The 57,671-nt window shown below is 31.0% G+C and carries 47 protein-coding genes, 9 tRNA genes, 2 rRNA genes, 2 pseudogenes and 2 riboswitches (2 of these 62 cut by a window edge); of the genes and pseudogenes, 1 reads left to right on the top strand and 59 read right to left on the bottom strand.

Going from position 1 to position 57,671, the window contains the following annotated elements; all coding sequences use genetic code 11:
* The 28 genes and pseudogenes from hpdB to metK form a co-directional block, all read right to left on the bottom strand.
* Window positions 1–1,564, bottom strand: partial view of a 4-hydroxyphenylacetate decarboxylase large subunit gene (hpdB, locus tag ACTG48_RS01350; protein ID WP_021382585.1) — the 5' portion only. 1,145 nt of this gene lie to the left of the window's left edge; the window shows 1,564 of its 2,709 coding nt (coding positions 1–1,564); it begins with the start codon at window positions 1,562–1,564; its stop codon lies off the left edge, out of view.
* A 295-nt stretch (window positions 1,565–1,859) separates the two neighbouring features.
* Window positions 1,860–2,876, bottom strand: coding sequence for a tRNA (adenosine(37)-N6)-threonylcarbamoyltransferase complex transferase subunit TsaD (gene tsaD / locus ACTG48_RS01345; protein ID WP_479917896.1), 1,017 nt, complete (start codon window positions 2,874–2,876; stop codon window positions 1,860–1,862).
* Window positions 2,877–2,881: 5 nt separating this feature from the next.
* Window positions 2,882–3,145 (bottom strand): annotated as a pseudogene (gene rimI, locus ACTG48_RS01340) (ribosomal protein S18-alanine N-acetyltransferase); the annotation flags it as partial.
* Between the two features lie 120 nt (window positions 3,146–3,265).
* The gene (gene tnpB, locus ACTG48_RS01335; RefSeq protein ID WP_479917895.1) at window positions 3,266–4,375 is read right to left on the bottom strand and encodes an IS200/IS605 family element RNA-guided endonuclease TnpB; all 1,110 of its coding nucleotides are present in this window, start codon (window positions 4,373–4,375) and stop codon (window positions 3,266–3,268) included.
* A 582-nt stretch (window positions 4,376–4,957) separates the two neighbouring features.
* Window positions 4,958–5,179, bottom strand: coding sequence for a GNAT family N-acetyltransferase (locus ACTG48_RS01330; RefSeq protein WP_021382561.1), 222 nt, complete (start codon window positions 5,177–5,179; stop codon window positions 4,958–4,960).
* Window positions 5,169–5,885, bottom strand: a complete 717-nt coding sequence (tsaB, locus tag ACTG48_RS01325) for a tRNA (adenosine(37)-N6)-threonylcarbamoyltransferase complex dimerization subunit type 1 TsaB (RefSeq protein WP_021382564.1) — start codon at window positions 5,883–5,885, stop codon at window positions 5,169–5,171. The genes ACTG48_RS01330 and tsaB overlap by 11 nt, the downstream gene beginning before the upstream one ends.
* Window positions 5,885–6,337, bottom strand: a complete 453-nt coding sequence (gene tsaE / locus ACTG48_RS01320; RefSeq protein ID WP_479917894.1) for a tRNA (adenosine(37)-N6)-threonylcarbamoyltransferase complex ATPase subunit type 1 TsaE — start codon at window positions 6,335–6,337, stop codon at window positions 5,885–5,887. The genes tsaB and tsaE overlap by 1 nt, the downstream gene beginning before the upstream one ends.
* A 128-nt stretch (window positions 6,338–6,465) precedes the next feature.
* Entirely contained in the window at window positions 6,466–7,506 is a 1,041-nt protein-coding gene (locus ACTG48_RS01315) for a DUF4116 domain-containing protein (protein ID WP_479917893.1), read from the bottom strand.
* Window positions 7,507–7,842: 336 nt separating this feature from the next.
* On the bottom strand, window positions 7,843–8,448 hold the full coding sequence (locus ACTG48_RS01310) for an ECF transporter S component (protein ID WP_169469729.1): 606 nt from the start codon (window positions 8,446–8,448) through the stop codon (window positions 7,843–7,845).
* 123 nt (window positions 8,449–8,571) lie between these two features.
* Window positions 8,572–8,689, bottom strand: a riboswitch (FMN riboswitch).
* A gap of 59 nt (window positions 8,690–8,748) precedes the next feature.
* Window positions 8,749–9,915 (bottom strand): amidohydrolase, encoded by a 1,167-nt coding sequence (locus tag ACTG48_RS01305; protein WP_479917892.1) that lies wholly within the window; start codon window positions 9,913–9,915, stop codon window positions 8,749–8,751.
* Window positions 9,916–10,058: 143 nt separating this feature from the next.
* The gene (locus ACTG48_RS01300) at window positions 10,059–12,200 is read right to left on the bottom strand and encodes a Tex family protein (protein ID WP_479917891.1); all 2,142 of its coding nucleotides are present in this window, start codon (window positions 12,198–12,200) and stop codon (window positions 10,059–10,061) included.
* Between the two features lie 143 nt (window positions 12,201–12,343).
* A protein-coding gene (prfB, locus tag ACTG48_RS01295; RefSeq protein WP_479917890.1) for a peptide chain release factor 2 occupies window positions 12,344–13,451 on the bottom strand; the annotation gives its coding sequence in 2 pieces (ribosomal slippage) (window positions 12,344–13,375 and window positions 13,377–13,451; 1,107 coding nt in all).
* Window positions 13,452–13,465: 14 nt separating this feature from the next.
* Window positions 13,466–16,141 carry a preprotein translocase subunit SecA gene (secA, locus tag ACTG48_RS01290; RefSeq protein ID WP_021382567.1) on the bottom strand — a complete coding sequence of 892 codons (2,676 nt, stop codon included), beginning with the start codon at window positions 16,139–16,141 and terminating at the stop codon, window positions 13,466–13,468.
* A 131-nt stretch (window positions 16,142–16,272) separates the two neighbouring features.
* Window positions 16,273–16,824, bottom strand: coding sequence for a ribosome hibernation-promoting factor, HPF/YfiA family (hpf, locus tag ACTG48_RS01285; RefSeq protein ID WP_021382565.1), 552 nt, complete (start codon window positions 16,822–16,824; stop codon window positions 16,273–16,275).
* A gap of 550 nt (window positions 16,825–17,374) precedes the next feature.
* Window positions 17,375–18,049, bottom strand: a complete 675-nt coding sequence (locus ACTG48_RS01280; protein WP_479917889.1) for a copper homeostasis protein CutC — start codon at window positions 18,047–18,049, stop codon at window positions 17,375–17,377.
* A gap of 2 nt (window positions 18,050–18,051) precedes the next feature.
* Window positions 18,052–18,288 (bottom strand): annotated as a pseudogene (locus ACTG48_RS01275) (M20/M25/M40 family metallo-hydrolase); the annotation flags it as partial.
* A 135-nt stretch (window positions 18,289–18,423) separates the two neighbouring features.
* On the bottom strand, window positions 18,424–19,533 hold the full coding sequence (gene tnpB / locus ACTG48_RS01270) for an IS200/IS605 family element RNA-guided endonuclease TnpB (protein ID WP_479917888.1): 1,110 nt from the start codon (window positions 19,531–19,533) through the stop codon (window positions 18,424–18,426).
* A gap of 621 nt (window positions 19,534–20,154) precedes the next feature.
* Window positions 20,155–20,964, bottom strand: a complete 810-nt coding sequence (locus ACTG48_RS01265) for a Sapep family Mn(2+)-dependent dipeptidase (RefSeq protein ID WP_479917887.1) — start codon at window positions 20,962–20,964, stop codon at window positions 20,155–20,157.
* A gap of 46 nt (window positions 20,965–21,010) precedes the next feature.
* On the bottom strand, window positions 21,011–21,970 hold the full coding sequence (locus ACTG48_RS01260; RefSeq protein WP_479917886.1) for a glycosylasparaginase: 960 nt from the start codon (window positions 21,968–21,970) through the stop codon (window positions 21,011–21,013).
* Window positions 21,971–22,062: 92 nt separating this feature from the next.
* The gene (locus ACTG48_RS01255) at window positions 22,063–22,581 is read right to left on the bottom strand and encodes a GrdB-related putative oxidoreductase (protein WP_021382556.1); all 519 of its coding nucleotides are present in this window, start codon (window positions 22,579–22,581) and stop codon (window positions 22,063–22,065) included.
* Between the two features lie 10 nt (window positions 22,582–22,591).
* Window positions 22,592–23,926: a PTS cellobiose transporter subunit IIC gene (celB, locus tag ACTG48_RS01250; RefSeq protein WP_021382538.1), complete on the bottom strand. Its 1,335-nt coding sequence runs from the start codon at window positions 23,924–23,926 to the stop codon at window positions 22,592–22,594.
* 38 nt (window positions 23,927–23,964) lie between these two features.
* Entirely contained in the window at window positions 23,965–24,291 is a 327-nt protein-coding gene (locus ACTG48_RS01245) for a PTS sugar transporter subunit IIB (RefSeq protein ID WP_479917885.1), read from the bottom strand.
* Window positions 24,292–24,316: 25 nt separating this feature from the next.
* Window positions 24,317–24,625 (bottom strand): PTS lactose/cellobiose transporter subunit IIA, encoded by a 309-nt coding sequence (locus ACTG48_RS01240; protein ID WP_021382549.1) that lies wholly within the window; start codon window positions 24,623–24,625, stop codon window positions 24,317–24,319.
* Between the two features lie 140 nt (window positions 24,626–24,765).
* Window positions 24,766–26,679, bottom strand: a complete 1,914-nt coding sequence (locus tag ACTG48_RS01235) for a BglG family transcription antiterminator (protein ID WP_479917884.1) — start codon at window positions 26,677–26,679, stop codon at window positions 24,766–24,768.
* A gap of 333 nt (window positions 26,680–27,012) precedes the next feature.
* Window positions 27,013–27,753, bottom strand: coding sequence for a ComF family protein (locus ACTG48_RS01230; RefSeq protein ID WP_021382537.1), 741 nt, complete (start codon window positions 27,751–27,753; stop codon window positions 27,013–27,015).
* Between the two features lie 44 nt (window positions 27,754–27,797).
* Window positions 27,798–30,017, bottom strand: coding sequence for an SF1B family DNA helicase RecD2 (gene recD2 / locus ACTG48_RS01225; RefSeq protein ID WP_021382543.1), 2,220 nt, complete (start codon window positions 30,015–30,017; stop codon window positions 27,798–27,800).
* Window positions 30,018–30,277: 260 nt separating this feature from the next.
* A complete protein-coding gene (locus ACTG48_RS01220) occupies window positions 30,278–31,375 on the bottom strand; it encodes a YkvI family membrane protein (RefSeq protein ID WP_021382531.1) in 1,098 nt (365 codons plus the stop codon).
* A 318-nt stretch (window positions 31,376–31,693) separates the two neighbouring features.
* Window positions 31,694–32,887 (bottom strand): methionine adenosyltransferase, encoded by a 1,194-nt coding sequence (gene metK, locus ACTG48_RS01215; protein WP_021382544.1) that lies wholly within the window; start codon window positions 32,885–32,887, stop codon window positions 31,694–31,696.
* Window positions 32,888–33,023: 136 nt separating this feature from the next.
* Window positions 33,024–33,127, bottom strand: a riboswitch (SAM riboswitch).
* Window positions 33,128–33,315: 188 nt separating this feature from the next.
* Here metK and yyaC point away from each other — a divergent pair.
* On the top strand, window positions 33,316–33,825 hold the full coding sequence (gene yyaC / locus ACTG48_RS01210) for a spore protease YyaC (protein WP_021382545.1): 510 nt from the start codon (window positions 33,316–33,318) through the stop codon (window positions 33,823–33,825).
* Between the two features lie 110 nt (window positions 33,826–33,935).
* On the opposite strand, the gene fabZ is transcribed toward yyaC, so the two are convergent.
* The 31 genes from fabZ to ACTG48_RS01055 all read right to left on the bottom strand — a co-directional run.
* Window positions 33,936–34,364: a 3-hydroxyacyl-ACP dehydratase FabZ gene (gene fabZ / locus ACTG48_RS01205; RefSeq protein WP_003425446.1), complete on the bottom strand. Its 429-nt coding sequence runs from the start codon at window positions 34,362–34,364 to the stop codon at window positions 33,936–33,938.
* Window positions 34,365–34,379: 15 nt separating this feature from the next.
* A complete protein-coding gene (mreB, locus tag ACTG48_RS01200) occupies window positions 34,380–35,399 on the bottom strand; it encodes a rod shape-determining protein MreB (protein ID WP_021382530.1) in 1,020 nt (339 codons plus the stop codon).
* A gap of 195 nt (window positions 35,400–35,594) precedes the next feature.
* The gene (gene spoIIID / locus ACTG48_RS01195; protein ID WP_044212029.1) at window positions 35,595–35,855 is read right to left on the bottom strand and encodes a sporulation transcriptional regulator SpoIIID; all 261 of its coding nucleotides are present in this window, start codon (window positions 35,853–35,855) and stop codon (window positions 35,595–35,597) included.
* Window positions 35,856–35,952: 97 nt separating this feature from the next.
* Window positions 35,953–36,621 (bottom strand): M23 family metallopeptidase, encoded by a 669-nt coding sequence (locus tag ACTG48_RS01190; RefSeq protein ID WP_021382550.1) that lies wholly within the window; start codon window positions 36,619–36,621, stop codon window positions 35,953–35,955.
* A 65-nt stretch (window positions 36,622–36,686) separates the two neighbouring features.
* The gene (spoIID, locus tag ACTG48_RS01185) at window positions 36,687–37,751 is read right to left on the bottom strand and encodes a stage II sporulation protein D (protein WP_479917883.1); all 1,065 of its coding nucleotides are present in this window, start codon (window positions 37,749–37,751) and stop codon (window positions 36,687–36,689) included.
* Window positions 37,752–37,837: 86 nt separating this feature from the next.
* Window positions 37,838–39,091: a UDP-N-acetylglucosamine 1-carboxyvinyltransferase gene (gene murA / locus ACTG48_RS01180; protein ID WP_003420721.1), complete on the bottom strand. Its 1,254-nt coding sequence runs from the start codon at window positions 39,089–39,091 to the stop codon at window positions 37,838–37,840.
* A gap of 20 nt (window positions 39,092–39,111) precedes the next feature.
* On the bottom strand, window positions 39,112–39,846 hold the full coding sequence (locus ACTG48_RS01175; protein ID WP_021382552.1) for a YwmB family TATA-box binding protein: 735 nt from the start codon (window positions 39,844–39,846) through the stop codon (window positions 39,112–39,114).
* An 86-nt stretch (window positions 39,847–39,932) separates the two neighbouring features.
* Entirely contained in the window at window positions 39,933–40,802 is an 870-nt protein-coding gene (locus ACTG48_RS01170; protein ID WP_021382555.1) for a 4Fe-4S binding protein, read from the bottom strand.
* A gap of 184 nt (window positions 40,803–40,986) precedes the next feature.
* Entirely contained in the window at window positions 40,987–42,288 is a 1,302-nt protein-coding gene (locus ACTG48_RS01165) for a sulfurtransferase (protein WP_479917882.1), read from the bottom strand.
* Between the two features lie 193 nt (window positions 42,289–42,481).
* Entirely contained in the window at window positions 42,482–44,314 is a 1,833-nt protein-coding gene (glmS, locus tag ACTG48_RS01160) for a glutamine--fructose-6-phosphate transaminase (isomerizing) (RefSeq protein WP_479917881.1), read from the bottom strand.
* Between the two features lie 268 nt (window positions 44,315–44,582).
* Window positions 44,583–45,929: a phosphoglucosamine mutase gene (gene glmM / locus ACTG48_RS01155; RefSeq protein WP_479917880.1), complete on the bottom strand. Its 1,347-nt coding sequence runs from the start codon at window positions 45,927–45,929 to the stop codon at window positions 44,583–44,585.
* A 170-nt stretch (window positions 45,930–46,099) separates the two neighbouring features.
* Window positions 46,100–46,657 carry a 2-oxoacid:acceptor oxidoreductase family protein gene (locus ACTG48_RS01150; RefSeq protein WP_021382553.1) on the bottom strand — a complete coding sequence of 186 codons (558 nt, stop codon included), beginning with the start codon at window positions 46,655–46,657 and terminating at the stop codon, window positions 46,100–46,102.
* Window positions 46,658–47,410: a thiamine pyrophosphate-dependent enzyme gene (locus tag ACTG48_RS01145; RefSeq protein WP_003420710.1), complete on the bottom strand. Its 753-nt coding sequence runs from the start codon at window positions 47,408–47,410 to the stop codon at window positions 46,658–46,660.
* Complete coding sequence (locus ACTG48_RS01140; protein ID WP_021382548.1) at window positions 47,410–48,489, bottom strand: 3-methyl-2-oxobutanoate dehydrogenase subunit VorB; 1,080 nt, start codon at window positions 48,487–48,489, stop codon at window positions 47,410–47,412. Before ACTG48_RS01140 ends, ACTG48_RS01145 begins: the two co-directional genes overlap by 1 nt.
* 28 nt (window positions 48,490–48,517) lie before the next feature.
* Window positions 48,518–48,733: a 4Fe-4S binding protein gene (locus ACTG48_RS01135; protein ID WP_021382532.1), complete on the bottom strand. Its 216-nt coding sequence runs from the start codon at window positions 48,731–48,733 to the stop codon at window positions 48,518–48,520.
* Between the two features lie 42 nt (window positions 48,734–48,775).
* The gene (locus ACTG48_RS01130) at window positions 48,776–49,453 is read right to left on the bottom strand and encodes a hypothetical protein (RefSeq protein WP_021382542.1); all 678 of its coding nucleotides are present in this window, start codon (window positions 49,451–49,453) and stop codon (window positions 48,776–48,778) included.
* A complete protein-coding gene (gene buk, locus ACTG48_RS01125; RefSeq protein WP_479917879.1) occupies window positions 49,443–50,522 on the bottom strand; it encodes a butyrate kinase in 1,080 nt (359 codons plus the stop codon). Before buk ends, ACTG48_RS01130 begins: the two co-directional genes overlap by 11 nt.
* A 21-nt stretch (window positions 50,523–50,543) precedes the next feature.
* Window positions 50,544–51,446, bottom strand: coding sequence for a phosphate butyryltransferase (gene ptb, locus ACTG48_RS01120; RefSeq protein WP_021382540.1), 903 nt, complete (start codon window positions 51,444–51,446; stop codon window positions 50,544–50,546).
* A 304-nt stretch (window positions 51,447–51,750) separates the two neighbouring features.
* Window positions 51,751–52,932, bottom strand: a complete 1,182-nt coding sequence (locus ACTG48_RS01115; RefSeq protein WP_479917878.1) for a CdaR family protein — start codon at window positions 52,930–52,932, stop codon at window positions 51,751–51,753.
* Entirely contained in the window at window positions 52,929–53,768 is an 840-nt protein-coding gene (gene cdaA / locus ACTG48_RS01110; RefSeq protein ID WP_021382536.1) for a diadenylate cyclase CdaA, read from the bottom strand. The genes ACTG48_RS01115 and cdaA overlap by 4 nt, the downstream gene beginning before the upstream one ends.
* A 926-nt stretch (window positions 53,769–54,694) precedes the next feature.
* Window positions 54,695–54,768: transfer RNA gene (locus ACTG48_RS01105), tRNA-Arg, on the bottom strand.
* A 9-nt stretch (window positions 54,769–54,777) separates the two neighbouring features.
* A tRNA-Gly gene (locus tag ACTG48_RS01100) sits at window positions 54,778–54,852 on the bottom strand.
* Between the two features lie 10 nt (window positions 54,853–54,862).
* A tRNA-Asp gene (locus ACTG48_RS01095) sits at window positions 54,863–54,939 on the bottom strand.
* A 5-nt stretch (window positions 54,940–54,944) separates the two neighbouring features.
* Window positions 54,945–55,020, bottom strand: a tRNA-Val gene (locus ACTG48_RS01090).
* Between the two features lie 5 nt (window positions 55,021–55,025).
* Window positions 55,026–55,099, bottom strand: a tRNA-Gly gene (locus tag ACTG48_RS01085).
* Between the two features lie 9 nt (window positions 55,100–55,108).
* A tRNA-Glu gene (locus ACTG48_RS01080) sits at window positions 55,109–55,183 on the bottom strand.
* 15 nt (window positions 55,184–55,198) lie between these two features.
* Window positions 55,199–55,274: transfer RNA gene (locus ACTG48_RS01075), tRNA-Met, on the bottom strand.
* Between the two features lie 15 nt (window positions 55,275–55,289).
* Window positions 55,290–55,375, bottom strand: a tRNA-Leu gene (locus tag ACTG48_RS01070).
* A gap of 5 nt (window positions 55,376–55,380) precedes the next feature.
* Window positions 55,381–55,455 (bottom strand) — tRNA-Asn (locus ACTG48_RS01065).
* Window positions 55,456–55,461: 6 nt separating this feature from the next.
* A 5S ribosomal RNA gene (gene rrf, locus ACTG48_RS01060) occupies window positions 55,462–55,578 on the bottom strand.
* Window positions 55,579–55,708: 130 nt separating this feature from the next.
* Window positions 55,709–57,671, bottom strand: a 23S ribosomal RNA gene (locus ACTG48_RS01055) (it continues 934 nt past the right edge of the window).

The raw sequence follows: 57,671 nt of genomic DNA, 5'->3' as shown, positions 1-57,671 counted from the left end.
CATTTAAAGTTAACTGTTTCCAACATCCTGGAGATGTTTCTAGACATCCACCTAATGCAAAAGCTCTAGCTTCTTCAACAGTCATACCTTCATCAGCAAATTGTCTCATCATAAAAGTTGTTCCATTTGAGTTGTTTACCCATGCTGGATAACCAGAACCAAGCTTTGTACATTCAACAGCTTTCATTAGGAAATCTTCTGGAAGTTTTTCATCGTACAACATAGTTAAACTAGGTTGAGGAGTTCTACATCTCATACTTGCTTCTAATAGTAATTCTTCTAATTCATTTGCTCCTGTAGAACCATCTTCTCTTAATCCACCTATAGATAATGTATTAAATGTATTTCCTGATAATACTCCTCCATTTACACCTGCTGAAGCAAAACAGTCAATACAAGTAATCTTTATTCTATAAAGTTCTAATAATTCAATTACTTCTTCTTTTGTAATTATTCCTTTTTCTATATCTTGCTCATACCAAGGATATAAGATTTGACCAAAACGACCTATAGACATACCAGATATAGCATCTTCGTTTACTGATGCTATATGAATTGTATAAGTCAATTGAAGCGCTTCCCTAAATGTACGAGGTTGTTTGTGTGCAATATGTTCTAATATTTCCACTAAATCTGAATATTCTTTTTTAGCTTCCAAATCTTTTTCTATACTCTCTAAATATTTTGCATGTTTTGCATAATTTAAAATCCAAGTTTGTAATCCTTCAATAACTTGAACAACTGCTTCATAGAAATATAGACGGTCCATTCCAATAAGTCCATCTCCAGATGCGTTTCCTGCAACTGCTTTCTTACATTCTTTTGCCATTTCTATGATTCCATCTAATCCATAATTCAAAGGATAAAAATAATTTATAACTTCTCTACCTTGAGGAAGTGTATATCCTGAATCAAACATACAAATAAGCGTACTCATTAATTTTTCTTTTAAATCATAATCTGGCATCATTTTCTCATAATGAAAACCTACATCTTCAACTGATCTTCCAACCCATTCTTTAGCCATTTTTACAAGTACAGGTACTTCTTCTTTTCTCATTCCAAACTTACCAGCTATTGAAACAACATTTCCAAAACTTTCAGTTACATTTCCCCCACCAGAACCAAATTTTGTAAGTTCATCTGCTGTATTACTAGCCAACTTATTTGCTTCTTCCTTCATTTGTTCACCTTGAGCTACGAAGAAACTTTCACTTACCCAAGGCATTGGGAATGACCCTCTATAGTGGCGTGTTTTTTGCATTACTATTTTCTCGCCTGGTATTATATTTGGTGTCATATGAGAAAAAGCAGATTTAAGAGCCTTAGCTCTTCTAACTACAGGTATATCACCATCTGATTTTCTATATTCTCTATTATACCAATATGGAAATTCCATATCAGCTGTAGATAATGTATTATAATATACATTTAATAAATCATCAGCTCTTTTACTTGCCTTTTTTTCACTAAATTCATCTAAATTTTCTTTATCTTGAAAATTTGCCTTAATATTTTTTGCTTCTAAAATACTTCTTATCTTGTCTTCTTTACTTTGACTCATTTCTTCCCCTCCTTAATCTTTCTATAATTAGTATAAGACTTTTTAATAGGAGAAAAAAAGGGTACATTACCCACTTTTTAAAATAATCTTTCTACAAAAAAATAAACTTGAAGCAAATTCAGACTAAAGATGACCTTTATATTCTAAACACGTTGCAATTCATTAGAATATAAATGTTATACATAGTTTTACTTCAAGTTTTAATATATACTATATTTATTTTTATTATATTCAATTTTACTTCTAGTTACTTTTTTGAAACAAATCCTTAATATACTTATAAATTTAGTTTATATTACTGATTTATCTTTAAATTTGGAACTGCATTCAAACTCATATCATGTGTTTTACCATTTATAAAATTATAATATCCTGCACACCCTATCATAGCTGCATTATCTGTGCATAAAATTAGAGGAGGATATTTAACAATTATCCCACTATTTTTTGCAAGCTCTGTTATTTTAGCTCTTAGACCCGAATTGGAAGCAACTCCACCAGAAAGGGTTATAATATCATAGCCTTTATCTTTTGCTGCTTTTAGTGCTTTAGTCGATAAAACTTCTACTACAGCTTCTTGAAAAGATGCTGCTACATCTTCAACTATTATTTCTTCATTCTTCATTCTTTTTCCATTTAGATAATTTAATACAGAAGATTTTAATCCACTAAAACTAAAGTCGTAGCTATCTTCTTCTAAATAAGCTCTTGGAAATTCTATAGCATGTTTATTTCCTTTTTTAGCGAGATTATCAATAATTGGACCTCCTGGATAACCTAAATTCATTGCTCTTGAAATCTTATCAAATGCCTCTCCAGATGCATCATCTCTAGTTTTTCCTAAAATTTCATACTTACCATAGTCTTTGACTTCAACCAAGTGAGTATGACCTCCAGATACTATTAATGTTATAAAAGGAGGTTTCAAATCCTTGTGCTCTATATAATTTGCACTTAGATGACCTTCTATATGATTTACTCCTACAAGTGGTATATTCAAAGTATATGCAAGTGCTTTAGCATAAGATAAGCCTACTAGCAAGGCTCCTACTAGACCAGGTCCATATGTAACTGCAATATGGTCTATGTCATTAAATCCTACATTTGCTTTATCTAAAGCTTCCTGAACAACTATATCAATATTTTCCACATGTTTTCTTGAAGCTACCTCTGGAACTACACCACCAAATTTTTTATGTGTCTCTATTTGAGTAGAGATTATGTTTGAAAGTACGTCTCTACCATTTTTTAAAACTGATGCAGCTGTTTCATCACAACTACTTTCTATAGCTAATGTTATTATATCACTCATAAACTCTACACCTCTTTTAATTGGTTCCACATTATAATTGCATCTTCTTTATTATCACTGTAGTATTCTTTTCTTATTCCACCCATTTTAAATCCATATTTTCTATATAAATTTTGTGCTATTTTATTTGATGCTCTAACTTCTAGTGTCATAGATGCAATATTATTATCTTTGCATAAATCAACTATACCTTTTATTAACTTATCTCCTATTTTTTTGCCTCTATAGTCACTATGAACAGCCACATTATTTATATGCCCCTCCTGAACCTCCCATGACTAAAGTCACAGGGTTCCTGCTTCATAGAATTTTGCATACTAAAATATGTCTTACCAATTCTCCACAAGCTATCCCCGTAGTTCCTACGGTTCTTACATAAGTTATTTATTTTAAACTGTCATTAGTCTTAGTCCTTCTTTTAGTATATTTATACTTGCATTTATATCTCTATTGTGAGTTACATTACAACAAGGACAAATCCATTCTCTTATATTTAAATTCTTCATTTCCTCGTTTTTGTACCCACATTTATTACATATTTGTGAACTTGCAAAGAATTTACCTACTTTTACAATTTGTCTACCATACCAATTAGCCTTGTATTCTAATTGACGGACAAATTCTGACCATGACACATCAGAAATAGAGCGAGATAGTTTATGATTTTTAGTCATATTCTTTACTTGTAAATCCTCTATGCAAATAATATCATTCTCTCGTATTAATTTAGTAGATAGTTTTTGTAGAAAATCCTCTCGACAATTAGCTATATGTTCTTGAAGTCTTGCAACTTTTAACCTTGCTTTATTTCTATTTAAACTACCAATTGTTTTTCTTGATAATTCTCTTTGTAATTTTGCAAGTTTGTTTAATGACTTCTGAAGATACTTAGGATTTTCTATAAATTCTCCACAACTTGAGATACAAAATTCTTTAATTCCTAAATCTAAACCTATCTGACTATTAGTATTTTCAAATGCTTTAATATCTATATCAGTACAACATAATGATACATAATATTTACCACTTGGTTCTTTGGATACTGTAGCATTAAGTATTCTCCCTTGAGGTACTTGTTTATCCCTTACTTTGATCATACCAAGTTTAGGTAATTTTATATATTGACCAAGGTGCATAATATTTTCATTTGTAAAGTTAGTTCTATATGAAAACCTATTAGTTTTCTTTGATTTAAATTTAGGAAATCCTGCATTTTCTTTAAAGAATTTTTTATATGCGTTTTCTAAATCTTTTAAGGTGTTTTGTAGTGAAAATTTGTCAGGTTCTTTAAGCCACTCTAATTCCTTTTTTAAATTGGTCAAATCAGAACTACACTGTTTATAAGTAAAAATGTCTTTATCGTTTTCATAAACTTCTATTTTTTTAGCAAGATATTTATTATATACAAATCTACAACATCCAAAAGTTTTATTAATTAACTCTTGCTGTTTTTTATTTGGATACATTCTAAACTTATATGACTTTTCCACTACTATCACCTCACTTTACTTGTTTTTTCTGATTATTCATCACCCATCATAATATTAACATTTAAAACAAGTATTTTGAAGGTTTTCATATTTATTTTTTAAATAACATATATAAGAACTGTAAGCCCTTAACTTTTATCATTTTTGAGGTTGTCGTTCACATAAGTTCGCTACTACCTATGCAGTTCTCTTATGAACTTCTTACATTTTCATGCAAGCACAGACTATATCTTATCCTTCGGCATTATCCGTTAAGGTCTACCCACTTCCACTACCAATAGCTTGTAGTGTACTTCCCTCAAGAGGAATAGTCGTTGAAGTTTCTCCTATTCGGAGCTTACCTGCTGATTGCCCATTTTAAAGTACTTAGGGTTTAACCTTATACCATCTAACCAATTTTTTCTACTTTCGTAACTTTCACACTTAGGTTTATTTCATCCTTATGTTTTAGTTTAGTTAGCTTTAGGGGTTTCCAGCAATTCAAGTAGTATTGGATAGGTTCTTTCCTATCTCTACATATAAGTTTCCCTATATGCTGACTACTTTAGCTACTAACTCACGACTAAAGTCACGAGTGTGCGTAGCTATTTTTTAATCAAGTATAAGCCAAATTCCCACGTATCCAACAACTTTTCCATCTAGTTTAGCTACTATATACCTTGCTACTTCATTAGATAACTCTTTTCTAAAAGATTCTTTTGACCAATAATCTTCAAAACAATTTTTTTCTACTTCAAAAACTTCATCTATATCTTTAATAGTCATTTCTTCTATTTTTATATCATCTACTATTAGTTTTGTATTATCTTTCATCATTTAGCCTCTTCATTTTTTCATCGTATTGTACCTCAGCTTGAGATTTTCTGATATACATAGGATTTATTGTATAACAAGTATGTACATCTATATTTTTATTATATTTACTTAATGCCAAAGAGCATAAGCTTCCTGCATTAGATACATTATTAGCTGGTGATGGTATTTTTACATTTTTTATATTTTCTAACTTATCTTTATACTTATATACCGCTTCTCCAACTACTATAAATTCTTCATCACTTGATACTATTTCCTCTAATAAAGTATCAAATTCCACAACATTAACACCCTCTAATTCTATTAGCTCTCCATTTTCAAGTTTATATTTAGCTGAATAGACTTGATTCTTCTGCGCATCTAATATACAACATATCTTCCTATCACATAGATTCATGTTATTTGCTAGAGATTCTAAAGAATTCACTGCTATTATTGGTATATTATTTACATGAGCCATAGCTTTTACTGTGGCCATACCTATTCTAAGACCTGTAAATGACCCAGGCCCTATACATACAGCTAATAAATCCATATCTTTTATACTTAAATCACTCATGTTCAACATACTTTCTATCATTGGCATAAGTTTTTGCGAATGAGTTTTCTTGTTGTTCACTGTAAACTCACATATTAAGTTATCATCTTCTACAACTGATACACTTGCTGCCATAGAAGATGTATCCATACCTAGTATTTTCATTATTTAGTCAACTCCTCAACTATTTCTTTGTAAAAATCTCCTTTTGGAGTTAATATCATTTCTCTTCCATCATCTTTATACTTTAATTCTATATTTAAATATTCCTCTGGAAGTATATCTTCTATTAGATTAGCCCATTCGATTATGCAAATTCCCTTTGAATTTATATATTCATCATATCCAATATCATACATTTCATCACTGCTACCTATTCTGTAAACATCAAAATGATACAAAGATATTTTGCCTTCATATTCATTTATTATAGTAAAAGTTGGACTTGTTATATAATCTTTTATACCTAATGAATCTGCTAAGCTTTGTGTCATTGTAGTTTTCCCAGCCCCTAAATCTCCTACTAAACAGATAACACTACCTTCTTTCAAAAGTTTACCTAATTTATATCCTATTTCTCTAGTTTTATTTTCATTTTCTAAATATATTTTTGCCATCAATTCATCTCCATTTTGATATAATCGTCATGTGAATTTATATCACTGCTTAATTAATTATAGTATAAGCCTAGACTATTATAAAGTACTTCTATTTATCTTTTTTTATTGATGGCCATATCTAGACATTATATACAGTCTTCAATAATAATTTTTATATACTCTTTTGCCTTACAACTTTGCTTTAAAGCTTCTTTGCATATTTTCTCAGATTGCTCTTTTACATACTTAAGAGACTTATAATTCTCTTTCACTGCTTCAATACACATTTTTTCTGTCTGATTTTTTATATACATTAACATCTTACCATTTTGTCTTACAATCTCTATACATATATCTTCTGTATAATTATCTATGTAACTTAACACATCTTTAATATTATATTTTTTATCTAAATATCTTATAGCCTTTATACATATTTCCTCTGTTTTATTATTAACAAATTGCAGACTTCTTCCATCTTGTTTGACAGCTTCCATACATATTTCATCTTTTTGTTTGTTTACATATTGCAGTGCCATACCATTTTGATTTACAGCTTCCATACACATCTTATCTGTTTGATTTTTTACATATTGTAATGCTTTATAGTTTTGCTTAATCGCTTCTATACATAGTTCTTCACTCTGTTCTCTAACATATGCAAGACACCTACCATCTTTTTTAATTGCTTCTAAACATATACTTCTTGTTTGAACCTCTAAAGCTTTTAGTATACTTACAACATCTATATTTGAAGAATATCTTATTGCTTTTATAATAAGCTTCTCTGTCTGGTTTCTTACATACTTAAGTGCATTACAATCCTTTTTTATAGCTTCAAGACATATATACTCTGTTTGTTCTTTTACATATTTTAGTGCTTTATAGTTATACCTTATTGCCTCTAAACATAATTCTTCTGTTTGCTTTTTTACATACTCTAGGGCTTTATAGTTTTGCCTTATCGCTAGAATACACATCCCATCAGTTTGATTTTTTATATTTTTTAATTCACGATAATCATACTTTACACTTTCCATATTTTCAATGTATTCATTTGTAATATACTTTAAAGGCATTTTCAACTCTTCGTTATCAACACTTATATGAATATTTTCCCAATTACTATTAAAATAATACCCTTTATCATCTAAAAATAATTTTTTCAATTTTTTAGATATACTCATCTATCTACACCCCTATCATTATTAAATTAGATATTATTAAAAAATTAAGCATAAATCTTTATTTATTTTTTATAATATCTTTATTTTTTATTTATTATGAATTCGCTCTGTGTATTATAGATACCTTTTTAGTATTTTAATAGTTAATCGTTTTAATTCTTCCTTTATTTTAAAAATTAAATTTGCCTAAATATTTCTTATTTTATATACAATTTTTGATAAATTAATAAAGCCATAATCTATTTAATATATCAATCACAATATAGGACCGAAGTTATAAATAAATTATGGCTATTCAATACATTTAATTTTAAAATTTTATATTTTCTTGTCTAATTATTTTTTTATTACATTTCCCATTTTTTTATAAAGTGGTAATGTTACTAAAGATATTATAACAGCCTTTAATACATTAAATGGAGCTATCATCCAAATTACAAAAGTAAATAAATCATGAACTTGAGGATTTATAGCTGAGCCTAGGCCTATTATAGCATCTAGTCCCATTAATTGCCCATAAAGTGGCAGCATTACAAAATAATTTACCAATGAACCAATTATAGTCATAGCTATTGTCCCTAATACAAATCCAATTACTACACCCTTTAAATCTTTACTTCTCTTATATGAATAACAAAGTATAAGTACATAAGAACCACCAATTAATATATTTGCAAATTCTCCTACTCCTCCAGTTGTTGTTGCTGTTATCATTTGTAGTATATTTTTTACTACAACTACACCAAATCCAACCAATGGTCCTAAAGACATACCACCAAATATTGCTGGGATATCTGATAAGTCAATTTTTAAGAAATCTGGAAAAATACCTGGTATTGGTGCTTGAATAAACATCAATAAATAAGATATTGCAGATAAAATTGACATAACCACCAAAGTTCTTGTTGAAATCATATTACCTCTTTTTACTGTATTTTGCATAACTACTTTCCTCCTAATCAATAGTTTATATTTTTTAGGAAAAACAAAAAACTCGAAGATCCTATCTTCGAGTTTTTATGGATATAGTTTAAACAAACTAAAATAAACTTATTTATATTCCATAAATATCTTCTCTCATCCAGACTTTACTGTCGGCTTTGGAATCTCACCAAATCAACCACCTAAGTAGTTCGCGGGCTATACCGCCGGTAGGGAATTTCGCCCTGCCCCGAAGATCTTCTTTGATTTTTTAATTTTCCTTACACTCTTATATTAGTTAATTTTTTAATAATTGTCAAGTTATTTTTTCTCATATACTACTTTGCCATTTATTATAGTGTAAAGTACATTACTTTGAATCTCTAGTGGAGAATTGTCCCAAATTACTATATCTGCATCTTTGCCAACCTCTATGGAGCCTACTTTGTCTCCTATTCCTAAAGCTGTAGCTGGATTTATTGTAATTGATTCTATTGCTTTTTCTTCTTTCATACCATGTTTAACTGCTATGCCTGCACATATTGGAAGATATTGAACTGGTATTACTGGATGGTCTGTCATTATACATACATCAAGACCTGCATTTGAAAGTATTCCAGCTGTACTAAATGTCAGATTTCTAAGTTCAAATTTAGACCTTTCTGACAAAGATGGACCTACTATCACAGGAAATCCTTCTTCTACTAATTCATCTACAATAAGATGGCCCTCTGTACAATGGTCTAATGTAAGTTTTAAGTTAAATTCTTTTGCAATTCTTATTGCTGTAAACATATCATCAGCTCTATGAGCATGTGCCTTGAAAGGAATTTCTCTTCTCAGCACAGGTATTAAACTTTCCATTTTTATGTCATATTCAGGCTTTTCACAGTCTTCATCATCATGACTTTCATATAAATCAATCTCTTCTAGATATTCTTCCGCCTTTTTTAAATTTTCTCTAAGCAAGGCTGCTATAGCCATCCTAGTTTGAGGAGATTTATCATCTTGACCATAGCAACTTTTTGGATTTTCTCCAAATGCTATTTTAGATGCAACTGGATTTTTTATTACCATTTTATCAATTCTTTTTCCATGTGTTTTTATAGCTATACATTGACCTCCCATAACATTTGCACTTCCAGGTGTTGTACAAACAGAAGTTATACCACCCTCAAAAGCTTCTTTAAATGTTCTATCCATTGGATTGATTCCATCTATAGGATTTAATTGTGGTGTTATTGGGTCAGTTTCTTCATTTCCATCTGCCCCTTCAAAACCTATCCCATCTTCCCATAGACCCAAATGAGTATGAGCATCTATAAATCCAGGGAACACAAGTTTATTACTTGCATCTATTATATCTGCATCTAATGGTGCTATTAAGTCTTCTCCTATTTCTATTATTTTTCCTTCATCTATAAGGATATCGCCTTTAATTATTCCATTTGTTATGGTGTTTATTTTACCATTTTTTATAAAAATCATTCATTTTCCTCCTGATTTTCAAGACTATCTTACTTCTTTTTAACATTGTTTTTTACAATATACTTTTTTAATTTTTGATACTCATACCTACTATAAGTTGTATTTACAAATATAGAATTCAAAATAACAATACATAAACTTGTTTATTTTTTCATTGATAAAGCTACTCTTTTTTTGTTTAAGTCAATTCCAATAACTTTTACATCAACTATATCTCCTACTGTAACAATACTCATAGGGTCTTTTACAAAGCTATTACTCATTTCTGATTTATGAACTAACCCATCATTTTTTATTCCAATATCTACAAATGCACCAAAATCTACAACATTTCTAATTGTACCTTTTAAAGACATGCCTTCTTGTATATCTTCAATTTTTAAGACATCAGTTCTAAGAATAGGTTTTATTCCTTCTTCTCTTGGGTCTCTTCCTGGCTTTTTAATTTCAGCTATAATATCTCTTAAAGTAACTTGACCTACTTCTAGCTTTTCACTTAATTCTTTTAGACCAATCTCTTTTATTTTCTCATCTATTTCTTCTATATTTTTATTTTTTATATCATCTAGAGAATACCCTATTATCTCAATCATTTTTTTACATATATCGTAACTTTCAGGATGCACACCTGTATTATCTAGTGGGTTTTTACCATCTAAGATTCTCATAAATCCAGCACATTGAGTGAATGCTTGAGGTCCAAGTCGTTTTACTTTTTTCAGTTGTACTCTCGATGTAAAATCTCCATTTTCTTCTCTATATGCTATTATGTTTTTTGCAATAGCTTTACTTATTCCTGCAATATGTTCTAATAGAGAGTATGATGCTGTATTTAAATCTACTCCAACACTATTTACAGAATCTTCAACAACACCATCTAATACTTCTTCTAGTCTTTTTTTATTTAAATCATGCTGATATTGACCTACACCAATACTTTTAGGGTCTATTTTTACAAGCTCTGCTAATGGGTCTTGTAATCTTCTAGCTATAGATATAGCTCCTCTTATTGATACATTTATATCTGGATGTTCTTCATTTGCAAGTTCAGATGCTGAATAGACAGAGGCTCCAGCCTCACTAACTATAACATATTGTACTTCCCTATCTATCTCTTTTATCATTTCTGATACAAAAGTTTCTGATTCTCTAGATGCAGTACCATTACCTATTGAAATTATATCTATATCGTATTTTTCAATCAATCCTTTTAAAACTTTCTTTGCCCCTTCCACATCATTTTGAGGGTCTGTTGGGTATACTGTTGTATAATCTAATAGTTTACCATTTTTATCTACTATAGCTATTTTACATCCTGTTCTAAATGCAGGGTCAAATCCCATAACTACTTTGTCTTTAACTGGTGGTTGAAGCAATAAACTTTTAACATTTTTTCCAAATACACTTATAGCTCTTTCTTGAGCTATTTCTGTTAAATGATTTCTTATTTCTCTTTCTATTGATGGAAAAATTAATCTTTTATAAGAATCTTCTATTGAGCTTACGATTTCTTCCTTATTTTTGAAATTTTTATCATTTACATATTCATTTATTATGTAATTTAAAACTTTATCATTATTTATTTCTAACTTAACTTTTAAGAAGTTCTCTTTTTCTCCTCGATTTATTGCCAAGACTCTATGTGGAGCCATGCTCTTTACTGCTTCATTATAATCATAATACATATCATAAACTGATTTCTCATCAGTAGAGCTTTTGCTAACTATCATGCCTTCTCTTAATGCTAATTCTCTTATATATTTTCTAATCTTAGCATCATCTGAAACTAATTCTGCAATTATATCTCTAGCTCCTTTTAATGCATCTTCAACAGAAAGAACTTCTTTCTCCTCATCTATATAATTCTTTGCTTCTACTTCTATACTATCTAGATTATTCTCTAGTATTGACAATGCTAAATTTTCTAATCCCTTTTCTTTAGCTATTGTTGCTCTAGTTCTTTTCTTTTGTTTATATGGAGCATAGATATCTTCTACTTCTTGTAATGTCTTTGCTTTTTCTATATTTTTTGTTATTTCATCTGTTAACTTGCCTTGCTCATCTATTAGTCTAACTACATCATCTTTTCTACTTTGAAGGTTTCTTAAGTACATCAATTTTTCATGAAATTCTCTTAGTGTAACATCACTCATCTCACCAGTCATTTCTTTTCTGTACCTAGCTATAAATGGTATTGTATTACCCTCATCAATAAGTTTTAATGTATTATTTATTTGCTCATCTCTAAGATTAAATTCTTTTTTTAAGATTTGATTTATATCCAATTTTTTCACTCCTAATGTTAGTTTTTTCATAAGTATAATAAACAGAACGAAGGCTGAGGGTTGTCGTCCTCAGCCTAAGTGCTGTAAGTGCATAGTAAGCACTAACCTTCTTATACATATATCTTAATTACAGTGCATATTTATTAAACTGTTTTATTCATTTTTAAGTATTCATTAATAAATAGGTCTATATTTCCATTCATTACACTGTCTACATTTCCAAACTCAGCATTTGTTCTATGGTCTTTAACCAATTTATATGGCTGAAAAACATACGACCTAATTTGACTACCCCATGTTATTTGTGAATATTTTCCTTGTATATCTTCTATTTTTTCCTTTTGTTCCAATTCTTTTAGTTCTATCAGTTTTGCCATCAAAAATCTCATAGCTCTATCTTTATTTAGATGCTGAGACCTCTCATTTTGACACTGAACTACTACACCTGTAGGAACATGTGTTATTCTAACTGCTGAATCAGTTGTATTTACATGCTGCCCCCCAGCTCCAGACGCTCTATATGTGTCTATCTTTAAATCTGATGGATTAATTTCTACTTCTATATTCTCATCTAACTCTGGTGTTACATCTATAGATGCAAATGAAGTATGTCTTTTTCCTGATGGGTCAAATGGAGATATTCTCACCAACCTATGAACCCCTTTTTCACTCTTTAAGTATCCATAAGCGTTTGTTCCTTCTACAAGGATTGTAGCTGTCTTTATCCCAGCTTCAGGGTCTGATATTATATCTAAAAGCTTAACTTTATAACCCTTTCCTTCTGACCATCTTATATACATTCTCAAAAGCATCTGAGCCCAATCTTGAGCATCCAAACCGCCAGTACCAGCGTTTATAGATAATATAGCATTATTTTTATCATACTCTCCACTTAGAAGAGTTTTTATTTTAATTTCAGATAATTTTTCCTCTATTGATTCTATGGACTTTTCTATATCCTTTTCTACAGAGTCATCCTCTTCCTCTAGACCTATTTCAATCAATACTTCTATATCTTCTAATAAATTTTTTAAACTTTCATATTCTTCTAGTGTCTCTTTTAAAGATTTATTTTCTTGAAGTACTCTTTGAGCGAATTCATTATCGTTCCAAAAGTCTTGTTTGTTCATCTTTTCTTCATTAATTTGTATTTTTTCCATCAATGAAGCTATGTCAAAGAGAAACCCTCAATTCTTCTAAATTTGAAGCTATCTGCTCCACACTATGTCTATACTCTTGTATCTTTAACATTTAATCCTCCAAGATTATCTACCACAACAGTTTTTATATTTTTTACCACTTCCACAAGGACATAAGTCATTTCTTCCAACTTTTTCATCTTTTTTAACCGTTTTGCTTGTTGGAAGCGTTCCATCTGATGGCGAAGATAGATTCTCAACATCTACAACTGCTTTTCTTTCAACTGGAGTTTCTATTGTTATATTAAATAAATATCTTACAGTATCTTCTTTGATATGTTTATTCATTTCATCAAACATGTCAAAACCTTCCATTTTATAAGCAATAACCGGGTCTTGCTGACCTACAGCACGAAGCCCGATACCTTGACGTAATTGGTCCATAGCATCTATATGGTCTATCCAATGGTTATCAACAGCTTGAAGTAAGATTACTCTCTCAACCTCTCTCATTCTTTCATAGCCTACTTGTTCTTCTTTTGAAGTGTATATCTTCATAGCTATTTCATAAACTTTCTCTGTTATTTCAACTGGATTAAGCTTTTCTATTTCTGGTATTTCTATGCTACCTTTTGGTAAGAACAGATTATACATATGCTCTTTAAATCCGTCTTCATCAAACCCTTTATCTTGTGTATAAAGAGTCACTGCCTCTTCGATTATAGAATGAGTCATTGATTGTATTTGTTCTTGTAAATCTTCACCCTCTAATACACGTTTTCTTTCTGCATATATTATTTCTCTTTGTTTATTCATAACATCATCATATTGAAGTACATGTTTTCTTATTCCAAAGTTTTTACCTTCGACTTTCTTTTGTGCTCCTTCAATAGATTTAGATAATATTCTATGTTCTATCGGCATATCTTCTTCAAGGCCTATTTTATCTACAATTCCAGATATCCTATCACTTCCAAACAATCTCATAAGGTCATCATCAAGACCTATATAAAATCTTGAACTACCTGGGTCACCTTGACGACCAGCACGACCTCTCAACTGGTTATCTATTCTTCGAGATTCATGTCTCTCTGTACCAATTATAGCAAGTCCACCTGCTTCTACAACTTGTTTTTGTTCTTCTTGTGTTTGTTGTTTAAACTTTTCAAATAGTTTTTCATACTCTGCTCTAGCTTCAAATAGAGTTTCATTCCCTTTTACAGGTATCCCTTCTATTGGAGTATCTACTCTGTTTACTATTTCCTCTTTAAATCCATTTCTTCTCATTTCTCTCTTAGTTAAGAAATCCGGGTTTCCACCTAGAACTATATCTGTACCACGACCAGCCATATTAGTAGCTATTGTAACAGCTCCAAGTCTACCAGCTTGTGCTATTATCTCTGCTTCTTTATCATGATGTTTAGCATTTAATACTTCATGTTTAATGCCTTTTTTCTTTAGTATTTGTGATAATAATTCTGACTTTTCTATTGATACTGTCCCTACAAGTATTGGCTGATTAACTTTATGTCTTTCAATTATCTCTTGTGCTACAGCATTGAATTTACCTATTTCACTTTTGTATACAGAATCTGGTAAATCTTCTCTTATCATAAGTTTATTGGTAGGTACTTGGAAAACATCCATTTTATAGATTGCTTTAAACTCTTCTTCTTCTGTTTTTGCTGTACCAGTCATACCAGAAAGTTTTTTATACATTCTAAAGTAGTTTTGGAATGTTACAGTAGCTAGTGTTTTAGATTCTCTTTGTATTTTAAGACCTTCTTTAGCTTCTATTGCTTGATGTAAACCTTCTGAATATCTTCTACCAAACATAAGTCTACCAGTAAACTCATCAACTATTACTATTTCTCCATCTTTAGCAACATAATCAACATCTTTCTTCATTATTACATGTGCTCTTAAAGCTTGATTTATATGATGATATAACTCTGTATGAGATATATCTGTTATGTTGTCAACGTTAAAATATACTTCTGCCTTTTGTATACCTGATGCTGTTAGAGATACCGCCTTATCTTTTTCTTCTAATTCGTAATCATCTGGTTTTAGAGTTAACACAAATGTATTTGCATCTGAATATAAGTGAGTTGATTTGTCGCCAGGTCCAGATATGATAAGTGGTGTTCTAGCTTCATCTATTAGTATAGAGTCAACCTCATCCACTATAGCATAATTTAATCCTCTTTGAACTCTTTGCTCTTTGTGTATTACCATATTGTCCTTTAAGTAGTCAAATCCGTACTCATTATTTGTACCATAAGTTATATCGCAATCATATTGCTCTTTTCTAACTTTTGGATTTTGACCATGCACAATAACGCCTACACTCATTCCTAAAAATTCATATATTTTTGCCATTTGGTCTCTATCACGTTTTGCAAGGTAATCATTTACTGTTACAACATGTACACCTTTTCCTGTAAGGGCATTCAAATAAACAGGAGCAGTTGCAACCAAAGTTTTACCTTCACCTGTTTTCATCTCGGCTATTCTTCCTTGATGTAACACTATACCTCCAACCATTTGGACTCTATAGTGTCTAAGTCCTAACACTCTCTTAGAAACTTCTCTAACTACTGCAAAAGCTTCTGGAAGTATATCATCTATACTTTCATTATTTGCTAATCTTTCTTTAAATATATTTGTCATATTTTTAAGTTCCGAGTCTGCCATAGATTCAAATTTAGGTTCTAATGAATCTATTATATCAACAGTTTTATTGAACTTTTTTAATTCTTTTTTATCTGCCATGTTGAATAAATTATCCATAAAGCTCATATTTTACATCTCTCCTCGTTCTTTATTGTACTATTATTCATTTTACCATAAAAACTATACTTTTAATATTAATTTAAAAAGCTATCGATAATTTATTTATCGATAGCTAATATGATTAAATCTAAATTGCTTTATTCATGTTCTATTATACCATATCCACCATTATGACGCTTATAAACTACTGCTATTTCATCTGAATCTATATTCTTGAACATGTAAAAATCATGTCCTATTAACTCCATCTGTAATACAGCTTCTTCTTCGCTCATTGGCTTAACACTAAATTTCTTACGTCTTTGAATTACTAATTCTTGATTTTCATCTTCATAGTCCACTTGATCATCAGCTAGATTTATTTCTGCATCTTGGAATCTTATACTCTTGTTGTCTTTATGTTTATCTTGTAATCTCTTTTTATATTTTTTTAATTGTTTACTTAATTTATCATATACAACATCTATAGCTGTGTATAAATTTTCCTGCATATCTTCTGCTCTAATTATAGGTCCATTTACAGTAGCTATTGTTACCTCTATTTTTTGTCTTGCTTTTTTAGCACTTACTGTAACTTTTACATCAGTGTCTGGATGAATGTAATTATCTAACTTACTTAGTTTGCTTTCGATTTTACTTTTTATTGCATCAGTTAATTCGATTTGTTTTCCAGATATAATTATGTTCATAAGTACATCTCCCTTCAATTATGCCAGTATAAGAAAATTTATACTTTAGTAATATATTCTACACGAACTCTCATAATCCTCTTTTTATTATTAACTTTTATGATTTTTTCTATTCAATTGATAGAATTATTTCTCATTTTTAGTTATCTTAATACTCATGTGGATTAATATTATCACAACTACCTGTGGATAATGTGGATAAAACTGTTAATAACTCTTGTTTTTGTTTATTTAAAGCTATTTTTACTACTATTTCTATCCACAAATATCTCCATTAATTGTTTATTAATATGTGAATTCATGTCATAAGTTGGTAATTTTAGGAAATTATATGTATTATATGCCGTTTATCTTTTATAAATTTTTTATAAATATAAACCCTCTAAAACCTCCATATCCTATTTTTTCTTTCATTATTAGTATTCAAGACTATATAAAAGTAATAAACCACTTACAACAATAATTTCATGCTTAATACCTATTATCATGCATATACCCAAATTATAATTAACTCACACTCTTTATTTAGGTTTAGTATTTTATGTTTATACTATCTTGAAATCATATTTACGAGCTTTTTAAGTTTTTGTCTATCTATATCTTCAAAAGGATTGTTATTTATTCTAATAGCTGTACCAAAATGAAAATTGCTTGCTTTAGTTGATTCTTTTATCTTCTCTATATTATTGAAATTAAGTCCCCCACCTAAAAGAATTTTTATATGATTAGAACCAAACATCATATTCTTTATTATTTGTATGTTATCAACTATACTTCCCCTTCCACCTGATGTTAATATATTTGTAATTTTATCATAATCCTTCAAAATTTTGATACTATCCATTATATTTGATTCATCTATAGCTCTATGAAATGTAACATCAAGATTATCGCAACATTCCAATAAAACATTTAAATTTTTTTCATCTATGTTATTATCTTTATCTAACATACCAAATACAACTCCATTAGCACCAATCTCTTTAATTATACTTATATCTTTTTGCATTATGCCTATATCTTCCTCACTATAAATAAAACTTTTTGCATGATGTCTTATCATTACGTTCACAGGTATCTTTACACTATTAACAACCCTTTCTATAAGACCAAAGCTTGGTGTCAATCCACCTTCAGTTAAAGCACTAACTAACTCTATTCTATCTGCGCCACAATCTTCTATGATTTTAGCGTCTTCTACTGTCATTCCTATTATCTCTAACATAATTACTCCTTTGCCAATTCATATATTGCGTTTGCAAATATCTTTGCATTTAAAATTATATCTTCTATGTCCATATATTCATCAGGATTATGAGCTATTCCTTTTTGTCCTGGAAATGAAGGTCCAAATGGGACTATATTTGGCATTACTTTTGCATATGTACCTCCATTAGTTGTTACTGGAGTCCCATCTAATAATGTTACTCTTTCATAAGCTAGCTGAAGCTTTTTAATAAGCTTACTCTCTTTCTGAACCTCCCATGACTAAAGTCACAGGATTCCTGCTTCATAGAATTTTGCATACTAAAATATGTCTTACAAACTCTCCACAGGCTATCCCCGTAGTTCCTATGGTTCTTACATAAGTTATTTATTTTAAATTGTTATTAGTCTTAATCCTTCTTTTAATATATTTATACTTGCATTTATATCTCTATCATGAGTTTCATTACAACAAGGACAAATCCATTCTCTTATATTTAAATTCTTCATTTCCTCGTTTTTGTACCCACATTTATTACATATTTGTGAACTTGCAAAGAATTTACCTACCTTTACAATTTGTCTACCATACCAATTAGCCTTGTATTCTAATTGACGAATAAATTCTGACCATGACACATCAGAAATTAAGCGAGATAATTTACGATTTCTAGTCATATTCTTTACTTGTAAATCTTCTATGCAAATAATATCATTCTCTCGTATTAATTTAGTAGATAGTTTTTGTAGAAAATCCTTCCTTTGATTAGCTATATGTTCTTGAAGTCTTGCAACTTTTAATCTTGCTTTATTTCTATTTAAACTACCAATTGTTTTTCTCGATAATTCTCTTTGTAATTTAGCAAGTTTGTTTAATGACTTTTGAAGATACTTAGGATTTTCTATAAATTCTCCACAACTTGAGATACAAAATTCTTTAATTCCTAAATCTAAACCTATCTGATTATTAGTGTTTTCAAATGCTTCAATATCTATATCAGTACAACATAATGATACATAATATTTACCACTTGGTTCTTTGGATACTGTAGCATTAAATATTCTCCCTTGAGGTACTTGTTTATCCCTTACTTTAACCATACCAAGTTTAGGTAATTTTATATATTGACTAAAGTACATAATATTTCCATTTGTAAAGTTAGTTCTATATGAAAATCTATTAGTTTTCTTTGATTTAAATTTAGGAAATCCTGCATTTTCTTTAAAGAATTTTTTATATGCGTTTTCTAAATCTTTTAAGGTATTTTGTAGTGAAAATTTGTCAGGTTCTTTAAGCCACTCTAATTCTCTTTTTAAATTGGTCAAATCAGAACTGCACTGTTTATAAGTAAAAGTTTCTTTATTATTTTCATAAACTTCTATTTTTTTAGCAAGATACTTATTATATACAAATCTACAACATCCAAAAGTTTTGTTAATTAACTCTTGCTGTTTTTTATTTGGATACATTCTAAACTTATAAGCTTTTTCCACTACTATCACCTCACTTTAATTGTTTTTTATGATTATTAATATACATATCCGAGTAACTTCTATTTTTCATCACCCATTATAATATTAACAAACGTAATTATTTAAAACAATTATTTGGAAGGTTTTTATATTTATTTTTAAATAACATATTTAAGAACCGTAAGTCCTAATTTTTATCATTTTTGAGGTTGTCGTTCACATAAGTTCGCTACTACCTATGCAGTTCTCTTATGAACTTCTTACACTTTCATGCAAGCACAGACTATATCTTATCCTTCGGCATTATCCGTTAAGGTCTACCCACTTCCACTACCAATAGCTTGTAGTGTACTTCCCTCAAGAGGAATAGTCGTTGAAGTTTCTCCTACTTAGGAGCTTACCTGCTGATTGCCCATTTTAAAGTACTTAGGGTTTAACCTTATACCATCTAACCAATTTTTTCTACTTTCGTAACTTTCACACTTAGGTTTATTTCATCCTTATGTTTTAGTTTGGTTAGCTTTAGGGGTTTCCAGCAATTCAAGTAGTATTGGATAGGTTCTATCCTATCTCTACATATAAGTTTCCCTATATGCTGACTATTTTAGCTACTAATTCACGACTAAAGTCACAAGTGTGCGTAGCTATTTTTCAATCAAAATATACTGGATTAAAATTAGAAATTACTTCTATCTCAATGCTACTTGGAAAACTGCATCTTATTTCATCTAACACATTTCTTAGTTTATAGCTAAAATCATATTTTATCTTTATATCTAATATAATATCACCATCTTTTTTACTTAACTCTTTATATGTAACAATCACATTTTCAGATAGGTTTTCTATAAAACCTAAGAATGTGTCTTCTTCATAGATGTTTTTACTTTTGATTCTAATCCTTGCCATTCCTTTTTCACCATATACAACAGGATACTTACAGTCTGGTGTAAATCCCATAAGAGGGGCTTTTTCTTTTTCTAAATAATATGGTATATCTTCAAATCCACTTTCTTCATTTGTACCAAATATTATCCTAACTTTTTTATCTAGTTTTAAATCCAATTCTTTAATAGCATACAATCCATATAAAGCAGATATTATGGGTCCTTTATTATCTAATACCCCTCTACCATAAATTCTCCCATTGGCTTTTTCCCCTTCATAAGGCTGATACTCCCAACCTTCGCCTTCATGTACAACATCTACATGACCAATTACACAAACATAATCTTCACTCTCTCCATATTCTGCATACCCAATATAATTATCTAAATTTCTAACCTTAAATCCCAATTTTTCTGAAATTTCTAATGCTTTATTAAGTGCTTTACCTACTTTTTCACCAAAAGGGAAGCCATTTTCTGACTCCCCTTTTACACTAGGTATTTTTACAATATCTATAATATCACTTAATAAATCTTCTTTTAATTCATCTACTTTATTATTTATGATATTCATAAAAATCTCCTTATTATAAAAAACTCTACTTTATTATATGACTGATTTATTCTTTCACTTCTATTGGAGCTTTTATTCTAGCTTCATATGCTTCCATCCATTCATTTGATATAACCTTATGTGTAGTCTTACCATCTACTCTATTTGAAATATAGACTGTAGGAGCCTCTTCCTCAGTTACTACTGAAAAAGTAAAGTCTGCTATGTTTGTAGCTACTCCCCATTCTCCCTTATTATTCATGGCAACTAATGATAAATCACCAGCTTTTCCTCTTCTTTTAATAAGTTGTTCATCCAATTCATTTACTGCTATATCACAAGCTTCTTGTGGATGCTTACCTTCTTTCATAAGTCTAACTATCTCATAAGATATACATCCCTTCATTAGGTCTTCTCCTAGACCAGTAGCTGTAGCTCCTCCTATACTACTATCAACAAAAAATCCCGAACCAGATAGTGCAGAATCTCCTATTCTGCCTCTTTTTTTCATAAATAATCCACTCGTTGAAGTAGCTGCACACATCTTACCATTTTTGTCTAAAGATATCATGCCAACAGTATCATGACCAGCATATGGGCTTAACCCCTTGTCTAGAGTTTCTTTTTTTCTCTTTTTATAATGCAACTTTGCTCTATCAGTCAACATATTTTTTCTTTCAAATCCATTTTTATGAGCATATTCTTCAGCACCTATTCCAACCAAGAAATTATTTACCTTCTCATAACTTAACTTTCTAGCTATACTTACAGGATTAGAATAATCCCTTATACCAGCAACTGCCCCAATATCTAATGTATTACCATCCATAAATGCAGCATCAAGCTCTACCTCACAGTTTTCATTTGGAAGTCCTCCATAGCCAACTGATTTATAGAATGGATAATCTTCAACTCTTCTTACAGCAAGTTCTACGGCATCTCCTGCTTCCATACCTTTTTCTAAACGCTCTGATGCCTCAGTTATACCTTCTAGAGCCATTCTCCATGTCGCTATCATTCCCCACATGTCAAAATTCCCCTCCTTATTATATAGATTTTACTAATCTATTTTTATTATAAATAGTGTATTATTTAAGTTTGTTAACATTAGAACACTAATTAATAACAAAACTCTTCTTTCATCAAAGTTATATCCTCTTTATTTGCCATTGATTTTGCTAATTTACATATGTTGTTTAGTGAATCATTAAGTCCAATTCCACCTTTTTTTGGCGTCTTAACTATGCATATATCATTTTTATATTCGTTTATTATATCTATATTTTCTTCTGACATAGCTGCAAATGCTGATATATTAGTCTTATCATTTATATTTTTACATAATATAGCTGACATCTTAGAAAAATTTTCATAATTAAAACTTGGTCCACAAATTACTACATCAGGGTTTAATTTTTTTACCATTGCTATCATTTTGTTTGTTACATCCTCTTCGTTATTTATAAAAAATTCGTCTCCACAAAATAATGTAGCTATTACTTTAGACTCATCTAAAAATGGTTCCATCATTATACCTGGACCTAATGGGCTTGATTTTCCAGCAGGAGGTATATTGTTTTTTTCTTTTCCTCCAGCACCAGCTTGTATTTGGTCCAATATCATAACTATTTTTTTCATAATCTTCCTCCTATAATACTAAATCATCAAAAGATATATCATCATCTTCCTCTTCAACATTTGTCTTTTCTTCTTTCAAATATTGTCTATCTAGCATTTTTATAAATGGCATATACATAAATATTCCTAGTACAAGAAGTGCTAATTGTAAAACAGCCCCTTGCCATCCTGTTGTTAGAAAGCCAGAGAATATAATTGGAGTTGTCCATGGTAATTGAACTCCATTTGTAAGTGGCACTAAACCTGCTGACATACAGAAATAAGCTATTATTATATTTATTGTTGGAACTATTGCAAATGGTATCAATAATATTGGGTTAAGCATTATTGGTAGACCAAATATCAATGGTTCATTTATACCAAATATTCCTGGTAAAATTGACAATTTCCCCATTGATTTTATACGTTTACTTTTACATATTAATAACATAGCTATAACTAATGATAATGTACTACCTGCTCCTCCAAATGTTGCAAACATATCTTGGAATTGACCAGTTATTATGTTTGGTATTTTTGAACCAGCTTGGAAGGCAGCTAAATTTTCAGCTGATAAAATTTTTAATATAGGATTATACACAGCTCCAACAACACTGCTTCCATTTATTCCAAAGAACCAGAATAAGTGTAAGAATATGTAGGCGATTGCCATTGCACCTAAGCTATTTCCTAGTTTTAATAATGGCATCTGTAAAAATTTAAATATAAATTCATGTATACTTCCATATGGTGTAGCTTCAAAGGCTATCTTAACTAAAAAGAAGACTATCATAACTATTGCACTTGGTATTAACGCAGCAAATGATTTTGATACAGTTGGAGGAACTCCATCTGGCATTTTTAATGTCCATCCTTTTTTGACAACTGCTGCAAACAATTTTACAGAAGTTATTGCTGTTATCATACCTACAAACATTCCTTTAGAACCCATCCACCCTAGTGGTATACCTGTTACCATATAGACTGATGTTGTTCCATCTGGTGTATATGGTATCACAAATGGTGTTACTATAAAAAAAGCAACTATTGCAACTGCCGCTGATGCTATTGGGTCTACATCTATTTGTTTTGCATAAGAATATCCAATTCCTAAAACTGCAAGTAGAGTCATTACTTCAAATGTTGCTACAGTTGGTTGTTGTAATTTGACAGCCCAATCTGAACCAAAAATTTGACCTACAAATTCATCCCATCCTTTTATCGGAAAATTTGCTACTAATAAAAATAATGAACCTATTATTAATAATGGTGATGATACTAAAAAACCATCTCTAATTGCAATTAATAATTTATTTTTACCTATTTTCTCAGCCAATGGCATAAGTATTCTTTCCAATTTATTCATCTATCCACCCTCATTTCCAATTATTTTCTATTATGATTCTATGCTTGTTTAGATTTTATTAACTTTATAGCAAGTTTTAATACTTTTTCCCCATTCATAGTTCCATAATCAGCTTCATTTATTATATCTATAGGTTTACCTTGAGTTTCAAACTTTGGTTTTAATTCCTTTAACATGTACTTAACTTGTGGTCCTAATAATATACAATCTGGATTCTTTTCTTCAACTATTTTATCAATTTCTGCGATTGGGAATGCTTCTACTTCTATTGGTAAATTATGCTCATCTGCTACCTTCTGCATCTTACCTGCAAGCAAACTTGTTGACATTCCAAAACTACAAAATAAATATACTTTTCTTTTCATTCTTTTAAATCCCCCTTAATTCTTTTTATTTTAATTTTTGAATTTCTTTTCTTAATATAATCATTTCTTTTATAAGATTTCTCTCACTCATACAAGTCATCAAATGGTCTTGAGAGTGAATTAATAAGATAGATATATCTGACTTATTTCCTCCAGCTTCCTTTTGTATAAGTTCAGTTTGTACTTTATGTGCTTTTAAGATTTCTTCGTTTGCACTTTCAACTAATTCATCTGCCTTTTTAAAATCGTTTTCCTTTGAACAGTTAAGAGCTTCATAAAGCATGGATTTTGCATTACCAGCATGAATTATAATCTTTAAAACTATTTCTTCCATTTTTTCCTCCTAAATTGCTTCTCTACTTTTAGCTAGTTTATATCTTACAAACATATAATATCGTATAAAATCAAAAAAACATGCACAACTTTTTCCATCACCTGGAAAATTTTGTGCTTATCCATAAATCACTATGAATTTTATATAAGAATATCTTTTACTTTTGCTATATCACATTTACTTAGAGTATCCAACATACCTTCATCTTCTGTTAGATTAGATATTTCTTTAAATAATTCTCTAAATATTTTTCTGTCATCATCCTTTTTATAAGCTAATAAAAGTATAATATTTATATCTTTTCCATTTCTAATTTTTATTGGTGTTTTTAATCTTGCAAAACATAATACAGATTGCTTTATATATTTCATGTCTCCATGAGGGAATAGTATTCCCTTTCCAACATTGGTTGGATATGATTTTTCTCTTGTTATAATAGATTCTAAATACTCCTTTTCTGCATAATGCTTTTCAATCAATAAATTAGTTAAATATGTTATGGCTTCATAAATATCATCATGATCTAACTCCCTTATTAAATAATCAGACATCATTAATCTGTTCATAAGTTTATATGAGGTATCTTTTTCTTTTATTTTATTTGTAAATTCTTTGAGCTTATTCTCATCTTCATCAGTAAATAATGGAGTTGTTATGAAAATTGGCTTTTGAATATTTTCATATTCTTGAAATGCAATTATAAAGTCTATTGTTTTGTCAAAGTTATCTCTTTTTAAATCTTCCTCTCTTAGTGTTTCAACAATTTCTATAGTATCAAATCTCTTTTCTATTTTTACTTTTAATAGCATACTCACTCCAAAACTAAATGGACATACAATGCTTGCTCTCTTATTTGATTCTCTTTTATTATATTTCCTTTCTAGAGATGTTTGAAAGTGAAGTGTAAGATAACCTATTTCATCTTCAGTTATTTGTTTTCCTTTTAATTCAATTTCTATTGAATTTGATATTACTGTATATAAAAAACAAAACTTAGTTTTTATATTATCTAATAGTGGGTTTTCCAAATAAACATTACTTTTCATTTGGTGCATTGTAACATTTAAATGGCATATTAATTGCTCATAAAGCAATATATCATTATTGAAATTTATTCCTGATTCCTCTGACACTAAATTTATAATTTTTCTTGTATACTCTGCTAATTCTTCATTTAAATATAGTGCTTTTTTAGTGTTACTACTGTTTATCTGCTTATTCATACCAAATATTAAAGATTCTATAAATAATTTTTCTTCATGATTTAATACTATAGATAAATTGGATTTTAATTCATCTTCTATATGTAAAATAAGCATTTTTAACTTGAGCTCTTTCTTAGTATTTAATACTTTCAAAGAATTGCCTAGCCTTATTCGTATTGTATTTATAAGTAAAAATAGCATCAGTTGTCTGAATGATATATCTGTAAGTCTTATATCCATATTATCTTCTATAGTAGACATTATATTTTTGACAATTATTATATCTACTATATGAAAATATTCTATCTCATCTATGTTTAGCCTGTATTTATCTATGTATTTAAATAAGAATGATACTAACATTATCCTTATATCTTTCTCATCCCCTTCAACGCATATACCACTACCTTTTTTGGTTGAGACATTTAAGTTATAATTATTTAATGCCACTGATAATTTACTTATTTCTTCTCTGACAATATTTTTATTTATGTACAATTTATTAGATAAATCATTTAAAGTGACTTTTTTATTGTTACAAAGTAGTAGATTTAATATCTCAACTTGCTTATGAAGCTCACTATTTACTCTTTTAACTTCACCTCGTAACTTCTGATTTACTAGTATTTTATCTGTATCATCTCCACTAAATTTGACTCCTATATTAGGTTTTCTTTTTATATAAGCATTACAAAAAGTAGATAACCATTCATCAATATATTTGCAATCATTTCTTATTGTCCTTTCTGAGCATTCAAAATCATTGGCAATCTCATTGACATTTATAAACTCTTCTTTTAATAGCAATGTTGTTAATAAGTTTTCTTGTCTTTTGTTCAAATATATCACCTCTTTATGACTTAGCCTTAATTTATTATATACAAAAAAGAGCTACACATAAAAGTATTATGCTAGCTCTCTTTAATATGATATTTAGCTGACCTGGTTTTTGACCCCACACTCGCCTACTGGAGGGTTCGCTTGGGTTCGCCGCACTACTACTCTCTCTCGATTTTATTATCGGTAGGTCTTACTTCTAAGCCGCACCATGATCATTAACCCAATTTTTAGTGTTAACTTACGTGGATCCTTTTGCCTGCGACTGGCTTGGACTTTCAACCACAGACCTAAATATCACTTATTCATTTTAATATTTTAAATTAAAATTGTCAACATATAAGATTATTCCATAACATAATTATCACTTGCTCTTGTCAGTAGAGTCAATACAAATACCTTATTAGCACCAGATAACTTTAGAAGTTTAGAAATTTCATTTGTTGTCAAACCTGTAGTAAATATATCATCTATTAAAAGTAAATTTTTATCATTTATTAATTTTATATTTTCTTTAACTTCAAATACATTTTTTAGTTCTTCTTTTCTTTCTTTTTTGTTTAATTTATAGAGCATTCTTGTATATTTTTTTCTACTTATACAATCTAATAATGGAATATTAAGTATCTTACTTAAATTAGACGCTATTTTTTGTGCTTGATTAAATCCCCTTTTGTTCAACCTTTTTTTATGAAGTGGAACAAATAGTATATAATCAAATTTTAAGTTTTCCAAATACAATTTTTCTTTCATTATCTGAGCTATATACCTAGCCATAAATGTTTTTTGATTATATTTTAGTCCTAATACTATCTTTTTGCTTACATCATTATATTCAATGCAAGATATAGATTTATCAAAATAAAAATCTTTATTAAAACAATAGCTACAGTCTTCAAAAAACTCCTTTTCAATTGAATGACGTGTTATTGGTTTTCCACATTTCATACAACCATCTTGTATAAAATTCATTTCATTAAAACAGCTTTTACATATTGAATAAGTATTTGTTTTCTTTATGGATTTATCACAAATTATGCAACTTATATTCTCAGGATATATAAAATCCAGACATTTATTAATCATGTTTTGTAAACGCTTAATAAAATTATCATTGCATATTTTCATATTTATTCTATCAACAACCCTTCTCGCTTAAATTTATTCAACTTATATCCTAAATTTGAATACCTTTGGTTCACTCTATTATTTTTTATCATATATTCAAGATACTTTACATCTCCAACCAATACAACTAATTTTTTTGCTCTTGTTACAGCTGTATATAATAAATTACGGCTAAGTAACATGGGAGGAGCCCAAGTTATTGGTAATACTACAACTGGAAATTCACTTCCTTGACTTTTATGTATTGTTGTACAGAAACTATGGTCAATTTCATCTAATTCATCATATAAATAAGATACAATTTTAGTTTGGTCAAATAATACATATATAGTTTTCTTATCTTTATCTATATGATAAACATATCCTATATCTCCATTATAGATGCCTTCTCCACTTTCTTTTTGGTCTTCTGTTTCCCATTTTTTTGTATAGTTATTTTTTACTTGCATTACTTTATCGCCTACTCTAAAGAGTCTTTTAGAAAAACTCTCTTCAACTTTAAATTTTTCTTTTTTGTTAAGATACTTTTGTAACTCTATATTGAGATTAGTAACTCCTAACTCTCCTTTTCTCATTGAAGATAAAACTTGTATGTCTTTTAATTTATCAACTTTATAAAATTTAGGTAATCTTTCATTAACTAATCCTATTATTTCATTTAATATTTCTTCATTGGTAGATTTTCTTATAAAAAAGAAATCTTTCTCTTTTGTATTTAAATAAAGCGGCTCTCCATTATTTATTTTATGAGCATTTACAATTATCATACTCTCTTGTGCTTGTCTAAATATTTCATTTAATTTAACCACATTTATAATATTAGAATCAATCATATCCTTAAGTACATTTCCAGCTCCTACAGAAGGTAGTTGGTCACTATCTCCAACCAAAATTACTCTTGTTCCTATCTTTATAGCTCTAAGTAGATTGTACATTAAAATTATATCTACCATTGATACCTCATCAACAATGATTACATCTGAATTTATTGGGTCTTCTTCATCTTTAAAAAAAGTTAAATCATCATCTGTTGAAAAACCCATTTCTAATAATCTATGTATAGTTTTTGCTTCTTTATCAGAAGTTTCACTCATTCTCTTTGCTGCTCTTCCCGTCGGAGCTGCTAAGGTCACACTTTTACCATTATTCTCAAATATCTCTATGATAGAGTTAATAGTGGTTGTCTTACCAGTCCCTGGGCCACCAGTTATAATTAATACTCCACTATTAATAGATTCTTTGACTGCTAAAATTTGTTTTTCTGCTAACTTGATTTTTTTATCTTCTTCTAAAATATTAATTTCACTATCTATATCTATTTTCAAGTCTTCAAATTCATACTGTGATAATTTTACGATTTGACTACATACTCCATTTTCAGCTAAATAATATGGCATAAGATATATAAGATTTTCATTGTTTACTTTCTCTATATGTATTTTTTGGTTATAAACTAACATCATTATACACTCTTTTATTATTTCTCCATTTAGCTCCAATAATTTTTCCGAATCTTGTATTAGAACATGCTCTGGTAAATATGTATGTCCATTGCTTAGAGATTTATTTAAAGTGTATAAAATTCCCTGACAAACTCTATCTTTAGAATTTTTATCTATGCCAATTTTATTGGCTATACTATCAGCCACCTTAAATCCTATTCCTCTTATATCTTCAGCAAGTTGGTATGGATTTTTATTTATGACTTCTATTGCACTGCTTTTATATTTCTTATATATTTTTAGACAGTAATTTGGCGTTATTCCAAAAGGAGATAGTTCTATTATGATGTTTCTAAGCTCTCTGTCTTCTTCATAACTTTTTACTATTTGTTTTACCTTTTTACTCCCTATACCTTCTACTTCTTGTAGTCTTTCTGGTGAATTTTGTATCACATTTAGTGTATCTACACCAAACTTATCAATTATTCTCTTAGCCATTTTTTCACCAATACCATGTATCATTCCAGAAGATAAATAAACATAAATTCCTTCTAAGGATGATGGTGTCACTGGCATAAAACTATTCACTTCAAACTGAGTACCATAAATTTTATGGTTTACCCATTTACCTTCAACTTCGATACTCTCTCCAATTGCCAAAGTAGGCATACATCCTACAATTACAATTTCATCCTTTTCATTTACCAGATGAGCTATTGTATATCCATTGTCCTCATTTTTAAAGACTATTTCACTTATCATTCCTTCTAATTTTTCCATTTTTATCTCCTAAAAATACTAATACTCGCTCCATTTAAGTTAGTATATTTTATATGTTAGACTATGATAGTTCTAGAAAAGTTTTTATACTTTTATACTTAACCTAATTTCCAACTATTATACATTTTATCAGAAACAAAAAAAATGTGCATCCAAAAAATATGGCACCTTAGAAAACAGGTACCATATTTTAATAACTATTTTATTTTAATTACTTCATGTGTAAAGTACAAACTAAATTTCATAAATTTATTCTAATATTAACTTATCTCAGATTTATTTTCCTTATACCCACTGGTTTTAGTAATTCTTCTATAAAGCATACATAGTAAAATCAAAATTCCCATGTAACCTGTATACGGATATAGTGTTCCTACTAGCTTATCAAATGGCAATAGACCTCCTATACATGCTAGTATACTTACTACTATTGTTATCATTCTAAATTTAGGATGGTCATCCTCTACAAATCTATTAGTTACTGACCATAATAGTGGTACAGCTGTAGTGTATATTCCTAATAAAAGAACTACTGAGAATAAAATACCTATTATTGGAGATATCTTATCAGCTAAATAAAGTGCTGGTATCTCTTTTGTATATATATTTCCTATGTCTGAAAGTAATGCTAAATTCATCATTATAGCTGCTGCCATAAGAGCTACTCCACCTATTATACCACCCCACACAGCATCTTTCTTATTTACTGCAGAAGAACCCATTCCTGTCAAGAATGTTATTACTATTATTACATTATAACAAGTATAAAGCACACCTGAGAAATACCCACTTGATGTAGCAGTTTTAATGTTTAGACTATCAACCATAGCTCCAGCATTTGGTAAAGCATCAATATTACTACACAAACTAATAGCTCCTACTAAAAGTGTAAATATTATTATTATAGGACCTATATTACCTAGTATTTTAGAAAGCCTTGTCAAACCTAAAGAAACAGTTATTAGGGAAACGATTGCCATACCAATCCTACCTACATATGGATTTAATCCATAGTACTCTGATAATGTAGCTCCTGCTCCTGCAATCATTATTACTAATGTTCCAAATAAAAATAGTGGTCCAAACCATTCAAAGAATGTGCCAAGATATTTTCCACAGTATACTTGATAAATCTTTATTGGCTCCTTAAGCTTCAATTCTCTTCCTTTATCTATAACTTCTGCTCCAAACCATGAAAATAATACCATAGATATTATTCCACCTATAATACCAGCATATCCATAAAACGTAAAAAATTGCAGTATTTCTTGACCAGTTGCAAATCCAGAGCCTATTACAGTAGCCACATAAGCTCCAGCAAAACTTATAACAGTTTTAACATTTATCTTGCCTGACATACATTACTCCCCCCTAATTAAAATAATTTTTTAAGTGTAAGTTTATTAAGATTATATTAGACGTATTATTGTGATATTTCAATATATTTTTAATAATTTAACAGTAGTTAACACATTCTTAACCAGTTTTTAACATATATCCTATAATATGTATCAATTTGCCATAATATTATAAAACAAAATACACTAATCTAATTAAATACTGTTTGTTTATTATATGATGAGAAATTTACATTTATTAAAAATATTTAATCTACAATAAAAAAACTGTTAGAAAGTAATCTTAAAATTACATTCTAACAGTCTCTTAGTTAAAAATTATTCACCTAGAGCATCTTTTCTTAATTGCTCAACTTTGTCAATTTTTTCCCAAGGTAAATCTATATCAGTTCTACCAAAGTGACCATAAGCAGCAACTTTTTTGTAAAGTGGCTTTCTTAAATCTAAGTCTCTTATTATAGCTCCTGGTCTTAAATCAAAGTGTTTATTTACTAATTCAACAAGTTTTTCTTCTGAAACTTTACCTGTCCCAAAAGTATCTATAAATATAGACAGTGGTCTAGCTATACCTATAGCATATGCAAGTTCTATCTCACATTTATCTGCAAGGCCAGCTGCAACAATATTTTTCGCAACATATCTAGCTGCATAAGCAGCAGATCTATCAACTTTTGTAGGGTCTTTTCCTGAGAAAGCTCCTCCACCATGTCTAGAATATCCACCATAAGTATCTATTATTATTTTTCTTCCTGTAAGACCTGTATCTCCTTGAGGTCCTCCTATAACAAATCTTCCTGTTGGATTTATATAAATTTTAGTTTCTTCATCAAGTAATTCAGCTGGTATAACCTCTTTAATAACATGATTAATTATATCTTCTCTTATTTTATCATTTGATACTGTTTCACAATGTTGAGCTGATATAAGAACTGTATGTACTCTTACAGCTTTATTTCCTTCATATTCAACAGTAACTTGAGTTTTTCCATCTGGTCTTAAATAATCAACTAAACCTGTCTTTCTAACTTCTGTAAGTCTTCTTGATAATTTATGAGCCAAAGATATTGGAAGTGGCATTAATTCTGGAGTCTCATTGCATGCAAATCCAAACATTATACCTTGGTCTCCAGCTCCAACTTTTTCTATTTCTTCTTCTATCTCTTCTCCAGTCTTGCTTTCTAGACCTTCATCAACTCCCATAGCTATATCTCCAGATTGCTCATCTATAGAAGTTATAACTGCACAAGTATCACAGTCAAATCCATATTTTGCTCTTGTATATCCAATCTCTCTTACTGTTTCTCTTACCAGTTTAGGAATATCTACATAAGCAGATGTACTTATTTCTCCTGCTACTAAAACTAATCCAGTTGTAACTGTAGTTTCACAAGCTACTCTAGATTGTGGGTCTTTTTCTAATAATGCATCTAATATTGAATCTGATATTTGGTCACATATCTTATCAGGATGTCCTTCTGTAACTGATTCTGACGTAAATAAATGTCTTGCCATTTTTATTCCCCCTTATACATTCTTAATTTTTATTATAGGTTTTACCTTATTTTTAATTTTAGAAATTTTACTCAAAATAAAAAACCTCTCCTTTATAAGAAGAGGTTAATAATCGTAATTGTATACTAATTAACTGACCTCATCTTTCAAGACTTTTGTCTTGTAGGAATTAGCACCTTTTCCCATTTGGGTGGTTGCTGGGCTTCACAGGGCCTATCCCTCAGCCGCTCTTGATAAGGTAATCAAGATTTAAGTTTTGTTTTACTTTACTAGCTTACTATTTTTTTAAAATTTTGTCAAGATTTTTAGTCATATTTTTCCCATACCTTTTTTTGTAAGACAAATAAAATATTATCTCTATCTGAAATTTAAAGTTAGGTCTTTTTACTGTTTTTTATTCATATATTTTTTTGAAGGGGGTGTTCCTATTGTATTTAGCTAAAGTAAATTACAGCGATGATGATGTTATACAGATGCTAAGTTCAGTTCTAAAAACTATAATTAATGAAAATACGATTGTTGTTTGCATAGGAACAGACAGGGCTATAGGTGATACTTTAGGCCCTTTAGTTGGAACAATACTTAAGAACAGTAAATTTAAATACCCCGTTTACGGTACACTAGATAACCCTATTCACGCCTTAAACATATATGAGTCTTTAGATACTATAAAAAATACACATATGCAAGGTAACTTCTTGGCTATAGATGCTTGCTTGGGGTCGCAGAGTAACATAGGTAATATACAAATTAGAGAAGGACCTATCCTGCCCGGAAAAGGTGTTGGCAAAAAACTACCTCAAATAGGAAATTATTCTATAGTGGGAATTGTAGATAAAATTGATGAAAACAATAGACTTTCATTTAATAATATACGTCTTAGCTTTATATTGGACTTAGCTGAAACAATAGCTTTAGCTTTATTAGTATCCACCTAAGTCCAATGTGAAGTAACCGATAAAATTCTTTATATAAAAAGGTAGATATTTTAGAGTATCTGATTAAATACTCCAAATTATCTACCTTTTTACTCTTATGTTGTTAGTTTTTACTTTTCAACCAAAGCAAACATTAATTCACCTTTACAGACAAGCTCTTCACCAACATATGCTTTAGCATCTGCCTTAGCTATATTTCTTCTAAGAGTTGTCATTTCAACTTCCATAGTTAATGTATCTCCTGGTCTTACTTCTCTCTTAATTCTAACTTTATCTATACCTGCAAATACACCTAATTTTCCTTTATTTTCCTCTACAGACATCATTGCAACTCCACACACTTGTGCCAAAGCCTCTACTATCAAAACTCCTGGCATTAATGGATATTCTGGAAAGTGACCTTGAAAAAATGGCTCGTTAACTGTTACATTTTTTATACCAACAGCTCTTTTTCCAACTTCTAGTTCTGTAATCTTGTCCACCAATAAAAATGGATATCTATGTGGTATTAATTTTTTTATTTCATCTATATTTAGCATTATAAACTCTCCTAATTATTTTCTTCTAAAAGACCCACCTGTTTCAAGTAAGTCTATTGAACCCAAAGCTATTCCTGTACCTTTTGCAACACAAGACAATGGCTCCTCTGCTATTGTAACAGTTATCCCTGTTCTCTGTTCTATTATTTTATCTAATCCATATAATAATGAACCTCCGCCAGTCATTATTATACCAACATCTCCTATGTCTGCTGCTAACTCAGGAGGTGTTTTTTCTAAAACAGCATGAGTGGCAACTACTATTTGCTCAACACATTCTCTAAGAGCTTCTAGCATTTCTGTTGAATTTATAGTTATAGAACTAGGAAGTCCTGTAATTAAGTTTCTTCCTGTTATCTTCATATATTTTTCTTCTTCTCTCTTAAATGCAGAACCAATTTCAAATTTGATTTTCTCTGCTGTTCTTTCTCCTATAAGAAGGTTGTGTTGTTTTTTCATATACTTAACTATAGAATCATCAAATCTATCCCCACCAACTTTTATAGATTCACTTACAACAGCTCCTCCTAGAGATATTACGGCTATGTCTACAGTCCCACCACCAATATCTATAATCATATTCCCATTAGGCTGTGATATGTCTACTCCAGCCCCTATGGCTGCTGCTATTGGTTCTTCTATGATATATACTTCTCTAGCTCCGGCTTGTCTAGTAGCATCCTCTACTGCTCTTTTTTCTACTTCTGTGACACCCGTTGGTACACATACCATAATCCTTGGCATGAAGAATCTTCCAAATCCTTTTTTATCAACTATCTTATCTATAAAAGATTTTAACATCTTTTCAGTTACATCATAATCAGAAATTACACCATCTCTTAAAGGTCTTATAGCAACTATATTACTTGGTGTTCTTCCTATCATTTTTTTAGCTTCTTCTCCCACAGCTAAAACAGAATCTGTCCTATTATCTATTGCTACAACAGATGGTTCTTCTAAAACGATTCCCTTACCACTAACATAAACAAGTACATTTGCAGTACCTAAATCTATGCCTATATCAGCTCCAGCCATTTTTTCAACTCCTTCATTTATATATTAGATTATATTATAAGTCTATTTTAATACTCCTATAATAAAGCATATACAAAAATCTCGCTTTAATCAAGAGAAAATAAATGTTTTAAGAGTATTATTATTCTGCTATTTATAATTATTTAATATATTTATTACAATAATCTAATTCAATAAAAAAAGTAGGTTTTTAACCTACATTTTTTTATGTTCCTTCTCATACTTTAATTTAGTTGCTAATCCCCCTCTAATATGTCTCTCTGATTTATTCTTGTCTAGCACACTTTTAACTTCTTTGGCAAGGGATGGATTTATTTCCTTCAATCTTTCTGTAACATCCTTGTGAATTGTACTTTTACTTACTCCAAATGTCTTGGCGGTTTGTCTTACTGTAGTGTTTTTTTCAAGTATATATTTTGCTACCACTATGGCCCTTTCCTCTATATGAGATCTCAAAGATTACCCCCCTCACATAATAGCTTTAATGATATATATGTAAAAACACCAAAAAATATAACAAGCTTAACCAAATATGATTAAACTTGTTATACTTTTACTTAATTAGACTCATTGGGTCTATAGATTTCTCTCCGTTATATGCCTCTAAGTGTACATGTATGCCCTCTTCACTCTCTACTTGAGAAGTGCTTCCTACAGTACCTAGAGATTGTCCTTCTGTTACCTTCTGTTCTTTTTTAACACTAACATTTTCATCTAAGTTTGAATATACAACTACAATATTATTGTCACTTTTTATTTTTACTGATTTTCCATATTCTTCATCATCAAATACATCTACTACCATTCCGTTTAATAGAGATTTTATTTCTTTACCCTTAGTACAACTAACATCTACACCTTTATGAGTTTCCCAGACATCTAGTGTTTTAGAGTAACTAGGTTCTTTTTCTGAATATCCTCTTATTATCTTATCTCCAATGTAGTTTAATTTTGTTGTACTTGACTTATTTTCTTCTTTTGACTTAGCTTTTTCTAAGTTTTGTTTTGAATCTGTTGCAGTAGGAATAGCATCTTTCTTGTCTTTTTCAATTAAATGTATTTCCTCTTCACTATCTTTATTAGCATTTTCCATCATGCCTTTATTAGAAGCTAATTTATCTACATTATTATTTGTAAACCAAACTCCACCTACTGCTAATAAACAAACACATACAAATAAAGATAAATAAAAACCATCTTTTTCTAACAGCTTTTTCTTCATTTTGCACCTCCAAATATATTTCTACATTTGGATTATTGACGTGTTTTTGGTATTTTATACAATTATTAGTATATATCTTTTATTTTTGTATCTGTGTAGTAATGTGATAATATGTCATAATATTTATAGCCTTCTTCTGCCATTCCTTCTGCTCCCCACTGGCTCATACCAACACCATGCCCATATCCTTTTACTACAAAATCTATGTATCCTTCTCCAAATTTTATGTCAAAGTTGGCAGAGTTTAACTTAAAAACAGTTCTAATGTCTTTTCCAGTCAACTCTTTATTTCCTAATTTTATTTTTTCTACAGTTCCTGCATCACTTCTTTGAGTTATTGAGACTTGTTTGCTTAAATTATTTGTATCTATTACAATAGTGCTATATGCTCTTCTAAGACTCTTAACAAAGTCTGTATTACTTATTTTAAGTGTAGATGCAAACTTAGGAGAATACTTATCATAAGGACTTTCTACAGATTTTAGATAAGGATATTTTGCAGAAAATACTTCTTCACTGTTTTCTGTTTTTCCTGAAGATGTAGAAAAGTAAAGAGGAAGTATTGCTTTATCACTATAAGTTATTATCTGTCCTTTAGTTCCTCTGACAGCTTCTTGGATTTTAGAGTATTTATTCTTAATCCATTCTTCACCATTCAACTTTTTAAGAGTATCATAACTCTTGTATTCTTGACAGTGTTTGTAGTCAGTACATACTACCGCATTTTTATGTTTACTTGGTTTCTCATGTTCCTGCTTATATACTACATATGTTCTAGCTGCCACAGCTTGAGCTTTTAGCGCTTCTATGTCAAACTCTGAAGACATCTCACCAGCTATTACTCCACATAAGTAATTCTCCATGTCCATTTTTTCAACTTTTCCTGTTATATGATTGTACACATTGATGATTGGTGTTTTTTTATTTACAGTTTCATAGTTCACTATCTTTTTTTCTTCTTTATTACCTTCGTCTTTGATATCACTTTTTTTAATAGTTTTGTTTATAGATACTGATTTCTCTGGTTTTTGAGTTAGTTCTACATTTTTATAAGAAACTAAAGTTATAAGTGATGGAACTAATACAGAACAAGTCACGAATCCTAACAAAACAACCAATGGGTTCTTCATATACTCTCCTCCTTAGCTTTTAAAACCTTGTATTTAAGTATATGAACAACCCTATTAATTTATAACTTTCTTCTCTAAACCAATTATTAATCTTCTACTATTTCGATTTGACCACCTAATGCTGTTATCTTTTTATCTATATCAACATAACCTCTTTGAATATGGTATATTTCTCCTATTTGAGTTTCTCCTTCTGCTATAAGACCGCATAAAATAAGGGCGGCACCTGCTCTTAAATCAGTAGCATTTACTGCTGCACCATGCAATTCATCTACACCATTAACAACTGCACTTCTTCCATCTATTTTTATATTAGCGCCCATTCTATTAAACTCAGCAACATGCATAAATCTATTTTCAAAAACAGTTTCTATAACTACACCAGTTCCATTTGCTACAGTAAGCATAGCCATAAATTGTGCTTGAACATCTGTAGGAAACCCTGGATGTGGCAAAGTCTTTATATCTATTGGTTTTAACACTTTTGGACCTACTACTCTAACAGAATTGTCCATCTCTGTGATTTCGCAACCAGCTTCTCTTAATTTAGCCACAACTGGCTTTAAATGCTCCATTAAAACATTTTCAACAGTTATATCACCTTTTGTCATAGCCGCTGCAACCATATAAGTTGCTGCTTCTATTCTGTCTGGTATTACATTATGTTCTGCTCCTTTTAACTCTTTGACACCTTTTATCTTTATAGTGTTAGTACCTGCACCTTTAACATCTGCTCCCATTTCGTTCAAAAAGTTTGCTAAATCTACTATTTCTGGCTCTTCTGCTGCATTTTCTATTATTGTAGTACCTTCTGCTAAAGAAGCTGCCATCATTATATTTTCAGTTGCTCCAACAGATGGAAAATCTAGATACAATTTATTTCCTACTAATTTTTCTGTCGCTGCTTCAACAAAACCATGGTCCATTTCTATCTTTGCACCTAAAGCTTTAAATCCTTTTAAATGTAAATCTATAGGTCTTGTTCCTATAGCACAACCTCCTGGCATAGAAATTTTTGTACTATTAAATCTAGCAAGTAATGGTCCCATAACCAAAAAAGAAGCTCTCATCTTTCTTACAAGCTCATATGGAGCTTCACAAGTTTTTATATTACTTGCATCAACAGTAAGTGTATTTTCTTTATATTCAACCTCTGCTCCTACATGTCTTAATAAATCTGATATTACATGAACGTCTCTTAAATTTGGTACTCCATTCAATGTTGATTTTCCGTTCGCTAATAAAGTTGCTGCTATTATTGGTAAAACTGCATTTTTTGCACCATCTATTTTAACACTACCTTTAAGTGGATTACTCTTTTTTACTATTATCTTAGCCATATTTTTTGATCTCCTCATAATTAATAATCTAATTTTATAATTGGTGTGGCAATATATATGAGTGTTTTTCCATTATCCTCATTATATTTAATTCCTATATTTAAATTAATTTTTTCCCCTAAATAGTCTAAATCATCATTTAATACTTTACTATATGCTGTTATTGATAAAAAGTTTACGTCTTTCACTTTATCTATTTGCTTAGCACTCATATTATATAATATTTCTTGTAAAATATCATCATATTTGTTGTTTTGTAACCTTTTTGTGTATTCTCCAACAATGCAAGCAGACACATCTACTTGAGATGAATATTTATTTAACACGTTTTCTACGTTACGATAAATATCCTCTTTATGTTTATATACTTTGTTGTCCAATATGTCAACTATTATGTAACCTTCTTTATTATTTTTATTTATTCCTTTTATAGAAATTTCTTTATCGCTACCTTTTATAGTAGCACATAATTGCATTTTATTGCCATACCCTTTTTGATTCCAATTTATTCCTTTTTCATCCAACTTTAGATTGTTAATTATTTCTATAAAAATATTACGAAATTCTTTATTTGATAAATTATAATTTATAACAGAATTGATTTTTACATTATAAAATTTAAAATCTGCTTCCGAAATTTCAAGTGCATTAGTTAATCTATTATATCTAGTATTTATACTTGTATCTGCATAAGATATTGTCATTCCTATAATCATTAATATAAAAAAGCATATAGCTAATCTTATCCTTTTCATAATAAAAAATCCCCCTTAAATATGTTTTTCTGTATAACAGAATTATTAACAAATTTAAGAGAGATATACTTCCTCAATATGTATTTTTATGCATTTTTGGATTTTGTATTCATTAAATGTTTCTCAAATTCTTCAATACCAATTCTTTCTAATACTTTACTTATTCTTTCTCCTGGACTTGCTAAATGTTTATATGTATCAAATACATCTTGAACTAATTCTTCTATATTATCTTCTGTATACAGATTGCCAAGTCTGTCTCCAAATCTATAACCTCTTCCCATTCTACCACCAAGATAGACAGCTAATCCTTTTTTATCAACTTCCATAGCTCCAAATGGACATACCTCAGCACATTTCCCACAATTTACACACTCGTCTTTATTCCACACTAGTTTCTTATTTTCCATATATACTGATTTTTGTCTACAAGATGATGTACATAGTCCACAATTCTTACATTTATCTTCATTAAATTTTACATATGCTTGTCCTACAATACCTACATCATTAGTATTAGCCTTTGCACAATTGTTTGGACATCCAACTAAAGTAATCTTAGTCTTAGATGGTAAATCATATCCAAAATATGAATCATGTAACTTTCCACATAACTCTTGTGTATCATATATTCCATGTTGACATACAGTACCTTTGCATGCAACTAGTGGTCTTACTTTTTTCCCTGTACCACCATGTTCTAGACCTACAGCCTTCAAATCTTCTTTTATTAAATCTATATCTTCATACTTTATCCATGGTATTTCCATAGCTAATCTAGTAGTAACCCCTAAATAACCTCTGCCATATTTTTCAGATAACTTTGATAAGTTGTTAAGTTGTTCTGCTGTAAAGTTTCCAGCTCTACTCAATATTCTTATTGAGAAATATCCTTCTTGGCTTTGGGCTAATATACCTTCTGCTTTCAACTTTGCTTTTTCATCTTTGCTAATCATATTTCACACCTCATATTATATTTATAATTTTATACTGCTAATAATATGTTTAAATAAGTCCACATTTATATAATCATATTCTAACTCTGTTTATATTTTAAAACATAACAAAGGTATATTCAACTTAATAAATTAAATATACCTTATATATTAAATAATTCTATTGTACTTTTAAAGACTGACTCTATTTGTGTTCTCCAACTTCAATTAGATTTGAGTTATCAAGACTCCATCCCATCCATCCATCGCTATAAAGAGAGGTTTCTTCAACACCTATTACATTTGCATAGGTTAATACTTCAGCAGCACGCCAGCCGCTTCCACACATAAATATAAGCTGTTTATTCATATCTATACTTTCTTCATTCCACATTTCTAAAATCTCATATTTGTTTCTCATTGTATTATCAATATTACGATATTCTTCTAGTGAAACACTATCACTCCCCGAATGTCCATATAAAGCACCTGGGACACGTCCCTTTTTATCATAATATGTATATCCAGATATTTTACCTATATGCTCATCCCAAGTACGAATATCTACTAATGCACATTTATTTTTTTCTTTTAGTTTTTGTTTTAATTCGGTTGTTGTAACTATTAATTGTAGATTAACGGGTATATTTGCTCCAAAATTAGTACATGAATGCCTTGAGTTACTAGTAACTTCTAATTCATATCCTGCTGATATCCATGAATCGATTCCACCATTTAATACCCTTACATCTTTTACTCCTATATATCTCAATATAACAGCCAATCTGTAAGATGCCATAGTTGTACTACTTGAAACTATTACAGTATCATCTTTTGTGAATCCATAATCCAAAGCAAACTGAGTTAGATTATCATCATTATCAAGCATCCATGTTGGAGGAGGTTCTATAATATCAGTATTTATATGAATGCTTGTAGGTATATGCCCTTTTGCATACGATTCTTTTTCTTCTCCCCAACTTGCTTCAATCATTTTTATATTCTTGGAGTTTTCAAATGTCTCAGGTATTCCTCCATCGAGTATCTTTTTTATTATAGAAGCTGGAACTATCATTTGATAATTTTTATATCTTTCCATTGGAAGGTTATCATTCTCTGCCCATTGCTTAATATCATATTTATATAAATATTTATATCCTTTTTTAAACAAATAATCTGCTACAAGCAAAGCATCTTTTCCATTTGCATCATATAATACTATATTTTTATTTAAATCAATTCCTTTAGTTCTCAGTGCTTGTTCTAGCACTTTATCTCTTTTATCTGAGTATACACTTAACCAATTAGCAGAAAAGTCTACAGCACCTTTTATATGTCCACCTCTTTTTACTCCATCTAACTTCCATCCATTGTAGGCATCATTTAAACGAGTATCAATTATAATCCAAGATTTGTCTTGTACCTTTTCTTGTAAGACCTCAGTAGAAATTGATTCAAGATTAACAAAAAAATCTTCTCTATTTTTCTTTTTAAAATCATCTGACATAATTTATTCTCCTATTTATAGTATTTTTTATTTCAAATCATTTCACTATGTTAAAACTATTTTCTTATAAGGTATTAGATTAATTATAACAAAAAAAATATATTTAAACCTCATAAAAAAACTCATCCTATAGATTACAAACAATAGAATGAGCTTTTTAATAAATATTATCTATTTAATTTTTAATATATTTTTATTCAACTGTTACTGATTTTGCTAGATTTCTTGGTTTATCAACATCGCATCCTCTTAATACAGAAACATGGTAAGCAAGTAACTGCATTGGTACAACAGCTAATATAGGAGATAAAATATCATCTGAGTTTGGTATATAGATTATTTTATCAGCAGATTTCTCAACATCTTTATTATGACTTTGAGCTATTGCTACTACATAAGCTCCTCTTGCCCTTACTTCTTCCATATTAGAAACCATTTTTTCAAATAATTTTTCTTGAGTAGCTATAGCAATTACAGGAGTTCCTTTTTCTATTAAAGCTATTGTTCCATGCTTTAATTCTCCTGCTGCAAAAGCTTCTGCGTGTATATATGAAATCTCTTTTAACTTTAATGAACCTTCCATTGCTAAACTATAATCTATTCCTCTTCCTAAATAGAATGCATGGTCAGAACTCACAACTGTTTTAGCAATTTCTTTTATATACTCTTCATTATCTAGTATTTCTTGTATTTTTGATGGTATTTCTTTCATCTTAGAAATCATACTATCATAAAATTCTCTATTTATTGTTCCTTTTTTAATAGCAAAATCTAGAGCTATCATATATAGAGAAGTTATTTGAGTAGTATATGCCTTAGTTGATGCAACTGCTACTTCAGGACCTGCCCAAGTATAGAAAACATCATCTGATTCTCTAGCTATAGACGAACCTACAACATTAGTTATAGAAAGTATTCTTGCTCCTTTAGCTTTTGAATCTCTTAATACTGCTAGAGTATCTGCTGTCTCTCCAGATTGACTAACTAATATTACTAATGAATTTTCATCTACAAATGGGTCACTATATCTAAACTCTGACGCTATATCAGTTATTACTGGTATATTTACAAATTTTTCTATAGCATACTTACCAAGTAATCCAGCATTATATGCTGTTCCACAAGCCACTATATAAACCTTATTTATTTTATCTAAATCTTCTTTAGAAATATTTATACTATCTAAAACTATACTTCCATTGTCATCAAGTCTTCTTTCTAGAGTTTCTCTAACACCTGTTGGTTGCTCGTGAATTTCTTTTGACATAAAGTAATCATATCCACCTTTAGATGCAGCCTCTACATCCCAAGTTACATGGAATACTTCTTTTTCTACTAGATTTCTATTAGAATCATAAACTGTTACATTTTCATCCTTTAAATGAACTATCTCTCCATTTTCTAAGAAATAAACATCTCTAGTATACTTTAATAAAGCAGGTATATCTGATGCTATAAAGTTTTCGCCTTCACCAACGCCAACTACAAGAGGACTATCTTTTCTTACTGCAACTAATTCATTTCCATGTTCTTTACATATAACACCTAGTGCATAAGCTCCTCTTAATTTTGATATAGTTTTGTATACAGCATCTAATAAATTACCTTCATAGTATTTATCTACTAAATGTGCTATTACTTCTGTATCTGTCTGAGATTCAAACTTAACACCTTCAGAAATTAATTCTTCTTTTATTTCCATATAATTTTCTATTATCCCATTATGAACAACTGCTATTGTTTTAGCTTGATTAAAATGAGGATGTGAGTTTACATCAGATGGTTCTCCATGAGTTGCCCATCTTGTATGCCCTATTCCTAAATTTCCATCAATAGGATTCTTTTCTAAATCCTCTGCCAATACAGAAAGTCTGCCTTTAAACTTTCTAATGTTAAGTTCTTCTCCATTAGAGTTATTAACTGCTACTCCTGCTGAATCATAACCTCTGTACTCTAACTTAGAAAGTCCTTCTACTATAACTTCTGCTGCCTTTCTACTTCCTAAATATCCAACTATTCCACACATTATTTGTGTCCTCCTAAAAAATATTATTTATATATTTTAAGAGTTAGGTCATATAAGTTTACTTTGGCTTCCCTTTGTCCATAGGATTACTCCTATTATTTAAAGAAGTCTTTCGATGGTAAACACACCGCAGAGCATCCGCCGACAATTCGATTAACTCTGACCTCGTCAACTTAGTTCCTATGTTACTTAATAATTATGTCTATAACTAAGTTCTGGCGCTTAGAAAGGTGCCCTCAGTATTTATACCTGAGAATACCCTTATAAATTACGATAATTTTTCTTGTATAAGATTAGCTAAATTTGTTGCTAATTCTTTTATTTGACCTTCCTCTTTACCCTCTAACATAACTCTAACTAATGGCTCAGTTCCTGATGGTCTTATCAGAACTCTACCATTTCCATCTAAAATAGATTCTATTCTTTCTATCTCAGTTTTTATTTCTGGATATTCCATATATTTAGTTTTATTTTCATTTTTTATTGTTGCATTTACTAATACTTGTGGATATTGACTCATTATTGCTGCAAGCTCTGATAAAGGTTTCTTTTCTTGCAAGATTATATTTGCAAGTATTAAAGAACTAAGTACTCCATCTCCAGTTGTATTGTAATCTAAGAATATCATATGCCCAGATTGTTCTCCACCAAGATTGTATCCATTCTTAACCATGTCTTCTAAAACATATCTATCTCCAACTGCTGTAGTAGATAAATTTATTCCATTTTCTTTAGCAGCTATTGTTAATCCTATGTTACTCATAACTGTAACTACTAAAGTGTCTTGTGCTAATTTATTATTTTTCTTTAAATTTAAAGCACTCAATATCATTATATGGTCTCCATCAACAATTTGACCCTTTTCATTTACAGCAATTAATCTATCAGCATCTCCATCAAATGCAAGACCTAAGTCAGCATTATGTTCCAAAACAGCGTTTTGAAGTTGTTCTGGATGTGTAGAACCACATTTATCGTTTATATTATTTCCATCTGGTGAGCTATTTATTGAAATTACACTTGCTCCTAATTCATCAAATACAATTGGTGCTACTTTATATGATGCACCATTTGCACAATCCAATACTACTTTTAATCCTTTAAAATCAGTGCTTATTATTGATTTCAAATAGTCTACATAGTCTCTTTGTGCATAATGTTCATGTAATTTTCGTCCTACATTTTCACCAATTGGTAGACATTCAATTTTGTCTATATCATCTATATATTCTTCTATTTTTAATTCAATTTCATCATCCAATTTATATCCATTCTTATTAAAGAATTTAATTCCATTATATTCAACAGGATTATGAGATGCAGATATAACCACGCCACAATCAGCACCATATTTTCTAGTTAAATATGCCACTGCAGGTGTTGGTATTATTCCAACAGTAATAACATCACATCCAACAGACATAAGACCTGCTATTAAAGATGCTTCTAACATATCTCCTGATATTCTCGTATCTTTACCTACCACTACTTTTACTCTGTGGTCTCCTTGAGCTAAAACAAAACCACCAGCTCTACCAAGTTTATATGCTAAGTCACATGTTAATTCTGTATTTGCTACTCCTCTAACTCCATCTGTTCCAAAATACTTTCTCACTAAAGATTCTCCTTTCATAATTGAAAAGCTTGCAATTTGTATTATATTTTTATAGTTCATAAAATAACATTATATTCTTAATTTCAGTCATAAAAACATTTTAATACTTATCAGCAAAAAAGACAATAGAAATAATTCTATTGTCTTTTTTTTGACATCTTTTTTCTTTATTAGTTAGTTGCTACAGAACATGCAGCATCCATACCTTTTTGTAAAGCTTCTCTGTTTAATGGAACGAATTTTTCTTTTCTAGGTCCAAAAACTTTCTTAAATGCTTCTAATACAGATTCTATATCTACAGTATCAGCTACTTTTAAGTAAGCCCCTAGCATTATCATATTAGCAACTTTGTCATTTCCTAACTCAACTGCTAATTCATTTGCTGGTATATAATAAACATCTACATCTGTTCTATCAACTTTTTCTTTTATTAAAGAGCTATTTACTATTATTTTTCCACCAGGGATAACATCATCTTTGAATTTTTCAAATGCTGGTATGTTTAATAATATAGCTGCAGTTGCATCATCTGTTATAAGTGGAGAACCAACTGGCTCACTAGATACAGTTACTGCACAGTTTGCTGTACCTCCACGCATTTCTGGTCCATAAGATGGTAACCAAGAAACTTCTTTTCCTTCTAGCATTCCTGCATAAGTAAGTAATTGTCCCATAGACATAACACCTTGGCCTCCGAAGCCTGCACATATTACTCTAGCTGTAGACATTTACTTCACCTCCTCAACTTCAACATTTTTGAAATTTCCTAATGGATAGTATGGTATCATATTGTCTCTTAACCATTGTAAAGCATCATTTGGAGCTAGTCCCCAGTTTGTAGGACAAGTAGATAATACTTCTACTATTCCAAATCCTAATCCTGCTTGTTGAACTTGGAATGCTTTCTTTATAGCTTTTTTAGCTTGTCTAACATGAGCTGGAGTATCAACTGCTACTCTTTCTACAAATACAGCTCCTGTTAATGTAGCTAACATTTCACTTACTCTTATTGGATAACCTTGAGTTTCAGCATTTCTTCCTGATTGAGCAGTAGTAGCTCTTTGTCCAACTAGTGTAGTTGGAGCCATTTGCCCACCAGTCATACCATATGTTGTATTGTTTACGAATATAGTAGTTATTTTTTCACCTCTAGCAGCTGCATGAACTATTTCAGCAGTACCGATTGAAGCTAAGTCTCCATCACCTTGATAAGTGAATACTGTATTTTCAGGATGAACTCTTTTTATTCCTGTAGCTGCTGCTGGCGCTCTACCATGAGCAGCTTCTTGAGTGTCACAGTTGAAATATTTATATCCTAAAACTGAACATCCAACTGGAACAACACCTACAGCATCACCCAATACTCCTAATTCTTCTAATACTTCACCAACTAATCTATGGATTATACCATGTGTACATCCTGGACAGTAGTGAGTTTGAGTATCTTGTAATCCTTCAGTTTTCTTAAATACAACAGCCATTATCTAGCACCTCCTGCAACCAATTCTCCGGCAATAATTTTTTTAGCTTTTTCAACTATTTCTGCTGGTGTTGGAGTCATTCCTCCTGGTCTTCCATGGAAGTAAACTGGTAATTTACCTTCTACTGCCATTTTAACATCTTCCACCATTTGTCCCATACTCATTTCAACAGTTAATATGTTTCTAGCATTAGGAATTTGGTCAAATGCTTCAAATGGGAATGGCCATAATACTTTAGGTCTTATAAGACCTGCTTTTATTCCTTCTTCTCTTAATATATCAATTGCGCTTTTTACTACTCTTGAAGTAGTTCCATAAGCTGCAAATACAAATTCAGCATCTTCTGTTTTGTACATTTCGTATTGAACTTCATTTTTTTCCATTGCTTCAAATTTTTCTTGTAAATGCCAACAATGGTCTTCTAGTACTTCTGGCTCTAAGTATAGAGAGTTTATTACATTAGGTACTCTTTTCCCTTTAGTTCCAACAGTTGCCCAATCTTTAGGAGGCAATTCTCTTTTCTTTTCAGGAGCTTTAAATTCAACTGGCTCCATCATTTGACCTATCATACCATCTGCAACTACCATAACTGGTGATCTGTAGTAATCTGCAACGTCAAAAGCTTCCATTATCATATCAACAGCTTCTTGAACTGTAGCTGGTGCGAATACTGGAGTTCTGTAGTCTCCATTTCCTCCACCTCTTGTAGACATAAAGTAGTCAGCTTGTGAAGGTTGTATACTTCCAAGTCCTGGACCACCTCTCATTACGTTAAGTACAACACAAGGAACTTCTGCACCTACTGCATATGTTATACCTTCTTGTTTTAAAGCAACTCCTGGTGAAGATGAAGAAGTCATAACTCTTGCTCCTGCACCTGCTCCACCATAAACCATGTTTATCGCAGAAACTTCTGATTCAGCTTGAACGAACGCTCCACCTATTTTTGGTAACTCTCTTGATAAATATTCTGGTAATTCACTTTGTGGAGTTATTGGGTAACCGAAGAAATATTTGCAACCAGCTTCTATAGCTGCTTTTCCAAATGCTTCGTTACCTTTCATAAGTATCTTAGCCATTAAAATTCCCCCTTAAATATTAATTAAATTAATCTCTTTCTACTGTTATAACTACATCTGGACACATAGTTGCACAACTTGCACATCCTATGCATTTTTCCATTTCAAAAACAGTTGCTGGGTTATACCCTTTTTTGTTTATTACATTTGAGTCTAATTGTATGATTTTTACTGGACATGCTTCAACGCATAATCCACAACCTTTACAACGTTCTTCATTAAAAGATACTTTTCCTTTAGCCATTTACCTAAGCCTCCTTAAACTTTCTATATATTTGAGCTCAAACTACATCCAATCTTCTCTCATATATAATTTTATAGGAAAAATTTCTCCTTCTATGTCTTTTGGTAACTGTTCAACAAGATTTTCTAAACACGCAACATATCTTATAGGTATATTACATTTCTCAGAAACTTCTTTTGCAACTTTCTGTCCTCTTAAAACATCATCAATAGTAGTAAATCTAATGAGATGAGTATTATTAATCAGACCTGTTACCTTTAACTTAGAAGATTTTTCTATTTCCTTTATATATTGGATAACTTCTTCAGAAGTTTGAGTTTTCTCCCTATTTGCATTTATTACAAAAAGCATATCATAGTCGCCTTCTTTTAACAAATGACTAAATCTTCCTATAACTCTAGCACCTACATTATCTCCACCTAAATCTATAACAGAATTGTATGAATGGTCCACCATAGGAGACATTACTTCTGCTGATACTGCTGGTAAATCTAATGTTGGAGCATTGATTGAGCTATCTATTGGTTGTATACCTAAAGATTTCATTAGCTCTTTCTTTTCTCTAGTTCTAAAGTATACATTTACCACATCTAAATCGGCTATAGCAACTTTGCCAGAAACCATATCTCTTAATTTAACAACATAGTTCATCGCAAATTCACTTTTACCACTTCCATAGTGACCAGTTATGATTCTTATTCTTTTATCATTAGTTATCATAAACTTGGGCCTCTTCTTCACCAGTTAAAACTCTAAGTCCACCTTGAGCTAATGCAATCATTTCATCTTCTCCAGGATAAACTTTTACATCTGCTATAAATTTAACTCTATCTGCAATCATTTCTGTAAACATTTTTGAATATGCGATTCCACCAGTTAATAATATTGCTTTTACATCTCCCTTAAGAACGGCTGCACTAGCTCCTATTTCTTTAGAGATTTGATATGCCATAGCTTCATATAATAATTTAGCTTTTTCATCACCAGCTTCAATTCTTTCTTCAACTTCTCTAGCATCATTAGTATTTAAGTATGCAACTAATCCGCCATTACCTTTTATTTTCTTTTTAATTTCATCTTGAGTATATTTTCCACTAAAGCACATTTTTACTAATGCCCCTACTGGTAATCCACCACTTCTTTCTGGAGAGAAAGGTCCTTCTCCATCTAATGCGTTTGCAACATCTACTATCTTACCATTTTTATGAGCTCCAACAGAAACTCCTCCACCCATGTGAGCAACTATAAGATTTATATCTTCATATTTATTTCCTATTTCTCTAGCATATCTTCTTGCTATTGCCTTTTGATTTAAAGCATGTACTACACTTGCTCTGCTTATTTCAGGCATACCAGAAATTCTAGCTATATCTTCTAATTCATCCACAACAACAGGGTCTACTATGTATGAAGGAACATTTGCTTCATCACCTATTTGTTTTGCTATTATTCCACCTAAGTTTGAAGCATGTTCTCCTAAAACTCCTACTTTTAAATCTTCAATCATCCCAGCACTTACTGAATAAGTACCACCTTTTATAGGTTTAAGAAGTCCTCCTCTACCTACTACAGCATCTAATTCAGATGTTTTTACTCCACCTTCTTTTAGAGCTTCTTCTATTACTTGTTTACGGAATTCAAATTGATCTGACACTTTCTCATATTTTCCTATTTCTTCTGAGGAATGTCTTAAAGTTTTTTCAAATACTAAATCCTCATTATCAAATACAGCTATTTTAGTTGATGTCGATCCAGGATTTATTGTTAAGATTTTAAATATTTTGCTCATTTGCCTATTTCCCCCTTAAATTTAAGCCTTTGCTGCCATTAAAACACCTAAAGCTATTGAGTTAAGTTTAGTTTCTTCGCTGTCTGCTCTAGAAGTTAGTATTATTGGTGCTTTAGCCCCAACTATAACTCCTGCATTTTTTGATTTTGAGAAGAATACCAAAGCTTTATATAATATGTTACCACCTTCGATATCTGGAGCTAACAGTATATCAGCTCTTCCTGCTACAGGATGATTTATACCTTTATGTTTAGCTGCTTCTAAAGAGACTGCGTTATCAATTGCAAAAGGTCCACCAACCATACAACCTTTGATTTCTCCTCTTTCATACATTTCTTCCAGTTCTTTAGCTTCAACTGTATCTTTCATTTTTGGATTTACTTTTTCTTTTGCGCATATTGCAGCAACTTTTGGTTCGTTTATATCTAGTGAATGTGCTACTGTACAAGCATTTTCTATGATTTGCTTTTTAGTATTTGTATCAGGAGCTAAATTCATAGCTGCGTCAGTTATGAAAAATAATCTGTCATATCCCTCTACATCAAATACTGCTACGTGACTCAATACATTTCCAGTTCTAAGACCTACTTCTTTGTTTAAAACTGCTTTTAGTATTATTGATGTGTCTACTAAGCCTTTCATTACCATGTCGGCTTTTCCTTGTGAAACTAATTCAACAGATTTTAGAGATGCTTCTGCTAAATCTTTTATATCTATCAGTTCATAATTTTCGATATCCATGTCTATGCTTTTTGCAATTTCTTTAGTCTTTTCTATATCACCTACTAAAATAGCATCTGCTATTTTTTCTTTTCTAGCCATCTCAACTGCCATTAAAACTTCTTTATCTTGACAACATGCTACTGATATAGTTTTAGGTCCTCTTTCTTTTGCAAACTTAATTACTTCTTCAAAGCTTTTCATGCATTTCCACCTCATCTTGAATTTTTTGAAATAGAACTTTTTATATCTCAATTAAATTATAACTCGTTCAGCAACGTTTTCCTAGGGATAATTGAAATATTTAATTCAAAAATATTTATTTAAATCTATTTATCAGTCTTTTTTCATATATCTAATACTTTTTAGATTTAACAAATATCTCATTGTCCTTATTTTATAATATAACTAAAATAAACAAGATGCAACAAAAACATAAAATTAACAAACTTAATTTTATAGGTTTTTTTGTCGCATCTTGTAACAACTAAATATTCGAAATATTTGTTCATTCCACTTCAACAATATTAGGTTCTATATTTATTTTTTTAAATTGAGATGTTGTTTCATATTTTATTTTATATTTACTATCTTCTACAGGCCCTTCTGATAAATCAATAAACAACGAAATATCTTTTTTATTTAGCTTACTTAAATCTTCTGTTGATTCTACAACAACTTTTATATCTACATCAGAAATTATACTTGGATTATCCATATTTGTTGGAATATTTCTTAATTCAATATCCCCTACACTATATAGAAACTCTGCACTTAACTGTTTTGTTTCATTTAATTTTATTGTTATAGAACTCTCCTCAAGAGTTATACCTTCTGGAACTTCTAAACTCACTTCTTTTTCTTCTCCATTAGCCAAACCAGCTAAATCAACAGGTTTTGTCTTAATATAATTTATTTTGTCTATATTTTCTTTCTTTCCTTTTATTGTAACTTGTTCTGCACTTAATTTATAGTTTTTCAATGCATCATTATCTTTACTATCTTTTAGATTTACTCTTATTGGTACAGTTTTTTCTTTTAATAGTTCTATTTGTGCCGTTACAAAAGATGAACTTAATGTTACACCTTCAACCTTAGTTCCCTTACTATTTAATGGGATTAATTCCAATTTTTTAGAAAAATCTTCTGTTTTATTTCCAACATCTAAATTAGCTCTTACACTTTTGACTTCATTAACTAGACTCCTTGGACCCGACACATCGACAAAATCTTTACTAAGTTCAATTTTATTTATATTTCCTTTTGAATTTCCACTTACTTCTACCTTTATATCTCTTTTTTCTTTTATATTTTTTTCAAGATTCACTACTAAAACATCATGCTTAAATTCTATAGTGACACCTTGAGGAATATTTGCTTTTAAATACACTTCTTTCTGTCCTTGTATTGGGTCTTCAATAGTTCCATATACATGTATATCTTCTTTTTTAACACCTTGTACCTTTGATAAACTGCCTTTTATATATACATCTGCTGTTAATTTTTCGTCTGGATATATAACAAGATTTTTATCTTTTAAATCACTCATATTACTTATAGATACAGGTATATCTTCAAACCCTTTAGTTTCTTCAGGGTCAACCACAGCCATAACATACATCCATAATGCAATTGCACTTAAAAATGATATTATTTTTATTTTGGTATTATTTTTCAGTCTGTTTATCATTTAAATATACCACCTTTGAAAAAACTTCTTGTTTCTGTATTTGTTTTTAAATTACTACGTAATATATTCATCATTCTTTCTCTAGAAATATCTCTATACAATTTACCTGACTTAGCAATTGAAACTCCTCCAGTTTCTTCCGACACAATCAGTGTAATACAGTCAGATACTTCACTTACACCTATTCCCGCTCTATGTCTAGTACCTAAGTCTTTGCTTAAGTCCTTACTTTCTGTCAATGGTAAGAAACATGCAGCTGCCTTTACCTTAGAATCTCTAATTACAACAGCTCCATCGTGTAATGGGGTATTGGGTATAAATATATTTATTAATAGCTGTCTAGAAATTTCAGCATCAATAATAGTTCCTGTATTTATTATATCACTTATTCTAGTTTCTCTTTCCATTATGATAAGAGCACCTATTTTTTGTCTAGAAAGTGAATACAAAGCTTCTACAATTTCCTCTATATTTCTATTAAGAGTTTCTTCCGAAGTATTTACATTCTTTCCAAATAAATTAAACTTTGCTCTTCCTATATGCTCAAGTCCTGCTCTAAATTCTGGTTGAAAAATTATAAGAGCAGCTATAACTCCATAATCTAAAGCTTTAAGAGATATCCAATAAACGGTATGCAATTTAAAAGTGTTACTAAGTTGAGTTGCTAATAAAAGAAATATTATTCCTTTAAATACTTGTTCTGCCCTTGTATCTTTTATAAACATAAATATTTTGTAAAAAATATACGCTACTATAGATATGTCAATTAAATCATATATACTCATTCTTAATATTATATTAAAAAATCCATTTAAAAAAGAATTTATATCTAACACAGTTTTATCCTCCTGTTTGATAACTTCTTAATTATTTACACTATGTATTATACTATATAAATCTAACTCTATACAAACTATTTAACTTTTGTGTAAATAATTCTAATTTTATGCTTCGAGATTGTTAAATAATCTCTAAACACATCAAAAATATCAATCAATAAATACATATTTTTATTAAAATTAGTTTCAAGTCAATTAAATCAAACCATCAAGGCGCGAATACAAAATAGTACTCGCGCCTTAACGCAGTTTTATGCTATAAAACCTATTTAATATATCATTAACTAATATATATTTACTACAATAAATTTGATAATCTACTCATCAATTGTAAAATTAAAAGATTATCTATCATTAATATTATCTTATTAATGTAATTTTTATCTTAAAGTAATAACTTGCTTTATACCTAGTTTAGATAAATTTATTTTAATATGTTACTTTATTTTAATATGTTACTATAAATTACTATTAAAAGTTATTTTCCATAACTAAAATAACACACATTCTCAAATTTATACATTCATCACTCATACTATTATAATCCATTTAGTATAATCTATAAATGTTACATTACATTGTCAATTCTTTATAATACTTAACTTTTTATAATCTATTATATAGGTACAATTAATTACTCTATAAGTTCATAAGGTAATCTAATGTATTAATATTCTAAAGTATACAATATAATGTATATATTCTTTACCTACTAGTTAATAACTCCTTCTAACTATACGTTTCATAAACTTCTTGTAGACTATTATACATTACCATTCATATGTTTACAATATTAATGAATATACTGTAACTCTTACATATTTTAAAGTTTATAAAGAAAAAGACACAGGTAATGTACATGTATCCTGTGTCTTTTTAAACAATATAAAAGTTTACTATAAAATATAGTAAACTTTTCTTAATGAGCGCACAGGGATTCGAACCCCGGACACACGCCTTAGAAGGGCGTTGCTCTATCCAGCTGAGCTATGCACCCAAGTTATTATGGAGCGGGAAACGAGATTCGAACTCGCGACTTCAACCTTGGCAAGGTTGCGCTCTACCACTGAACTATTCCCGCTTATTTAGTTTGGCGACCTGGAAGGGGTTCGAACCCTCGACCTCCAGCGTGACAGGCTGGCATTCTAACCAACTGAACTACCAGGCCGCAAATGGTGGGACCAACAGGGCTCGAACCTGTGACCCCCTGCTTGTAAGGCAGGTGCTCTCCCAGCTGAGCTATGGTCCCATTTTTGGAGCGGGTGAAGGGGATCGAACCCTCACAGCTGGCTTGGAAGGCCAGAACTCTACCATTGAGCTACACCCGCATATTTAATTGGTGACTCGTAGGGGAATTGAACCCCTGTTACCGCCGTGAAAGGGCGGTGTCTTAACCTCTTGACCAACGAGCCATTTTAATATTTTAATGGTTGCGGAGGCAGGACTCGAACCTACGACCTTCGGGTTATGAGCCCGACGAGCTGCCAACTGCTCCACTCCGCGATATTGTTTTATAAGTGCCGAAGACCGGAATCGAACCGGTACGAGAGGTAAGTCCCGCAGGATTTTAAGTCCTGTGCGTCTGCCAGTTCCGCCACTTCGGCTTTTTTGGCTCCAAGGGTGGGGCTCGAACCCACAGCCTACCGGTTAACAGCCGGTTGCTCCACCGTTGAGCTACCTTGGAACATTAACGTGGCTACGTCCTACTCTCCCAGGCAGTTTCCCACCAAGTACCATCAGCGCTAGAGAGCTTAACTTCTGTGTTCGGAATGGGAACAGGTGTATCCTCTCTGCTATTGTAACCACATAATCTTTATACTTAATATATTTTATGTTTAATATAACTATTAAACTTTAGAATCTAGTAAATACTAGTTTCCTTAGAGTTAGTACTCTAAAAACTACACATATATTTTACTGAATGAACATCAAATAATTTGGTCAAGTCCTCGACCTATTAGTATCGATAAGCTAAATACATTGCTGCACTTACACCTTCGACCTATCAACCAGATAGTCTTTCTGGGGTCTTACCCTTGCGGTGGGAAATCTTATCTTGAAGTTGGCTTCGCGCTTAGATGCTTTCAGCGCTTATCCATTCCGTACATAGCTACCCAGCCATGCCCTTGGCAGAACAACTGGTACACCAGAGGTACGTCCATCCCGGTCCTCTCGTACTAAGGACAGGTCTTCTCAAATTTCCTACGCCTGCGACGGATAGGGACCGAACTGTCTCACGACGTTCTGAACCCAGCTCGCGTACCACTTTAATGGGCGAACAGCCCAACCCTTGGGACCTACTACAGCCCCAGGATGTGATGAGCCGACATCGAGGTGCCAAACCTCCCCGTCGATGTGGACTCTTGGGGGAGATAAGCCTGTTATCCCCAGGGTAGCTTTTATCCGTTGAGCGATGGCCCTTCCACGCAGAACCACCGGATCACTAAGTCCGATTTTCATCCTTGCTCGACCTGTATGTCTTGCAATCAAGCTCTCTTTTGCCTTTACACTCTACGTACGATTTCCGACCGTACTGAGAGAACCTTTGAGCGCCTCCGTTACCTTTTGGGAGGCGACCGCCCCAGTCAAACTGCCCACCTGACAGTGTCCCAAGACCAGATTCATGGCCTATGGTTAGAGTCCCAGTACTACAAGGGTGGTATCCCAAGGATGGCTCCGCCAAAACTGGCGTCCTGGTTTCAAAGCCTCCCACCTATCCTGTACATGTAGTACCAAGACCCAATGTCAAGCTACAGTAAAGCTCCATGGGGTCTTTCCGTCCTGTCGCAGGTATCCGGCATCTTCACCGGAATTACAATTTCACCGAGTCTGTTGTTGAGACAGTGCCCAAATCGTTACGCCTTTCGTGCGGGTCGGAACTTACCCGACAAGGAATTTCGCTACCTTAGGACCGTTATAGTTACGGCCGCCGTTTACTGGGGCTTAAGTTCACTGCTTCGATTGCTCTAACAGATCCCCTTAACCTTCCAGCACCGGGCAGGCGTCAGCTCCTATACATCGTCTTGCGACTTAGCAGAAACCTATGTTTTTGGTAAACAGTCGCTTGGGCCTATTCTCTGCGGCCACCGGATGGTGGCACCCCTTATCCCTAAGTTACGGGGTCATTTTGCCGAGTTCCTTAACAACAGTTCTCTCGCGGGCCTTAGGATACTCTCCTCACCCACCTGTGTCGGTTTGCGGTACGGGTACCTTTAACCTCGATAGAGACTTTTCTTGACAGTGTGAAATCAGCTACTTCGCTACTAAATTTCGCTCCCCATCACATCCCAGCATTATCAAAGCGGATTTACCTACTCTGACTGCCTCAATGCTTGGGCACACATAACCAACAGTGTGCTTAGCTTATCCTACTGTGTCATCCCATCTCTCAAACGGTTATCGGTAGTACAGGAATATCAACCTGTTGTCCATCACCTACGCCTTTCGGCCTCAGCTTAGGTCCCGACTAACCCAGGGCGGACGAACCTTCCCCTGGAAACCTTGGGTTTACGGCCTGTGGGATTCTCACCCACATCTCGCTACTCATGCCAACATTCTCACTCCCATACTGTCCACATGTCCTTACGGTCATGCTTCAACCCGTATGGGAAGCTCCCCTACCCATCATAATGATGCCGTAGCTTCGGTAGTAAGTTTTAGCCCCGGAAATCTTCGGCGCAGGATCACTCGACCAGTGAGCTATTACGCACTCTTTGAATGAGTGGCTGCTTCTAAGCCAACATCCTGGTTGTCTGTGCAATCCCACATCCTTTACCACTTAACTTACATTTAGGGACCTTAGCTGACGATCTGGGCTGTTGCCCTTTCGACTATGAATCTTATCACCCACAGTCTGACTCCCAAGTATAAGATGACGGCATTCGGAGTTTGATAGTCTTC

This window comes from Clostridioides sp. LIBA-6822 (assembly GCF_056688955.1).
Note: the sequence above shows the minus strand (reverse complement) of the source record. Positions and strands in the feature narration are given on the sequence as shown.

Coding starts and splice junctions, on each gene's coding strand:
- ACTG48_RS01305 (WP_479917892.1), bottom strand. CDS start 9,915: ATGATTTTTATAAAAAATGGTAAAATAAACACCATAACAAATGGAATA.
- ACTG48_RS01135 (WP_021382532.1), bottom strand. CDS start 48,733: ATGGCTAAAGGAAAAGTATCTTTTAATGAAGAACGTTGTAAAGGTTGT.
- ACTG48_RS01175 (WP_021382552.1), bottom strand. CDS start 39,846: ATGAAAAGGATAAGATTAGCTATATGCTTTTTTATATTAATGATTATA.
- glmS (WP_479917881.1), bottom strand. CDS start 44,314: ATGTGTGGAATAGTTGGATATTTAGGAAGTAGAAAGGCAGCAGAAGTT.
- fabZ (WP_003425446.1), bottom strand. CDS start 34,364: ATGCTAAATATAGATGAAATAAAAAAATTAATACCACATAGATATCCA.
- mreB (WP_021382530.1), bottom strand. CDS start 35,399: ATGGCTGGAGCTGATATAGGCATAGATTTAGGTACTGCAAATGTACTT.
- recD2 (WP_021382543.1), bottom strand. CDS start 30,017: ATGGAAAAATTAGAAGGAATGATAAGTGAAATAGTCTTTAAAAATGAG.
- ACTG48_RS01230 (WP_021382537.1), bottom strand. CDS start 27,753: ATGATTAATAAATGTCTGGATTTTATATATCCTGAGAATATAAGTTGC.
- ACTG48_RS01130 (WP_021382542.1), bottom strand. CDS start 49,453: ATGATAACTAATGATAAAAGAATAAGAATCATAACTGGTCACTATGGA.
- ACTG48_RS01280 (WP_479917889.1), bottom strand. CDS start 18,049: ATGTTAGAGATAATAGGAATGACAGTAGAAGACGCTAAAATCATAGAA.
- ACTG48_RS01265 (WP_479917887.1), bottom strand. CDS start 20,964: ATGAATATCATAAATAATAAAGTAGATGAATTAAAAGAAGATTTATTA.
- ACTG48_RS01245 (WP_479917885.1), bottom strand. CDS start 24,291: ATGAAAAGAAAAGTATATTTATTTTGTAGTTTTGGAATGTCAACAAGT.
- hpf (WP_021382565.1), bottom strand. CDS start 16,824: ATGAACATAATTATATCTGGAAAACAAATCGAATTAACTGATGCAATA.
- secA (WP_021382567.1), bottom strand. CDS start 16,141: ATGAGCTTTATGGATAATTTATTCAACATGGCAGATAAAAAAGAATTA.
- tsaE (WP_479917894.1), bottom strand. CDS start 6,337: ATGGCAAAAATATATTTAGAAAATGAAAATAAAACTAGAGAAATAGGA.
- ACTG48_RS01165 (WP_479917882.1), bottom strand. CDS start 42,288: ATGTCAGATGATTTTAAAAAGAAAAATAGAGAAGATTTTTTTGTTAAT.
- ACTG48_RS01115 (WP_479917878.1), bottom strand. CDS start 52,932: ATGATAAACAGACTGAAAAATAATACCAAAATAAAAATAATATCATTT.
- tsaB (WP_021382564.1), bottom strand. CDS start 5,885: ATGAAAATACTAGGTATGGATACATCTTCTATGGCAGCAAGTGTATCA.
- ACTG48_RS01190 (WP_021382550.1), bottom strand. CDS start 36,621: ATGAAGAAAAAGCTGTTAGAAAAAGATGGTTTTTATTTATCTTTATTT.
- ACTG48_RS01220 (WP_021382531.1), bottom strand. CDS start 31,375: ATGTCAGGCAAGATAAATGTTAAAACTGTTATAAGTTTTGCTGGAGCT.
- murA (WP_003420721.1), bottom strand. CDS start 39,091: ATGGCTAAGATAATAGTAAAAAAGAGTAATCCACTTAAAGGTAGTGTT.
- ACTG48_RS01140 (WP_021382548.1), bottom strand. CDS start 48,489: ATGGCTAAGATACTTATGAAAGGTAACGAAGCATTTGGAAAAGCAGCT.
- metK (WP_021382544.1), bottom strand. CDS start 32,887: ATGGCAAGACATTTATTTACGTCAGAATCAGTTACAGAAGGACATCCT.
- celB (WP_021382538.1), bottom strand. CDS start 23,926: ATGAATAAATTGGAAAGAATACTTATGCCATTGGCTGAGAAAATAGGT.
- spoIID (WP_479917883.1), bottom strand. CDS start 37,751: ATGAAGAACCCATTGGTTGTTTTGTTAGGATTCGTGACTTGTTCTGTA.
- ACTG48_RS01315 (WP_479917893.1), bottom strand. CDS start 7,506: ATGAGTATATCTAAAAAATTGAAAAAATTATTTTTAGATGATAAAGGG.
- ACTG48_RS01170 (WP_021382555.1), bottom strand. CDS start 40,802: ATGATTAGCAAAGATGAAAAAGCAAAGTTGAAAGCAGAAGGTATATTA.
- ACTG48_RS01260 (WP_479917886.1), bottom strand. CDS start 21,970: ATGTGGGGAATGATAGCGACATGGAGAATGGCTCTAGAAGGTATAACT.
- ACTG48_RS01310 (WP_169469729.1), bottom strand. CDS start 8,448: ATGCAAAATACAGTAAAAAGAGGTAATATGATTTCAACAAGAACTTTG.
- ACTG48_RS01145 (WP_003420710.1), bottom strand. CDS start 47,410: ATGGCTGTTGTATTTAAGAAAACTGAAGGATTACAAGATACTCAAACT.
- ptb (WP_021382540.1), bottom strand. CDS start 51,446: ATGAAAAGCTTTGAAGAAGTAATTAAGTTTGCAAAAGAAAGAGGACCT.
- ACTG48_RS01255 (WP_021382556.1), bottom strand. CDS start 22,581: ATGAAAAAAATAGTTATGATATTGGACCAAATACAAGCTGGTGCTGGA.
- ACTG48_RS01330 (WP_021382561.1), bottom strand. CDS start 5,179: ATGAAAGATAATACAAAACTAATAGTAGATGATATAAAAATAGAAGAA.
- buk (WP_479917879.1), bottom strand. CDS start 50,522: ATGAGCAAAATATTTAAAATCTTAACAATAAATCCTGGATCGACATCA.
- tsaD (WP_479917896.1), bottom strand. CDS start 2,876: ATGAGTGATATAATAACATTAGCTATAGAAAGTAGTTGTGATGAAACA.
- ACTG48_RS01240 (WP_021382549.1), bottom strand. CDS start 24,625: ATGGAAGAAATAGTTTTAAAGATTATAATTCATGCTGGTAATGCAAAA.
- ACTG48_RS01150 (WP_021382553.1), bottom strand. CDS start 46,657: ATGTCTACAGCTAGAGTAATATGTGCAGGCTTCGGAGGCCAAGGTGTT.